Source organism: Pseudomonas sp. PP3 (assembly GCF_905336995.1).
In the GTDB taxonomy this organism is placed as follows: Bacteria; Pseudomonadota; Gammaproteobacteria; order Pseudomonadales; family Pseudomonadaceae; genus Aquipseudomonas; species Aquipseudomonas reinekei.
In genome coordinates this window covers 4,059,219-4,115,779 of record NZ_HG995459.1, presented here as the reverse complement: position 1 = coordinate 4,115,779, position 56,561 = coordinate 4,059,219, and the positions used below count along the sequence as shown (strand labels likewise).

Here is a 56,561-nt window from a genome sequence, read left to right as displayed (position 1 = left end):
CACTGAATACCGTCAGGATCCACGTTGGTTGGCTGCGGTCGGTGCGCTGAAAGAGGCTCAGCTGATTGATTGAGTAGACCCCATCGCGAGCAGCCTCGCTCCTACATATTGGCCTGTGTTTAGCCTCAAGAACCAGGCCGACACAAAACCACCGTAGGGTCGAGCCAGCCGCGATAAGGTCGGTTCGGACGCAAAGGATCTCAGCGCTTTTCAAGTTTGTCCGGCAACGGCGCAAACAACGCCTCGATATCATCGTTCTGCAGTTTCCAGTCCCCGGCCTGACGGCCATCCAGTACGCCCGCTGCCAGATCGGATTTTTCCTTCTGCAGGTGCTGGATTTTCTCTTCCACCGTGCCGCGTGCAATCAGCTTGTAGACGAACACCGGCTTTTCCTGGCCAATACGATAGGCACGGTCCGTCGCCTGATTTTCCGTTGCCGGGTTCCACCACGGGTCGTAGTGAATCACGGTGTCTGCTTCCGTCAGGTTCAGGCCAACACCACCTGCCTTCAAACTAATCAGAAAAATCTGACGCTTGCCGCTCTGAAAGTCTTTCACGGGCGTTCGTCGGTCGCGCGTCTGGCCGGTCAACAATGCGTAAGCCACCCCGCGTTTTTTCAGTTCGTCTTCGATCAGCGACAACATGGAAGTGAACTGCGAGAACAGCAAAATCCTTCGGCCTTCCTCAAACAACTCTTCAAGCATCTCCATCAGGCTGTCGAGCTTGCCTGACGTGCTGCCGCGCGCCGGTAGGGTTGCGTCATTGACCAGGCGCAAATCGCAGCACACCTGGCGCAGCTTCAACAGCGCCTCGAGAATGATGATCTGGCTGCGGGCCACGCCTTTGCGGGTAATCTCGTCGCGGACTTTCTTGTCCATGGCCAGGCGCATGGTTTCGTACATGTCGCGCTGGGCTTCGTTGAGCTCGACCCAGTGGATGATTTCGGTTTTCGGCGGCAGTTCGGTGGCCACCTGTTCCTTGGTTCGGCGTAGCAGGAAAGGTTTGATCCGACCGTTGAGGTGCTGAAGCCTTACTTCGCTGGTGCGCTTTTCAATCGGAACGCGGTAATCACGATTGAAGCTTTTCACATCGCCGAGCCAGCCCGGCAGCAGGAAGTGAAACAGCGACCACAGCTCTCCCAAGTGGTTTTCCAGAGGCGTGCCGCTCAAGCACAAACGCTGGCGGGCGTTCAGTTCCCGGGCGGCCTGTGCGGCCTTGCTGTTCGGGTTCTTGATGTATTGCGCTTCATCCAGCACCAATACATGCAGTGGTTGGGAGGCCAGGCGTTCGACATCCTTGGGCAGCAGTGCGTAGGTGGTCAGGATCAGGTCGTAATCCGCCAGGTGCTCGAAATGTTTTTTACGACTGGCGCCGTACAGCGCCAATACTTTGAGCTGCGGCGTGAAGTGCGCCGCTTCGTCGAGCCAGTTGGGGATCAGGCTGGTCGGCATCACCACCATACAAGGGCGGTCAAGGCGGCCGGCGATTTTCTCGGTGAGTATATGCGCCAAGGTTTGTAGGGTTTTACCCAGGCCCATGTCGTCCGCGAGAATCCCGCCAACCTCCAGTTGCCGCAGCGATTGCATCCAGCTCAAGCCTTCGAGCTGATAGGGGCGCAGCGTTGCGTTCAGGCCTTGCGGTGCAGTCGCGGTGTAATCCTTGATGTCCCGCAGGCGCTGGGCAAAGGTACGGATTTGCTCGCCGCCCTCCCAGAGCAGGGGCAGGTCTTCCAGTGGATTCAGGCGCGTGGCATCAGCCTTACTCAGGCGTAAGGTGGTTTCGCCTGGTTCCTGCAGATAGAACTCGCCGAGCGTGGCCAGCACCGGTTTCAGGCGGCCGAAGGGCAGGGCGACTTGCAGTGGGCCGTATTCGGAGTTCGGTCGGTTTGGGATGTTCACCAAGATCAGCTCGTCGTCGCGACGTCGGGCCAGTCGTTCCGGGTTGAGGAGTTCGGTGTGCGAGCGCATCAGGTTCAACAGGATCGGTAGCAGGCTCAGTCGCTCGCCGTTGACGATGATCCCCAGTTCCAGATCGAACCAGTCGCGCTCCGGCGCTTGCTCTACCGTGGCGTACCAATCGTCCACCGCCGTCAGGTCGAAGCCGAAGTCCTCATTGATCTGCAGCTCCCAGCCTTGGGTCCGGAGCTTGGGCAATTCATTGAGGGTGAAGGTCAGCCAGGCGCTGTCATTGACCATCTCGAACAATTCCCCGGCGCTTTCCGGCAGGGCCTTGCTCTGGCGGGTGGCGATTTTGAAACCGAGGATCCGTAACTGTTCGCGGTAGGACTGTTCCACTTCCGGGTGACGTTTTATCCGTAAGGTCTGTGTTTCCTGGCGGATCAGGATGTCAGTGTTTTTCTGCCCGGAAACGTATTCGTCCAGATAGCTGAAAGACAGCGCCGCGCGATGCTGGATATAGCGCTGCATTCGTCCATTGCGCGGCTCGAACGCGCTGAATTCGATGCTCGCCAGCCATAGGCGCGGCACGGGTTGCACGTTGTCCACCATGACTTGCGGCAGTGACTTGGGATTGCGGTTCTCCAGCACGGCCTGGAGTTTTTCCAGCAGCTCGGCGTCTTTGGCTGCGGCGGGGTAGTCGAGGGTTTCCTGCACTTGCAGCAGTACCGCTGCGCAATGTTTGCAGTTGCTGTGAACCGGGCAGGAGCAGATGGCATCAACCATCAGCAGGGTGCCTTTGGCGGACTCACGCAAGCGAATGGTCTGACGGTAAACATTACCGCCAGAGCCTTCGCAGGCCGCGATGATGGTGGCGTCGCCGGCCTCGACGATCCTGACGCGGTTTTCCAGTGCGTAGCGCCGGCCACGCTCCAGGCTCTGTTCCTTGAATCGGCTGACCCAGGAAGGTGCCAGGGGTTTGCTCAGGGTCGCGGACATGGGGACTTCAATCAGTCAGGGACGACTTCAGGGGCTTCCCGTGGAGCGGGCGCCGTCAATGAAGTGATCTTGATCAGCAAGCCGAGGTGGCCGGCGTCGAGGAAGTTCAGTTGGCCGTTTTTGGTATGGCTTTCCTGTTTCAGGCGTTCGCTGGCGGTCACCAGGCCGTCTGCGTTGAACTGGTTGACCCAGAAATCGGCGTCAACATCGGTGAAGCGCCCGAGTTTAAGGTCGAGGGTGCCTTCGATCGGGAACTGGCCGAATTGCTCCTTGCCATCACTGATCGCCACTTTGACCGGTGTTTCGCCAAGTGTCTGCTGCCATGCCTTGTGCATCAGGACGCTGTAGTCGTTGCTGGCGGTGAGCTTTTCCACTTCAGGGTTGAGGCTCGGCGTGCGAAAGCTGTCGGGATCGATGCGCTTGGCGCCAGCATCCCAGTCTTCCGGTGCGGCACGGCTGACAATCGCCGGCACGGCGTTTTGACGGACCAGAATCATTTCGACCTGATACAGGTCATCGGCAAACGCCGTAGGTGCGACCAAAGTCATCAGCAAGGTCAGTGAGCGAAACAGGCGCATGCGGCGTCCTTCAAGCAGTTTTCGGAATGAGGCGCTCGAACAGCGCCTCTACAGTATTAAAGCGCTCTTCCGGGCGCTCCATCGGGACCTGGAACTTAAACATCGTGGCCCCTTCGAATTTGTAGCGTTTTGGCTGGCTCTGGATCAGTTTGATCAGGGTCAACGGGTCCACCGGAGTTTGCGCCGCGAACTCGATGCGCCCACCTTGCGGGCCGCCATCGACTTTCTTGATGCCCAGCAATTCGGCCTGCAATTTCAGGGCGGTGATGCGCATCAGGTTCTTGGTCGGTTCCGGCAGCAAGCCGAAGCGGTCGATCATCTCCACCTGCAAATCCTTGAGGCCTTCCTCATCGGTGGCCGAGGCAATGCGCTTGTAGAGAATCAGGCGGGCGTGAACGTCGGGCAGATAGTCTTCGGGAATCAACGCCGGTACGCGCAAGTTGACTTCCGGACCACCGCCCAGCGGTTGATCGAGGTTCGGCTGCTCGCCCTTGCGGATCGACTTCACCGCGCGCTCGAGCATTTCCATGTACAGCGTGAAGCCGACCGCCTGGATTTGCCCGCTCTGGCCGTCACCGAGCAATTCGCCGGCGCCACGGATCTCCAGGTCATTGGTGGCGAGCACGAAGCCCGCGCCGAGGTCCTGGGTGTTGGCAATCGCTTCCAGTCGCTTTTCCGCGTCCGCGGTGATCTGCTGGCGCGGCGGCGTCAGCAGGTAGGCGTACGCCTGGTGGTGACTGCGTCCGACCCGGCCGCGCAACTGGTGCAGTTGCGCCAGGCCGAACTTGTCGGCACGCTCGATGATGATGGTGTTGGCGCTCGGCACGTCGATGCCGGTCTCGATGATGGTCGAGGCGATCAGTACGTTGAAGCGCTTGTGGTAGAAGTCGCTCATCACCTGTTCGAGTTCGCGTTCGCGCATCTGCCCGTGACCGATGCCGATCCGTGCTTCCGGTACCAGCTCGGCGAGGTCGGCGGCGCATTTCTCGATGGTCTTCACGTCATTGTGCAGGTAATAAACCTGGCCGCCACGCAGCAGTTCACGCAGCAGGGCTTCTTTGACCGTGCTCTTGTTCTGCTCCATGACAAACGTGCGAACCGACAGGCGTCGGGCCGGTGGCGTGGCGATGATCGACAGGTCGCGCATGCCCGACACCGCCATGTTCAGCGTGCGCGGAATCGGCGTGGCGGTCAGGGTCAGGATATCGACTTCACTGCGCAGGGCCTTGAGCTGTTCTTTCTGACGCACGCCGAAACGGTGTTCTTCGTCGATGATCACAAGGCCGAGGTTTTTGATCTTCACGTCGTCCTGCAACAGCTTGTGCGTGCCGATGACGATGTCGATCTTGCCTTCGGCCAAATCCGCCACGGCTGCGTTGACTTCTTTGGTCGACTTGAAGCGGCTCATCACTTCCACGGTCACCGGCCAGTCGGCAAAGCGGTCGCGGAAGCTGTTGTAGTGTTGTTGGGCGAGCAGGGTGGTCGGCACCAGAATCGCCACCTGGCGACCGCCATGCACGGCGATAAACGCGGCGCGCATCGCCACTTCGGTCTTGCCGAAGCCGACGTCCCCGCACACCAGTCGATCCATCGGTTTGGGCGCGAGCATGTCTTCGCGCACGGCTTCGATGGTGGTTTGCTGGTCGGGGGTTTCTTCGAACGGGAAACCGGCGCTGAAGGTCGCGTAGTCGGCTTTCGGGTCGGCAAAGGCATAGCCTTCACGGGCGGCGCGGCGGGCATAGATGTCGAGCAGCTCGGCCGCGACGTCCCTCACCTGCTCGGCCGCTTTGCGCTTGGCTTTCTGCCAGGTTTCGGAGCCGAGGCGATGTAGCGGGGCCAGTGCGTCGTCGCTGCCGGTGTAACGGGCGATCAAGTGCAGGTTGGCCACCGGCACGTAAAGCTTGGCGCCCTCGGCGTATTCCAGGGCGAGGAACTCGGCGGCCTGGCTGTCGATTTCCAGGGTCGCGAGACCGAGGTAGCGACCGACGCCGTGGTCGATATGCACCACCGGCGCGCCTTCGCGCAACTCGGTGAGGTTCTTGATGACGGCGTCGTTGTTGGCGTCGGCGCGTTTTTCGCGGCGACGGCGTTGCATCACACGCTGACCGAACAGCGGGCTTTCGGCCACCAGCGCCAAGGCGGGGTCGTCCAGCAACAAGCCTTCATCCAGCGGCGCGATGGTGATCGCCAGGCGTTCTTTGCCAGCGACAAAGTCCGGCCAGCTGTCGACGGTCTTCGGACGCAGCTTCAAGCGTTCCAGCAGTTCCAGCAGCACTTCGCGACGGCCCGCAGATTCGGCGGTGAACAACACGCGACCGGGGAACTCGTCGAGGAATCCGGCCAGTGCCGCCAATGGCTGGGTGGCCTTGGCTTCGATCGCCAGGTTCGGCAACTCGCGAGCGGGGAAGCGCTCGCGGCCAACGCCGCTTTCTACATCCTGTTGACTGGCCACCACCCGCGGCCAGTTTTTCAGGCGCGCGAAGCAGTCTTCCACCGGCAGGAACAGTTCGGCGGGCGGTAATAAAGGACGGGACGGATCGACGCGGCGCTCTTCATAGCGATTGCGCACGTCATTCCAGAAGTTTTCTGCCGCTTGTTCGATGCCTGGCAGGGAAAACACTTGTGTGTCCTGGGGCAAGTAATCGAACAGAGTCGAAGTTTCTTCGAAAAACAGTGGCAGGTAGTACTCGATACCGGCGGGGGTAATTCCGCTGCTCAAGTCCTGAAAGATCGGGCAGCGACGGAAATCGACATCGAAGCGCTCGCGAAAGCGTGCCTTGAAACGGGTGACCGCTTCTTTTTGCAGCGGGAATTCCTTGGCCGGCAGCAGCTTGACCGATTCGACTTTGTCGATGGAACGCTGGTTCTCCGGATCGAAGGTGCGCAGGGTTTCGATTTCGTCGTCGAACAGGTCGATCCGGTAAGGCAGTTTGCTGCCCATCGGAAATAGATCGATCAGCGAGCCGCGCACGGTGAATTCGCCATGCTCATAAACGGTATCGACGTATCGATAACCGGTGGCTTCGAGGCGGGTGCGCATTTGTTCGACGTCGAGCTTTTGGCCGACGTCCAGCACCAGGCTGCTGCCGAGCAAAAACTTGGTCGGCGCCAATCGGTGCAGGGCGGTGGTGATCGGCACCACTAATACGCCATGACTCAGCTCCGGCAATCTATAAAGAGCCGAGATGCGCTGGGAAATGATGTCCTGGTGCGGCGAGAACAGGTCGTAGGGCAGGGTTTCCCAGTCAGGGAAATGCAGCACAGGCAAATCCGGGGCGAAGAAACCCAGCTCCTGTTCCAGTCGTTCGGCACTTTGGCTGTCGGCTGTAAGCAGCAGGGTAAAGCGCTTGGCAGCGCTGGCGGCCTCGGCGATGGCCAGGCTCAGGGCGGCACCGGGCAGGTTGCCCCAGTGCTGTTTACCTGCCGCAGCAGGGAGAAGCGGTAGACGCAGAACGGGCACGGAAGGTTGAGCTCCAAGCGTTGCGACAAAGTCGGTAATTGTAGCGGTCCGGAGTGCCGCCTGTCAGTTGCTGACTGTGTCTATTACGCAGGTTTGGCGAAATGTAGTGGTAAAGACAAAAAACCTCGGTTTTTTCCCGGAAAAAGCCAATTATGTAGTGGTAAAACGAAAGGGTGTTACGGAGGGTTACGGACAACGTAGCGATCCCTCCAAAAAATTGACTCTTCTGAAAGCCCCGGTTTTACTGGGTTTTAGCGCCGTGCAAATTTTTTGAACAGGAAAATGTTACTGATCGCACGACAGGCGCGCATTGCTACACGCGTCACTCGGCGGCATAATGTAGCCCCTTTTTTCTGCCCCTACATGTGGAAGGTTCCCGTGACTCAGAAGCCCGACCAGTGTCTTGGTGAATGGATCGACCGTGAAGCACTCGCAGAAGCGATGATTCCGCTTATCGGTCAGCTCTACCGCAATAACAACGTGGTGAGCTCGATCTATGGCCGCAGCCTGATCAATCGTTCAGTCATTGCGATTCTCAAAGCTCACCGCTTTGCTCGTCACCGTCAGTCCGACGACAGCGAGCTGTCCGTCCACGAAACATTCCCGCTGCTCAAGGCAATGAGCGAGCTCAAGCTCGGCGCCGCTTCGGTCGACCTGGGCAAGCTGGCGGCCAAATTCAAGGCCGAAGGCAATGGCCGTACTGCCGAGCAGTTCGTCCGTGAAGAACTGGCTGACGTGGTTGGTCAGCAGAACGCTTGCGCCCGTAAAGGCACCGACGTTGTCCTGTACGGCTTCGGTCGTATCGGCCGCCTGCTGGCGCGCATCCTGATCGAGAAAACCGGTGGTGGCGACGGCCTGCGTCTGCGCGCCATCGTGGTCCGCAAGGGTGCCGAGAACGATCTGGTCAAACGTGCCAGCCTGCTGCGCCGTGATTCGGTACATGGTCCGTTCGACGGCACCATCACCATCGACGAAGCCAACAACACCATCACCGCCAACGGCAACCTGATCCAGGTTATCTACGCCAAGAGCCCGGCCGAAGTCGACTACACCCAGTACGGCATCGAAAACGCTCTGATCGTCGACAACACCGGTGTATGGCGTGACGCCGATGGTCTGGGCCAACACCTTGCCTGCCCTGGCGCTGCCCGCGTAATCCTCACCGCACCTGGCAAAGGCGCGCTGAAGAACATCGTACACGGCATCAACCACGGCGAAATCACCCCTGACGACAAGATCATCTCGGCCGCTTCCTGCACCACCAACGCCATCGTGCCGGTGCTGAAAGCTGTGAATGACAAGTACGGCATCGTCAACGGCCACGTCGAAACCGTTCACTCGTTCACCAACGACCAGAACCTGATCGACAACTTCCACAAAGGCAGCCGTCGTGGCCGCGCCGCGCCGCTGAACATGGTCATCACCGAGACCGGTGCTGCCACCGCAGCCGCCAAGGCACTGCCAGTGTTGAAGGGCAAGCTGACCGGTAACGCGATTCGCGTTCCTACGCCGAACGTGTCGATGGCTATCCTGAACCTGAACCTGGAAAAAGCCACGACTCGCGAAGAGATCAACGAGTACCTGCGCCAGATGGCCATGCACTCGGATCTGCACAAGCAGATCGACTACGTCAGCTCCCAGGAAGTGGTTTCCACCGACTTCGTTGGCTCGCGCCACGCAGGCGTTGTGGACGCTGAAGCAACCATCACCCAAGACAACCGCGTTGTTCTGTACGTTTGGTACGACAACGAATTCGGTTACAGCTGCCAGGTGGTTCGCGTGATGGAAGACATGGCCGGTGTAAACCCGCCAGCATTCCCGCGCTAAGCCTTAGCCGCACATGAAGCGCCCCGACTTTGGTCGGGGCGTTTTTGTTTGTGCGCGGGAGCCGGTTCGCGATGACGCTCTGTCAGGCGCCGCCTTTTCTGATATGGGCATGCATAATGTCTGGCTTCGGTGGTGTGTCAGGGGGGGCGGGAATTGTTGATGGGGCGAGTAGGTGTTTTCGTGTTGCTGTTTGGCCTGCTGTCCGGCTGCGGCGATGGCGACTCCATGGAAAGCTTCGGCGGTCCGACCATGGGCAGCACTTGGTCGATCAAATACGTGCGCCAGGCCGGCGCTCCCCATCAAGAAGAAGTCCGGGGCGAGGTCGAAAAGATCCTGGCCGACGTTGACTGGCAAATGTCGACCTACCGCAGCGACTCTGATATCGAGCGTTTCAACCAATTACCCGCCAACCGATGTCAGAAAATGCCCGCGTCGATCCTCGAGTTGGTCCGCGTTGGCGAGCAGTTGTCAGTGCAAAGCGACGGCTCCTTCGATTTGACGGTGGCGCCGTTGCTCAATCTCTGGGGCTTCGGCCCGCAGGCGCGTGAGGATAAAGTCCCGACGGCGCAAGCGCTCGCCGACGCGCGTCAGCGGGTCGGTCATGGCCACCTGCGCATTGATGGTAATCAGCTGTGCAAGGATGCAGCGGTCGAAGTCGATTTCAACAGCATTGCTGCCGGCTATGCGGTGGACACGATTGCCGCGAAGCTCGAGGCGCTGGGGATTCACAACTTTCTTGTCGAAGTGACCGGCGAACTCAAGGCGTCCGGCATGAAACCCGACGGCTCGCCGTGGCGCATTGCCCTGGAAGAACCTCGCGATGATCAGCAAGTGGCCGAGCGCATCGTCGCCATTGATGCTTATGGACTCTCCACGTCAGGCGACTACCGCAATTATTTCGTGCAGGGTGGCAAGCGTTATTCCCACACCTTCGATGCCCGCACCGGTGCGCCGGTCTCACACGCCCTGGCCTCGGTCACGGTGATTCATCCTTCCGCGTTAATGGCCGATGGCTTATCAACGCTGTTGCTGATTCTCGGTCCGGAGCGCGGTTGGGACTACGCGGAAAAACACGACGTTGGCGCATTTTTTGTCATTCGTGCCGATACAGGTTTCGTCACACGTACCAGTCACGCTTTTGAACGCCTCAGCGCTGGAAAAACTGAATGACTGCGGCGATTGAAGCATTGAAAAGTGGCGTTGTAGTGCAGGCAAAACTAGCCTACGACGCGACCAAGGGTTAATGTGCGCGGCGTTGACGCTTCTATAGACTGTGTCCGGGTTCTGCACTGGCCCCAAATTGTTCCTTCATGCCACAGATTGGCGTGATTTAGCCGCAGGTGCCGATGGCGCCGCGGCCTGTTCTGAGGAGTACGCATGGCTGTCTACAACTACGACGTGGTGGTGTTGGGTTCCGGCCCGGCGGGAGAAGGCGCGGCAATGAACGCCGCCAAGGCAGGGCGCAAGGTCGCGATGGTCGACAGCCGTCGCCAGGTCGGCGGCAACTGCACTCACTTGGGCACCATCCCGTCCAAGGCACTGCGTCACTCGGTCCGGCAGATCATGCAGTTCAACACCAACCCGATGTTCCGGGCCATTGGTGAGCCGCGCTGGTTCTCGTTCCCGGACGTGTTGAAAAGCGCTGAAAAAGTTATCTCCAAGCAAGTCGCGTCGCGCACCGGCTATTACGCCCGTAACCGCGTCGACGTGTTCTTCGGCACCGGCAGCTTCGCCGACGAGCAAACCATCGAAGTGGTCTGCGCCAACGGCGTGGTCGAGAAACTGGTGGCCAAGCACATCATCATCGCCACCGGCTCGCGTCCGTATCGCCCGGCGGACATCGATTTCCACCACCCGCGTATCTACGATAGCGACACCATCCTCAGCCTCGGTCACACCCCGCGCAAACTCATCGTTTACGGCGCTGGCGTAATCGGTTGCGAATACGCATCGATCTTCAGTGGTCTGGGTGTATTGGTCGAGCTGGTGGACAACCGCGGCCAGTTGCTGAGCTTCCTCGACTCGGAAATTTCCCAGGCGTTGAGCTACCACTTCAGCAACAACAACATCACCGTGCGCCACAACGAAGACTACGACCGCGTCGAAGGCGTGGACAACGGCGTGATCCTGCACCTCAAGTCTGGCAAGAAGATCAAGGCCGACGCCTTGCTCTGGTGCAACGGCCGTACCGGCAATACCGATCAGCTAGGCCTGGAAAACATCGGCGTGAAGGTCAATGGCCGTGGCCAGATCGAAGTCGACGAAAACTACCGCACCGGCATCCAGAATATTTATGGCGCCGGTGACGTGATCGGCTGGCCAAGCCTGGCCAGTGCGGCTCACGACCAGGGTCGTTCCGCCGCTGGCAGCATCGTCGACAACGGCAGCTGGCGCTTCGTCAACGACGTGCCGACCGGCATCTACACCATTCCGGAGATCAGCTCGATCGGCAAGAACGAGCAGGAGCTGACCCAGGCCAAGGTGCCGTACGAAGTGGGCAAGGCGTTCTTCAAGAGCATGGCGCGTGCGCAGATCGCCGGCGAGCCGCAAGGCATGCTGAAGATTCTGTTCCACCGTGAGACTCTCGAAGTGCTGGGCGTGCACTGCTTCGGTTATCAGGCGTCGGAGATCGTGCACATCGGCCAGGCGATCATGAACCAGCCGGGCGAATTGAACACGTTGAAGTACTTCGTCAACACCACGTTCAACTACCCGACCATGGCTGAAGCCTACCGGGTAGCGGCGTACGACGGCCTCAACCGGCTTTTTTGAGCGGCTCCGGCCGGTGGCCTGAGCCGGCCGGGGAGACCGATTTCAGCAATTCTCGAGCGTGGCAGTGGCCAAACCGGGAAAGTCTGTAATCAGGCTGTCAACGCCGAAGTCGGCGAGTCTGCGCATCAGCGCAGGCTCGTTGACTGTCCACACCGACACATGCAGCCCCTGGCGCTGCGCCTTCTGCAGGCGTTCCGGCGTACACAGGGTCCAGTTCAGCGCCAGAATTTCACAGCCATAGCTTTGCGCGACCTTCAGCGGGTCGAGCCAGGCGTACTCGGCCACCAGTCCGCGGGAAACGTCCGGCACCAGGTCCAGCGCTGCCTTCAGCACTTCGCGGGAGCTCGAGGTGATTGTCACCTTGTCGAGCAAGTCATGACGTTGCGCCATTTCGCGAATCGCCAGCACGGTGGTCGCGGCGCGGGTGCGTGAAGCGCTTTTGACTTCCAGTTGCCAGTGCTCGAAGTCGCATTGCTCGAACAATTGCTCCAACGTCGGGATCGGGCACGGCGTGATCCAGCCCGGGCCGCCCTTGCGCGCGTCGTAAGTCACCAGATCGGCTGCCGTGTGCTCGGCGACCTTGCCGCGCCGGTCGGTGGTGCGCTTGAGCGTCGGGTCGTGGATGACCATCAACTCGCCGTCCTTGGACAGGTGCAAGTCCAGTTCGCAGCGACGCACGCCGTGCTTGAGACATTCCTGAAAACTGGTCAGGGTATTTTCCGGTGCTTCGCCCTTGGCGCCGCGATGGCCGTAGATGAGGGTCACGGTTCTTCCTTAAATTAATTGCCTGATTCGAGTTGTTCGCGGGCCAGGCGTCGTTCCTGGGCCTGCTTCTGCAAGATGTGTCGGGCCAACAGTTGCCGCTGGGCGTCGGTCAGGTGTTCGAACTCGGTGCCGACGTCATAACCATCACCCTTGCGGTCGCAGTGGGTGACGCGAGCGCGCAACAGCAACCCCAAGGCCTGGGGCATCAGCACCAGCTTGACCGACAGGCGAGAACCGGCGGCAATTGGCGTAGGGTGCTGGAAGTCGATGCCACCCTCGGAGATGATCACTGGCTGCGGTTCGCCAATTTGCCCGAGTACCGTCAGGGCGATGACCTGGCTCAGCAAATCGATGCGCTTGTTCTGGGCTTTCAGGAACGCGGCGATGTTGCGGTCGCGCTCATTGATTTGGCGCAACAGGTGCTGCGACTCGAATTCGCTCAGGTGCAATTCGCTGAGCAGGTTGAAGAGTGGGGAAGCATCCTGCAACACTTCCTGGCCTGTGGCTTCGGTAGCGGACAGGGGCCGAATTTCCAGTGCGATCGTGTCCTCGATACGGTAGTATTCGCGGCGATCTTCTTCATCTAATGTCGACATGGCGAACCCATGGTAGCGGCGGTGGTCTGAGTGTAAAGCTGGTTATCGACCCCCGCCACAAGGACGTTCCTTTTCCCTCCGAACAAGCCCCGACATGTTCAGACCTCTCTTCGTATTTATCGGCACGCGTTACACCCGTGCAAAGCGTCGCAATCATTTTGTGTCATTCATTTCCCTGACTTCGATGATCGGGCTCGCCCTTGGCGTGGTCGTGATGATCGTCGTGCTGTCGGTCATGAACGGCTTCGATCATGAGATGCGTACCCGCGTGCTGGGCATGGTGCCCCACGCGACCATCGAATCCGGTGAAGCCATCAGCGATTGGCAAAGCCTGGCCACCAAGGTCAAGCAGAACCCGCAGGTGACGGCCGTGGCGCCGTTCACGCAAATGCAGGGTTTGTTGACCAACAACGGCAAAGTCTCGAAAGTCCTGCTCAATGCCATCGACCCGGCGCTGGAGCGTCAGGTGTCGATCATTGATCACTTCATGCAGCAGGGCAAACTCGACGATCTGGTGCCAGGCGAGTTCGGCATCGTCATCGGCGACAAGGCCGCGGCAAAGCTCGGTGCGGCGATTGGCGATAAGCTGACGTTCGTGGCGCCTGAAGTCACCGTGACCCCGGCCGGCATGTTCCCGCGCATGAAGCGTTTTACCGTAGTGGGCATCTTCCATGTCGGCGCGGGCGAGATCGATGGCTACCTCGGCATCACCAACCTTCAGGACCTGGCGCGCCTGCATCGCTGGAAACCGGATCAGGTCCAGGGCCTGCGCCTGAAGTTCGATGACCTGTTCCAGGCACCGCGTACCGCGTGGAATATCGCCCGGGACCTCGGCGAAGATCATTTCTACGCCCGCGACTGGACGCGTACCCACGGCAACCTGTATCAGGCGATCCGCATGGAAAAAGCCATGATCGGCCTGCTGTTGCTGCTGATCGTTGCCGTCGCCGCCTTCAACATCATTTCCACGCTGGTGATGGTGGTGAACGACAAGAAAGGCGATATCGCGATCCTGCGCACACTGGGCGCCACGCCGGGCACGATCATGCGCACGTTCATGGTGCAAGGCACGGTCATCGGTGTGGTGGGTACCGCCATCGGCGCGGTGGTCGGGATCTTCGCCGCGTTGAACGTCAGTGCCGCGATCTCGGCCCTCGAAGGCTTGATCGGGCACAAGTTCCTCAATGCCGACGTGTATTTCATCGATTACCTGCCGTCGCAAGTGCAGAGCCAGGATGTTGTGATGGTCTGCTCTGCGGCGTTGGTCCTGAGTTTCCTCGCCACCCTGTATCCAGCCTGGCGTGCCGCGCGCACCCAGCCTGCGGAGGCGCTACGTTATGAGTGAGTCGGGCATGAGTGATAAAGCAATCTTGAGCTGCCGCAACCTGGGCAAATCCTACGAGGAAGGCCCGGAGTCGGTGGAAGTGTTGGCCGGCCTGCAACTGGAGTTGCACCCGGGTGAGCGCGTGGCGATTGTCGGTACCTCGGGTTCGGGCAAGAGTACCTTGCTCAACTTGCTGGGGGGCCTCGATACGCCGACCAAGGGCAGCGTCTGGCTCGACGGCGAAGAACTCTCGGCCCTCAGCGAAAAGAAACGCGGTCTGCTGCGAAATCGGTCGCTGGGTTTCGTCTACCAGTTTCACCATTTGCTGCCGGAATTCACCGCCCTGGAAAACGTCTGCATGCCGCTGCTGATCGGCAAGACTGCGATTCCTGAAGCGCGCCAGCGTGCCACGGCGTTGCTGGAGCGGGTAGGGCTCGGCCATCGCCTTGAGCACAAGCCGGCCGAGTTGTCCGGCGGCGAGCGTCAGCGTGTGGCCATCGCCCGCGCCCTGGTGAACAAGCCGGGCCTGGTGATGCTCGACGAGCCAACCGGCAACCTTGACTCCCACACCGCCCAGGGCATTCAGGATTTGATGCTGGAACTCAGCACCTCGATGCGCACGGCGTTCCTGGTGGTGACCCACGACATGAACCTCGCCCGCCAGATGGACCGCGTCCTGCACTTGCAGGAAGGTTGCCTGACGGCTATCTGACGGATTGAAACCCGATGCCTGAAAAGGCCTCGGGTCTTTATTTTTATACGGTGCCCCAGCGAATGTTCAGACCGTTATCGATCTTTATCGGCACGCGCTATACCCGCGCCAAGCGCCGCAATCGCTTCGTTTCTTTCATCTCGATGACTTCGATGATCGGCCTCGCCCTGGGTGTGCTGGCGATGATCGTGGTGCTGTCGGTAATGAACGGCTTCCAGCGTGAAATGAGCTCGCGCATCCTCGGCATGGTGCCGCACGCGACCATCGTCGGTGTTAACCCTATCGACGATTGGCAGCCCGTTGCGGCGGCCGCGATGAAAAACCCGGAAGTCACGGCAGCGGTGCCGTTCACCGAGATGGAAGGCATGCTGTCCTATAAGGGCACGATGCAGCCGATCCAGGTCAGCGGCGTTGATCCGGCGCTGGAAGGCCAGGTGTCGATCGTCGCCAAGCACATCGTCCAGGGGCGTCTCGATGCCTTGAAACCGGGTGAGTTTGGCGTGGTGATCGGCGAGATCACGGCGCGCCGCTTTCGCTTGAACGTCGGTGACAAGATCACCCTGATCGTGCCGGAAATCAGCACGGCGCCGGGCGGGATTACCCCGCGCATGCAGCGCTTGAACGTGGTCGGTGTGTTCAAGGTCGGCGCCGAGCTGGATGGCTCGATGGCGCTGATCCACGTTGCCGATGCTGCGCAGATGCAGCACTGGGAGCCGAATCAGGTGCAGAGCGTGCGCCTGGCGGTGAAAGATTTGTACGCTGCGCCAAAGGTGTCGGGTGACATCGCCACCGGGCTCGGCGCCGCTTACAAGGCCGATGACTGGACTCACACCCAAGGCAGCCTGTTTAGCGCGATGAAGATGGAAAAAACCATGATCGGCCTGCTGTTGCTGATGATCGTCGCGGTGGCGGCGTTCAACATCATCGCCACCCTGATCATGGTGGTGAACGACAAGGGCGCGGACATCGCGATCCTGCGCACCATCGGTGCTACGCCCCGGCAGATCATGGCGATCTTCATGGTGCAGGGCACGGTCATCGGTATCGTCGGCACCTTGATTGGCGGGGTGCTCGGCGTGATTGCCGCGCTGAACGTCAGTCAGATCGTGGGCTGGATCGAGCGAGTCAGCGGCCAGCACATCTTCAGTTCCGACGTGTATTTCGTCAGCAACTTGCCGTCTGAATTGCAGGGTGCGGATGTGGTGTTGATTTGCTCGGCGGGGTTTGTCTTGAGCTTCCTGGCCACCCTTTACCCGGCGTGGCGGGCGGCGAAGATCGAGCCGGCTCATGCGCTGAGATATTCGTAATCTTTAGCCGTTATCGCGGGCAAGCCAGCTCCCACAGGGATTGAAGTCGCTCACTCAGGTGTGATTCAACCCGGACATTGTAGGAGCTGGCTTCCAGCGATGAGGCCGGACCTGCCGGCTTCAATCTCCTTTTGGCAACTCAATCACAAACCTGGTCCACCCATCAGCCGATTCGCAACGAATCTGCCCACCATGGGCGCGGACAATCGACTGGGTGATCGCCAATCCCAACCCCGCATGCTCGCTGCTCCCTTCATGCCGTGACGGATCGGCCCGGTAAAAGCGATCGAACAGGCGCGGCAACAAATCTGCGCAAACCCCGGCCCCGCTATTTTCAAGCGTCAGGCTCAGGCCTTTGGGCTGATCGACGATCCGCACCCGAACCTCGCCATTGGCTGGCGTGAAACGCAACGCATTGTCCAGCAAATTGGACAGTGCACGACGCAACATGCTGCGGTCGCCCTCGAAGCGTGCCTTTCCCTCTCGAGTCAAAGTCACTTGAGCGTCCTCGGCCAACGGAGCAAAGAATTCCAGCAACACATCCGCCTCCTCTGCAAGATCCAGTGATTCGCGTTTGGGCATTAATAACCCGTGGTCTGCCTTGGCCAGATACAGCATGTCGTTGACCAGTTGCGCCATCCATTGCAGTTCTTCGAGGTTGCTGTGCAGCGCTTCGCGATAGTCCTCGAGGGGGCGCGGGCGGGTGAGGGTGACCTGGGTGTGGGTCAGCAGGTTCGACAGCGGTGTGCGCAGTTCATGGGCGATGTCAGCGGAAAACGCCGACAGCCGCTGAAAGGAGTCGTCAAGGCGTCCGAGCATCGCGTTGAAGTTGTGGGCCATTTCCGCAAGTTCCGGCGGCATGTCCTCCTCGGGCAGGCGTGCGTTGAGTGATTGCGCCGATACACCGCTGGCGACCGCACTCATGCGCCGCAACGGCCGCAGCCCGCTGCGCGCCGCCCAGGCACCGAGCAGGGCGGTGGCCAAGGCTGACAAACCGACCGTCAGCCAGATCAGGTGCTGCATGCGTTGTAGAAAGTGCTGGTGGTGGGTGATGTCCAGCAGCAAGGTCAATTGCGGGGAGTCAGGCTTGTCGGCAAACAGCGGCGCATTCAGGACGCGGTAGTCAGTGCCGTCGTGGTTGAGGGTCGACAGGCCTGGCTGTTGTGGGAGTTGATCGGGCAGTTGGATCGAGCTGTCATACCAGCGTTTGCCATCGCTGCCGGTGATCCGTAATGACAGATCCGCCTGCCGACTCAATTCATCGGCGAGTTTGACCTGGCTGTCGCTCGATTGAAGATCGTGCAGCGCCCGCCGCAGGCCAATCAACTTGCCATTCAGCAGTTGCTGATCAAGCTCGATGAAATGCGCCTCGCTGGCGCGACTGAACAACACCCCGGCGAACAATGAAACGACCGCGGTGCAGGCGGCAAACAGCAGCGCCAGGCGACTGCTCAAGGACAGTCGGCGCATCAGGCGCAGCGCTCTTCAAGCACGTAACCCATGCCGCGCACGGTGTGGATCAGTTTGTTGGGGAACTCATCGTCGATCTTCAGGCGCAATCGGCGGATCGCGACCTCGATGACATTGGTGTCACTGTCGAAATTCATGTCCCAGACCTGGGAGGCGATCAGTGACTTGGGCAGGACTTCACCCTGACGACGCAAGAGCATTTCCAGCAAGGCGAATTCCTTGGCGGTCAAATCGATGCGCTGGCCGTTGCGTTCTACCCGGCGGCGAATCAGGTCCAGGCGCAGATCAGCCAGTTGCAGGCTGGTTTCCTGCGGCGAGGCGCTGCCACGGCGCAACAGGCTGCGCACCCGCGCCAACAGTTCGGAGAACGCGAATGGCTTGACCAAATAGTCGTCGGCGCCCAGTTCGAGGCCATGAACCCTGTCTTCCACCGCGTCCCGTGCGGTCAGGAACAGGACTGGCGTATCAAGGCCTGCACTGCGCACCGCTTGCAGGATCTGCCAGCCATCGCGACCCGGCAGCATCACGTCGAGAATCAACAGCGCGTAATCACCGCTCAAGGCCAGCTGCTGGGCCGTGCTGCCGTCGGCCACCAGTTCGGTGGTAAATCCGGCTTCGGCCAGGCCCTGGCGCAAGTAGTGGCCGGTTTTCGGTTGGTCTTCGACAATCAGCAGTTTCATGGGGGGCTCGGGTCAAATGGAACGAAAGCTTTATACCGCGGGCGCCGACGGTGCGGGCCGACCTGACAAAGTTGTAATCTGGTTGTCAGGTTGCGGGCAGTGATTGCAGTTTAGAGTCTTCCACAGGCTGAACCTTATTTTGTTGGAGTACGACTATGTTTATGCGCAAAACCCTGGTGGCCGTCGCGTGCCTGTTGACGCTGACTTCGCCTGCATGGGCTGCCCCGGCGCACACCTACGATTTTGGCCAGCCGGCGCCTGCTGCCAAGGCAACTCGCAGTGTTGAAGTGGTGATGGGTGACATGTCGTTCAACCCCGGGACCATCGAGATCAAGGCGGGCGAGACCGTGCGTTTCGTGCTAGTGAATAAAGGTCAGTTGCTGCACGAATTCAACCTCGGTGACGCAGCGATGCATGCCAGACACCAGCAGGAAATGTTGCACATGCAACAGAGCGGCATGCTCACGCCTACAGGTGTGAAGGAAATGGACCACGGTGCAATGGCCGGTATGGGTCACGGTTCGATGGGGCACGATATGAAGGGCGGCATGAAGCACGACGACCCCAATAGCGTGTTGGTGGAGCCGGGCAAAACGGCGGAACTGACCTGGTCCTTCACCAGGGCGACAAGTCTCGAATTTGCCTGCAACATCCCGGGCCACTATCAGGCCGGCATGGTCGGCAAATTGACTGTCAGTCAGTAAGCACTCAAAGGCGGGAGCAAAGGCTGATAGAATCCGCTGATTCTTCAGTCAGGTTTCCGCCATGCATCCCGCAGCCGAACACTCGCCGCTGGGCAAATCCAGCGAATACATCGCCACTTACACGCCGTCCTTGCTGTTCCCGATTCCGCGTACCGCGAAGTGGGCAGAGTTGGGCCTGACGGCTGAAACCCTGCCTTATAAAGGCGTCGACTTCTGGAACTGCTTCGAGCTGTCGTGGCTGCTGCCTTCGGGCAAGCCGGTGGTGGCGATCGGCGAGTTCAGCATCCCGGCGGACTCGCCGAACATCATCGAGTCGAAGTCCTTCAAGCTGTACCTCAACTCGTTGAACCAGACCCCGTTTGCCGACACCGCCAGCCTGGAAGCGACGCTGGTCAAAGACCTGTCGGCCGCTGCCGGCAAGCCGGTCGGCGTGCGGGTTCGCAGCCTGAAAGATGTCGAAGCCGAAGGCGTCGTGGCGCTGCCCGGCGTGTGCATCGATGACTTGGATATCAGTGTCAGCAACTACGAGCATCCGCGTCCGGAATTGCTGCGTTGTGACGACTCGCGCATTGTCGAGGAAAGCGTGCACAGCCATTTGCTTAAGTCCAACTGCCCGGTGACCAGTCAGCCTGACTGGGGCAGCGTCGTGGTGGAGTACCGTGGCGCGGCACTCGATCATGCGAGTTTGCTGGAGTACATCGTCAGCTTCCGCCAGCACTCGGACTTCCATGAGCAGTGCGTGGAGCGGATTTTCCTGGATCTGCAGCGATTGTTGAAACCGGAAAAACTGACGGTCTATGCGCGTTATGTGCGCCGTGGCGGGCTGGATATCAACCCGTATCGCAGTACCCAAACCGTGCAGCTGCCGAACCATCGTCTGGTTCGTCAATAAAGATCTGAGCCTGCGGGAGCGAGCCTGCTCGCTCCCGCAGGCTCAGATCCCCATGCTGTGCAGGGCCGTGCCAATTCGGCGCAGGGCGTCGGAGAGGGTCGGGTGCTCAAGTTCGAAACGTTCGACGGCAAGGTTGACGTTATCGGCCAGGTTGACGTCCTTGGTTGTGTTTTCGAGATCAAGTTCCAGCTCGATCTGCTGCATCAGCACGTGCAGTTCTTCGCGCTCGGGTTCGGACAGCGGAGGATTCTTGTCCAATTGCTCGCGCAGGGCATTGAGCTGTTCTTGCAGTTCGCGGGCAGGCATGGCGTTCTTCCTTATCTCAATTGGCACTGGCATAGACCGCAGCGAAACGCCAAAGGTCTATGGCTTGCCTTAAGATTAATCCACTCCTGCGTAACCTGCATGCTTCATTGGTGTGAGGACGTGATCAGGGCTTTTCGCCTTTGAGTCGACGCAGACGGATATCAGCCAGGCAGGTGTCGAGTTCACCGAGGTGATCGATCACCGAATGCACACCCAAGCCAAACAGTTGCAGGGTTGCCTTGCCGCGCTTGATGTCGCGTTCCTGCGCAGACAGCGCTTGCCATTGCGCAGGCGACAAGCCGCAAAGCGAGCCGCAGGACGCCAGCCCGATAGTCCACAGACCGGCATTGAGCCCCGATTGCAGCAGACGCGGTTCGCCACTGACCAGTACACAACCATCCAGTCGTTCGACGTTAAGCGCCATCAAGGCTTGCCAACACGCGTGGGGTGCCGGCCAGGGATTGTTTGTTGCAGAGTGTTGCGAGGATTTCACCCACTCCGGCAAGGCGATCGCCAGGGACTGGCTGAGGGCAGGAGGCAGCTCATCGAGCCACGCACAAGGTATCTGTTGCTGCTGCAAGCTGTGCAGGCTCTCGAGGGCGCCGGGCGTGGCCTCGGTGTGCTCGGCCGAATGACCGCCGTTCAGACGCGTGTGAGCGCCGAAATCCACCAGGCAACCACTGAGGCCGAACAGCACGGCAGTTAGGTTTGGCGCAGTTTGAGGCTTGGTTTCGGCGTGCGGCATGTCAACGTCCCTGAAATAGCCTCGAGGCTAACGGGCCGCGATGACAGTTGAGTGACACGGATGTGAATCGATCACAAACCGCAAAATCCCGAATCAGCCCTTGGGGGCATGCTGCCTAAAGCGACCTTTCCGTCTTATACTATCGGTCTTTGCGCCAGGCTCAGCGCCCGGCAACGGAACAATCCAAGGAGTTTTTATATGCGCTGGAGCAATCAACTCGCTCAGCTTTGTGTGTGTGCCAGCGCGTTGCTGGTTCCGTTCGTTGCCCAGGCAGCGTCGGAAGACGACCCTTGGGAAAGCATCAACCGTCCAATCTACAAATTCAACGACGTGCTCGACACCTACGCCCTGAAGCCTTTGGCCCAGGGATATCAGTTCGTGACGCCACAGTTCCTTGAGGACGGCATCCATAACATGTTCCGCAACGTCGGCGATGTCACCAACCTCGCCAACGATATCTTGCAGGCCAAGCCTGCGGCGGCCGGTGTCGATACCGCGCGTTTGATCTTCAACACCACCTTCGGCCTGCTCGGTTTCTTCGACGTCGGGACCAAGATGGGCCTGCAACGCAACGACGAAGACTTCGGCCAGACCCTCGGTTACTGGGGTGTCGGCAGTGGTCCGTACGTCATGCTGCCACTGCTGGGGCCAAGCACCGTGCGTGATGCGCCTTCGAAATTCGTCGACGGTTACACCGGCCCGTACCGCTACATCAACGATGTGCCGGTGCGTAACTCGATCTTCGCCCTGAACATTGTCGATACCCGCGCGAATCTGTTGTCCTCCGAGAAACTGATCTCGGGTGACAAGTACACCTTCATCCGTAATGCGTACCTGCAGAACCGCGAATTCAAGGTGAAAGACGGCCAGGTTGAAGACGATTTTTGATCTTTACCGGTCATTGAAGAAGGCGGCCATCGAGCCGCCTTCTTCATTTCTGGATGCCGCCGGTCCTTCCATTGTGTTTCGGTTTTGGCTGTTCTTATAACTCGCGGTGATTTGACACAGATGGATGTCAAGCGACAATCGGCGTGAGCTTGAAACGCCTCGCGGATGGGAGTACCGTCTGCGCCTTAGAAGGGCACCTCTGGTGTACATGTGTGTAGGGCAAATGCTCGAAAACAGTGCGACAGAGAGGCTAGAAAGCGAATCCAGTAGTGTGAGCCGGGCCAAAATCCGAGCCGCTACGCCAACCTAATTCTGGCGCCGTTTGCCCACATGCCAAAAACCAGTGCCACGCTGCTGATTATCGATGATGACGAAGTAGTGCGCGCGAGCCTCGCCGCCTATTTGGAAGACAGTGGTTTCAGCGTCTTGCAGGCCAGCAATGGTCAGCAGGGTCTTCAGGTATTCGAGCAAGACAAGCCCGATCTGGTCATCTGCGATCTGCGCATGCCGCAGATGGGCGGACTCGAACTCATTCGCCAGGTGACCGAACTTTCCCCGCAAACGCCGGTGATCGTGGTGTCCGGTGCCGGCGTGATGAATGACGCGGTCGAGGCATTGCGCCTGGGTGCGGCGGATTACCTGATCAAGCCTCTCGAAGATCTGGCTGTGCTCGAGCACTCGGTGCGTCGGGCCCTGGATCGAGCGCGCTTGCTGCTGGAGAACCAGCGTTACCGCGAGAAGCTGGAGAAGGCTAACCGCGAGCTCGCCGCCAGCCTGAACCTGCTCCAGGAAGACCAGAACGCCGGTCGCCAGGTGCAGATGAACATGCTGCCGGTCAGCCCCTGGACCATCGACGAATTCAAGTTTGCCCACCAGATCATCCCGTCGCTGTACCTGTCGGGTGATTTCGTCGACTACTTCCGGGTCGACGAGCGCCGGGTTGCGTTCTACCTGGCAGATGTTTCCGGTCATGGTGCCTCTTCAGCTTTCGTTACCGTGCTGTTGAAATTCATGACCACGCGCTTGCTGTTCGAATCCAAGCGCAGCGGCACATTGCCGGAATTCAAGCCTTCAGAAGTCCTTGGTCATATCAACCGGGGCCTGATCAGTTGTAAGCTGGGTAAACACGTCACAATGGTCGGTGGAGTCATCGACGAGGAGACAGGTTTGTTGACCTATAGCATCGGTGGTCATTTGCCGTTGCCAGTGTTGTACACACCCGACAGTGTTCGTTATCTGGAAGGGCGTGGTTTGCCGGTTGGCCTCTTCAACGAAGCCACTTATGAAGACCACGTGCTGGAGCTGCCGCCGACGTTCAGCCTGACGCTGATGTCTGATGGCATTCTGGACCTTTTGCCAGAACCCACACTCAAAGAAAAAGAAGCTGCGTTGCCCCAACGGGTCAAGGCAGCGGGCGGCAGCCTGGATGGTCTGCGGCAGGTTTTTGGATTGGCCACGCTAGGGGAGATGCCGGATGATATCGCCCTGTTGGTGTTGAGCAGGAATCTTCAATGAGTACCGGTAGAATCCAGTTCGCCGAGCAGGACGGCACCTTTGTCCTGAAGTTCGTCGGTGAAGTTCGCCTGACCCTGTGTTCGGCGTTGGATGCGACTATTGATCGGATCTTCACCGCGTTGAATTTCAACGCCATCGTGATCGACCTGACCGAAACCCGCAGCATCGACAGCACCACCCTTGGCCTTCTGGCCAAGCTGTCGATTCTTTCGCGGCAAAAGGTCGGCCTGCTGCCGACCGTCGTCACCACTCACGAAGACATTACCCGTCTTCTGCAGTCCATGGGCTTCGAGCAGGTGTTCAACATCGTTGACAAGCCTGTGCCGTGCCCGGAGTGCCTGGATGACCTGCCAGACCAGGATCAGTCCGAAGAAGTGGTGCGGATCAAAGTGCTCGAAGCGCACAAGATCCTCATGGGCCTGAACGATTCCAATCGTGAAGCGTTCCATGACCTGGTGAATGCGCTGGAGCGGCACTAAGCACACCGCTAGCCTGTGGCCAGGGAGCAAGCTCCCTCGCCACACATCATCATTGGCCACAAAGCCGCAAAAAAAGGGCGAACCCGACAGGGTTCGCCCTTTTTGCATCACGGCAGCTCAGATCACAGCTTGGCTTGCAGCAACGCCTCGAGCTTTTCCTGGTCACGAGCAAACTGACGAATGCCTTCAGCCAGTTTCTCGGTCGCCATGGCGTCTTCGTTGGACAACCAGCGGAACTGCGCTTCGTTCAGGTTCAGGCGCGCTTCACCGGCCTGGCCCGGCGCCAGTTTGCGTTCCAGCTTGCCGGTATCCGCCGCCAGCTTGTCGATCAGGTCCGGGCTGATGGTCAGACGGTCGCAGCCGGCCAGTTGCTCGATCTGGCTCAGGTTACGGAAGCTTGCACCCATGACCACGGTTTTGTAGTCATTGGCCTTGTAGTAGTTGTAGATGCGGGTCACCGATTGCACGCCCGGATCATCCGCGCCGATGAACTCGTTACCGGTGGCTTTCTTGTACCAGTCGTAGATGCGGCCCACGAACGGCGAAATCAGGAACACCCCGGCGTCGGCACAAGCAGCGGCCTGAGCGAAGGAGAACAACAGGGTCAGGTTGGTCTGGATGCCTTCCTTTTCGAGGGTCTCGGCGGCGCGGATGCCTTCCCAGGTGGAAGCGATCTTGATCAGCACGCGGTCGCGGCCAATGCCGGCCTTTTCATACAACTCGACCAGACGGTGCGCACGCTTCAATACGGCGTCAGTGTCGAACGACAGGCGTGCATCCACTTCGGTGGAAATACGCCCCGGGATCACCTTGAGGATTTCTTGCCCTACCGCGACGCCAAAACGGTCGCTGGCCAGGCCTACATCGCCCTTGCAGTCGCTGACGCAAGCATTGAGCAGCTCGGCATAAGCGGGGATGGCTGCGGCCTTGAGCAGCAGGGAAGGGTTGGTGGTTGCGTCTACCGGCTTAACGCGGGCGATCGCCTCGAAGTCGCCGGTGTCGGCAACCACGGTGGTCATTTGTTTGAGTTGTTCCAGCTTGGAAGTCATGGGCGTGCTCTGTCCTATGGGTCTGATGACATTACCCGAGCGCTGACAGCCACTCAAGGGTGTGTACGTGTATCGAGGGCCCCTGCGGCAACAACCTGAAAACGATTGTTTGAAAGGTGGGGCGCAGTGTCGATGAATACGATGCCAAAACAGCTCACAGGTTCAAAGCAACCGACCTGCGCACAGATCGGTTACGCAGGCTTACTCTGCATTGAAGTGACTTTCGACGGTCATTCTTGCCGGTTTCGGTTGCCCGTCGGAGGTCAGCAAACCGAAATTCTTCTCCCGGTCATTGCTGCCCGAGTCGCTGTTTTTCCATTCATAGATGGAGGTCAGCGGGATGTTGAGCTTTTTAACATCGGCGATGAACGTACCGATTTTGCTGGCTTGTCCTTCGGCGCCGCCATTGGAGGAGAGCGCCGAGACGCCCCATTCACTGATCACGCCCGGCAGATGGAAGTTCTGCTGGATAAACGCCTGCGCGTTGCTGATCTGTGTGCTCGTCATGCCATAGGGGTGATAGGAAATGGCGTTCAGGCATTTGGGGTATTCGCTGACGATACGGTTCAGCGCCACGGTCGATGCAGAACCGGCCGTCGGGGGGCGGGCAAAGCCGAAACCCACCCGGGGCGTCGATTGCGGTTTGTCTTGCAGCGACTTGCACATGGCGCTCATGAACGGCACGAAGGTCGTGTCGAAATTGCGCGTCGGCCAATAGGTTTCGAGGTCCGGTTCATTCCAGATTTCGATGGCCACGAGTTGAGTGCTGTAGGCGGTTTCCAGCTTTGTCACGGTGTTGGCAAAGGATTCGCCAGCGCTTGCCAGTTCACTGATGTTGCCTGACGCGGCCATCAACGGCTTGATGGCGCGCACGGTCAGCAGCACCGGCAGGCCAGCGGACTTGGCCGTCGCAAAGGCATCGCTGACCTGTTTCTGATACTTCGCACTGCCCAGGCTGTCGCTCCATACGCCGAAGCGCACAAAACTGAAACCGGCCGCTTTGATCTGCCCGGCGTCGGCGGCGGAAAAGTTCTGAATCTTGACCTGGATGCCAACGGTCCGGGCGGGGAGGTTAGGGAACAGTTCGCTGGCGTGAACCTGAGTTGTCGCACCCAGCGCTATCAGTGTCAGCGCGCCGAGCCCCTTGAGATGTGCTGATTTCATGTCTGCTCTCCTGATGAGAAGTGACAACTTCGAATAGATATCTCATTACTCATGTTTCGATAATGAAGAGGGCATGAAGTGCACGAATGTTATTTTTTGTCGGAAAACCATCGGCTGAAAATCACAGTTATTTTTAGTCCGGTAATTGTGGTTGGGGGCCTTTTAAACGCTGTGGTACTTAATGCTCCGGTACTAACAGGGCGAATCTATTTCTGAGTTCAGGAAGATCCTGAGGGTTCATTAAGATCCTCTCGACATGTTGGCCGTTTGACATTACACGGGAAAGTAAAACCTTGTTCAGAAAGATCCTTGTCGTCTGCGTGGGCAATATATGCCGAAGTCCGACAGCAGAGCTTTTGCTGCGTAACGCGCTGGCCTCTTCAGCGATCACGGTGACCTCCGCAGGCCTGTCCGCAAGGGTTGGCGAGTCCATGGAAGCGTCGGCCCGGCAAATTCTCGAAGACCATGGGCACTGCGCTGAAGCGTTCACAGCGCGGCAATTGACACCGGACATCGTCAATGAAGCAGACCTGATTCTGGTCATGGAAAAAGAGCATGTAAAACAAGTATTGAAGATTGCCTCTCACGCGAGGGGCAAAGTGTTTCTGCTCGGTAAGTGGCAGAGTGAGCGCGAAATACAAGACCCGTATCGTCAAGGCAAGGCCGCTTTTATTCATGCCCATGCATTGATTGAAGATGCTGTTAGCTCATGGGCACAACGCCTCGCGCGTTGATAAATATTCTTCAGATCAATGAATGGTAAGAACAGACTTATGCAGTTACCGTCCGTAGTCGGCACCCGTGACAACGATCAAGACAGTATTGATCTTCTCGGCATATTTGGCAGTTTGATCGATCAGAAATGGTTGATCGGCGCGCTCACCGGCGCCTTCATGGTGACCGGGGTTGCCTATGCGGTATTGGCGACGCCGGTGTACCTGGCGAACGCGCTGGTGCAGGTCGAACCGAAGAAGAACGACATGCTCGGGTTCTCCGATCTCAACAGCATGCTCGGGGGGCAATCGCCCTCGGTGACCGAGATCGGCATCATCAAGTCCCGCGCGGTGATCGGCAAAACGGTCGATGACCTGCGCCTTGATATCGACGTCACGCCCAACACTTTCCCGGTGATTGGCGGCTTTCTCGCCCGGCGTTATCGCGGCGAGACCGAGTTCAGTGTCGCGGCGCCGCGTTTCGGTCTCAACAGCTACGCCTGGGGCGGTGAACGCCTGGAGATCACCCGGCTCAATCTGCCCAAAGACCTGCTGGGCAAGAAACTCACGCTGGTTGCCGGTGAGCAGCAACGATTCCAGTTGTTCGATGAAAACGACAACCTGCTGGCGGAAGGCGTCGCTGGAAAGGCGTTCGTCCAGGACGGCGTAGAGGGTTTGATCGCTCAGTTGTCGGCTAACCCTGGCACCCGCTTTGAAGTGGTGCGCAATCCACGGATCGTGACCATCCAGGGTTACCAGGATGCACTGGATATTTCCGAGCAAGGCAAGGAATCGGGGATCATCCGTTTGGCCCTGGCAAGCTCTGACGCGGCCGAGGCAGTGAAAATCCTCAACAAAATCGCTGCGTTGTATGTGCAGCAGAACGTGCAGCGCACCTCGGCGGAAGCGGCGCAGAGCCTGCAATTCCTGCAGGGCCAGTTGCCCCAGGTCAAGCGTGATCTGGCCAAGGCCAGCGATGCGCTGAACAGTTATCAAACCCGTGGCAAGACGGTCAATATTTCCCTCGAGACCCAATCGGTGCTGGAACAGGTCGTCAGCCTGGACACGCGGATCTCCGAGCTGAAAATGCAACAGGCGGAACTGGACCGCAAGTTCACCAAGCAGCACCCGGCGTATCGTGCGCTGATGACCCAGCTCGGCGAGCTGACCCAGCAACAGAAGGCGCTGGAGAGCAAGGCCCAGGATTTGCCCGCCACGCAACAAGAGTTGCTGAACCTGACCCGCGATGTGGAAGTGGCGTCGCAGATCTACACGCAACTGCTGAACAAATCCCAGGAACTGGACATTGTCCGGGCCGGGGCAGTGGGCAATGTGCGCTTGATCGACAGCGCGGACGTCGATCTGACCAGCCCGGTCAAACCGAAGAAAGCCTTGATCGTGCTGATTGCAACCTTCCTCGGTGCGTTTTTCGGGGTCGCGCTGGTGTTGCTGCGCAAATCCCTCAGTCGCGGGCTGGAAGGGCCGGAAGCCATCGAGCAACTCGGCTTGCCGGTGTACGCGTCGATTCCCTACAGCGCATTGCAGCAGGAAGAGGACAGCAAAAAAGGTCGCGCCCGGGACGGCGTGGACAAACCGGCCTACCTGCTGGCCCTGCGCAACCCGACGGATCTGTCCATCGAGTCGATTCGCAGCTTGCGCACCTGCCTGCACTTTGCCGGGCTCGACTCGACCAACAACCGCATCATGATTTCCGGCCCGAGCCCGCAGGTCGGCAAGACCTTCGTTTCTTCCAACCTCGCGGCGGTGATGGCACTCAGCGGACAGCGCGTGGTGCTGATCGACGCCGACATGCGCAAGGGCCATCTGCACAAAACCCTGAACACACCGATCACCAATGGTTTGTCCGATCTGCTGGTCAAGCGCTGCAGCCTCGAGCAGGCGATCAATAGAGTCGAAGTCGACAACCTGCATTTCATCAGTCGTGGCCAGGTTCCGCCCAATCCTTCCGAGCTGTTGATGCACGCCAACTTCCGCGAACTGCTGGCGCAACTCAGCGAGCGGTATGACCTGGTGATCATCGACACGCCGCCGCTGCTGGCCGTGACCGATGCGGCGATTGTCGGTCGCGAGGCGGGCATCAGCCTGATTGTCACGCGCTTCGGGGTGAACCCGGCCAAAGAGATCGAACTGACGATCCGTCGCTTCGCCCAGAACGGCATCGAGTTGAAGGGCGCGGTCTTCAACGGTGTCGAGAAGCGCGCGGCCAGCTACTACGGCAACGGCGGCTACGGCTATTACAACTACGAATACGCGTCCGACAAATCCTGAGTGTCAGCGATTTTTCTTTCATGTTTGAAGTGGGTGACTTGTGAAAAAAATATTGCACGTGGCTGAGACAATCAAAGGTGGCGTCGCGACGGTGATCCGCACGATTTCGGCTTCGCCCGAAGGCGACGCGGCCAACTATGAGCTGGTCTATCTGGTCCCGGAGGATCAGGAAAAGGAACTGCACGGGATTGCCGCGCAACAGGTCCGCACCTTCGCCCGGACCGGGCGCAATGTCCCGTCGTTGCTGCGCTTCGCCTGGCGGTTGACCCAGGTGGTGCTCAAGGAAAAACCCGATGTCGTGCATTTGCACAGCACCTTTTCCGGGGTTATCGGGCGATGCGTGTGCGTGATGTTGCGACCTTGGCGCAAGCCGAAAATCGTTTACTGCCCGCATGCCTTTTCGTTCCTGATGGAAAGCTCGCCGACCAAGCAGAAAGTCTATGCGTGGATCGAGCGGGTGTTGCAGAAGGTCACTGACGTGATCATTTGCGTCAGCCAGTACGAGCTGGATAAAGCCGCGCGATTCGGCATTCAGCGCAAGCGCATGAAGCTGATCTACAACGGTATTCATCACCGGGACGAAGCGGCCAAAGCGAGCAATCCCGAACCGATTCATCTGCTGTTTGTCGGCCGTCTCGACTACCAGAAAGGCTTCGACGTGTTGCTCAAGGCGTTCGCCAACGTCCAGCGCAACGATCTGAAACTGACCGTGGTGGGCAGTGCCGTGAACGAAGATTCGGTCGAGTGTCCGCCGATGGAAGGGGTTGAATACCTGCCGTGGGTGACACCGAGCGAAGTCCAGGCGCTGTATCGAAAAGCCGATGCGCTGATCGTGCCGAGTCGCTGGGAAGGTTTTGCCATGGTGCCGCTGGAAGGCATGGCCATGGGCTTGCCGGTGATTGCCAGCAACTGCACGTCGCTGCCCGAGCTGGTCACCAACGAGGTGTCCGGCTACGTCTTCCCCAGCGGGGATCACCAGGCGCTGGCCGATGTGTTGAAAAAAATCCAGAAGCCGCGGTTGCTCGACCTTGGCAGTGAAGGGCGCAGCATCGTCCGCGAGCGCTTCAGCGCCGCGTTGATGATCCGCCAGACCTATGACCTGTATCGCGCCCCCTCTTTTTAAGTAGAACTCAAGCATATGAACGTAACGATTTTGCATGGCTACAGTGCGTCCAACTCCGGAGACGGTCTGCTCGTGGATCTGGCCATTGCCCTGGTACAGCGAAACTTTGGCGACGACACCGCGATCAGTGTCGTGGCCTCCGATCCAGAGTCCTTCAGCTACTTGCCGCACCCGCGCTTCGACGCGCCGGTGATGGCGGCCAAGGGTTTGGGCCGGGTCAAGCAAGCGGTATTCCTCAACCAGTCCTACGCCGGACTTGCCGATCTGTTGAAGAAAACCGATCTGATAGTCGGCGTCGGCGGCGGCTACATGCGCTCGAAGAGCGCCTTCGAACACATCAAGTTGAAACTCGGTCACGCCAAGCAACTGGAAACCGCGATCCTCAGCAAAGTGCCGTCGGTCTACCTGCCGCAAAGCATTGGCCCGTTCCACGGCGAGAGCAGCAAGATCGTCGAGCATTACGCCAGCGCCGATGCGGTGTTTGTGCGTGACAACAGGTCGTCGGCGATTTTCGATGCCTGCGAAAATGTCTACCGTGCGCCGGATCTGGCGGTCCAGTCCCTGGCGAGCAAAATCCTCCAGCAACCCAAGTTCACCCGCTGCGCTTCGTCGCCGGCCACGGTGTGTGTGGTGCTGCGCAAGCCGCCGGAGTGGAGCAAGGAAAAGAAAGTCGCTTATGTGGCCAACTTGAAGTTGCTGCTACAGCGCTTGAAGAACAAGAGCAAAGTGGTTTGCGCGGTGCAAAGCGCGGTGCGCGGTAACGATGACGGCGCTTTCTACCGCGAGCTGGGCATTACCGAAGACCTGTTGCCGTTGAAGGCGACGCTGGCCAAATATCAGCCGGACCTGGTGATTTCCGTGCGCCTGCATGGCGCCATCGAATCGCTGCTCTCCGGCGTCCCGGCGTACCACATCAGCTACGAGCGCAAAGGCTTCGGCGCCTATCAGGACATGGGCGTGGAAGACTGGGTGATCAACGGCGGCGACATTGATGTCGATACCATTATCAACACGGTCTACGCACCGAACGCACTGTCCGGTTTCGGCAAACGTCTGACCGACACCTGTCGCGAGATCGAAGCGAAAACCGTGGCCATGGACGACATCATCAAAGGTGTCGTTCGATGATATTTCGGCTGTTGCTTCGCGGCGGTGCATTAGGCGCGAAGTTTTTGCTGGTGTTGGCCATCACCCATTACCTGGGCTATGAAGCGCTGGGCTTTTATGGCGTGGTGGTCGCGGCTTCGTTGATCGCTTCAAAGTTCTACAGCGTCGGGTTCAGTTCCGAGATCAATCGGTTGATCAGCGTGGGAGGGACTTCGCGGCGGGTGGTCGACAAGGTTTTGCTGCTGTATCTCGCGGTAGGGTTAGTACTGTCGGTGGTGACGGTGCTGATTTACTCGCTGTTCCAGCAAGTCGAAGCAACGACTGCGCTGATCCTCTGCGTGACGCTGGTTCTGCTGACCGAACACCTGTCTTTCGAAATCAATTCCTTCGTGTTTTCCGCGCAGAAAGCCACGGCGGGTGCGCTGCTGTTTTTCGTCAAGACCGGCCTTTGGGCGGTGTTGGCGGTGGGCGGGATGATGCTGGGCTGGGTGTCCGGGATTGCCAGCGTATTGTGGCTCTGGGTAGCCGCCAACGTGCTGGTGATCATCGCCGGTTACCTGATTGTGGTGAACGTGCATAAAGGCCGGGAGACCGGCTCGCTGGCCACGGCCACCGTGTGGAAAGCCGGGTTGCCGTTCTATCTCGGCACCGGGTTGATCGCGTTGAGTCAGTATGCCGAGCGCTTTCTGATCATCGATCTGGAACCCTACGCCAGCCTCGGTAAATACGTGTACGCATGGTCAGCGGCGAACACCTTGCAAGCGTTGTCCTACGCGGTGGTGGCGGTGGTTGGAATTCCGGTGCTGGCCAAGCGTTTTCAGGCGGATCAACAGCCGTTCACGGTCCGGCAGTTGTTCGTCAACAAATGGGTCATGCGCTCGCTGGTGGTGTCTGCCGCGGTGGCGGTGCTGATTTATCTGTTTTTCAATGTTGTCCTTGATTACGTTGGCGCGGCAGTGCCGCGGCCGGACAACGCCATCCTCGGCGTGTTGATATTTTCCTTCGCCCTGCGCGCCATCGGCGACATCGTCTGGGGTGGGTTGATCGCCTCGAAAAACAGTCGGGTGTCATTGGCGAGCGCGGTCATCTGCCTGCTGGTTTCGGTGCCGGTCAGCTACCTGCTGATCAAACACTATTCGATCTACGGTGCTGCCTGGGGCAACGTCTTCGCGATCATTGTGCAGCTCGCTGCGATTGCTCTGCTGACCCGTGTGACCGGCGCGAAAAAGGCTGCTCTGTCATGGGCCTGAAGCTGCCGTGCATCGAGTTTCGCGGCAAGAAACTCGACTCGTCGATTTCGTTTTTGATCCTGTTCACCGGGTTGTTTCTGTCGGTGGCCATGCCACTGTTGGTCCCGCGTGATCCCGGCCCGGATGCCATGACGTTGTGGTCGTCCTATGCGCGCGCCGACAACTGCAACTTCTGGAACCCGTTCTCGCCGGATCGCTCTTCTTATGAGTGCTCGGCATTTCTGTTGCGGCCCACCGGGATCAACCTGACCAATGCCTGGGCCTACGGCATGTTCTGCAATTTTTTCCTCACGGCGATTCCGGTGGTGGTGTTCCGCCGCATGCCGTTGACGATCTTCGGCACCCTGTGTTTGTGGGGCATTGTTCGCTCGTTTTTCCTTGAGAACCTGACCAAGGAAATCATTGTGTCGGTAGCGGTATTGAGCATTTTGCTCAGCTCGCTGACGCACAAATATCGCGGCGGGTTTTTCCTCTCGGCGGTGATCTACGGCGTGCTGATCCGGCCCTACTGGATTCTGTTTTCACTGTCCTGGGTCGGCGTCTGCGTGATGAAGAAGTACGTCTCGCGCTTCACTTTCTTCCTGATGCTGTTCCTGTTCTACCTGGCGGTCGCCATGGCGATCCAGGTGGCGCTCGGGTTTCCGGTGTCGTCGATTCGCGCCAGTAACAACGAACTGCGAACGGCGGGTGAGGAGGGGTCGAAGTCGTTGATCGTCTCGTGGCTCAGCGGCAGCGATTTTGTCTCGCAGGCCCTGGACTCGATGATCATCTTCTTCCGGCTGTCGTTTCCCGTGGAGCTGATCCTGCTGTCCGGACCGGGCCAGGTGATCTTCGTGGCGTTGATGATCATGACCGCGTTGCTGCTGTTCAAAGTCATCACCTCGACCGATTACAAAGGCGCACCGATCCAGACCAAACCCAAGGAACTGATCGCGATTCCGCTGGCGTTTTTGCTGGTGCAAGGCTTGTTCGAACCGGATTTCGGCTCCTTCGCCCGGCACTTTTCCATGGTGGTGCCGGTGCTGTTTGTCGGCCTGGGATTGATGCTGCGGGCCAACAAACCCGTGCAGGTTGAATCAAGAATATTGAATTGAGGCAGGTGCTTTATGTCGAGCAAAAAAAAGTCCCTGGAGATAGAAACCCTGCGTGGCCTGGCGTGCCTGTTGCTGGTGCTCTACCACGTCATCGGCCCGTTGGACGGCGGTTTGAAAATTGACCTGGGCTCGCCGTTCCGGGTGATCGCCGACTCGATGGTGTACGTGCGCATGCCGCTGTTCACCTTCATCTCGGGCTACATTTATTCGATCTACAAAATCCGTGGCAATGACTTCTCAACGTTCTTCAGCGGCAAGGTGCGACGGTTGATCGTGCCGCTGTTTTGCGTGGGCGTGCCGTTTTCCGTATTGCAAGCGGTTGGTCCGGGGGTGAACAAGGACGTCGGGGTGATCGACGCGTTGTTGTCGTTCTGGGTGCCGATCAACCACTTCTGGTTCCTGCAGGCGGTGTTCATTATTTTCATGTTCGTCGGCTTGCTGGAGTGGCGCGGATTGCTTCGATCGGCGACGCGCTTGTACCTGTTGTTTGCCTTTGCGGCGGTGGTGTTCCTGCTGCCGCCGTTCAAGGTCGATGCGTTCGGCATCAACGGCGCGATCTACCTGCTGCCGTTCTTTGTGGCGGGGATGATTGGCCAGGAAAACGTCGACGCATTGAAGCAGCGGTTCAAGGTAATCGGTCCGCTGTTGTTCGTGGTGATCTCGCTGACGCTGCTGTACGTGGCGGCGGTGGATCGCGAGCTGATCGTCGACCGTCGCAGCCTGATCGGTTTGACGGTGGGCTGCGTGTCCTGCATCGCGTTGCTGTCCAGTGACATGCGCTCGAAGTGGTTGACCTGGCTGGGCGGCTACTCCTATGCGATCTTCCTGTTCCATGTACTGTTCGCGGCCACTTCGCGGTTTGTCCTGGGGCGGTTGGGCGTGAAGGATGAAAGCCTTCTGGTGTTCGGGGGCGTGGCCTGTGGTTTGCTCGGGCCGGTGGTGTTGTCGTTGATGTTCAGTCGGTTCAACTTCACCTCCGTGCTGTTTCTCGGTGAACGCGCAGCGAGCAAAAAAGCCCCGGCGAACATCGCTCCGGTGGCGCAGACTTGATGATTGTCCGAGTGAAGGAAGCAGCGCATGTTGGCAGTTGATGACGTCCAGCCTGTTGCGGCGTCGGTGGTCGAGGTAGGTGACGCCCGCGAGCGTTTTGCTCAGTGGCGTGAAGGCAAGGCAGGCAAGGTTCTGTCGATCTCGGTGATCGGCGACAGCTACAGCGCCGGGCAGGATTTCTATCTGAATAAACTGGTGCAGCGCGTGTCCGGGGAGGTCGGATTTGCCGGCCCGGGCTACGTCGGCTTCAACCACGGTGCGGCCCTTGGCGGTACGCATTTCAAGTACACCCGCAGCAGCGAAAAGTATTTTGGCGGCGACTGGCAGGTGTCCGGCCTCGGCCAGGCCAGCCCTGACAGCCGCACGGTGACGGGGCGCTCCGGCGCCTGGCTGCAGATCGATGCCAGCCCGACACCGTCCATCAACACCGCTGTTACCCAGGCAAAACTGCTTTACCTCGGCAACGGCGAGCCCAGCGAGATTCGCTATCGCTGGACGCCATCGCAAGACTGGCGACCCTTGACGCTCGGCGGCTCGGGTGTGCAGGAAGTGCCGTTGCCCGACGCATCACAGGCAGCGGACTGGGCGTTCAGGCTGGAGGTGGTGAAAGGTGCACCGACTCTGTTCGGCCTGTGGATGAGCAACGATCAGGGCGGCGTGCGGGTTTCCAAACTGGCGGCGTCTGGCGCAGCGTCCGCTGACTTCTACCACAGCGACAGCCGCTGGCAGACGCAGTGGAAAGCGGCGGTATCGAAGATCCCTGCGGATATCTATCTGATCATGCTCGGTGGCAACGATCAGGGCTTCGGCGTGAAGCCCGAGCAGTATCTGAAGAACGTTCAAGGCCTGGTGGGGATGATTCGCGAGATCCAGCCGGCGGCGAGCGTCAACCTGATCCTGCGTCAGGAAACCACACGCTCCAGTGCCTATCCGATGTCGGCGTATGCGCAGGTGTTGGAGCCATGGGCGCGCGCGGAGCACCTGGGTTACGCTGATCTGCAGTGCGCGTTCGGCAGCGACGTCAAACGCTACGCCGCCTCCATGATCGGTCCGGACAAGATTCATCCGGTTCCGGCCACGGGTGGACGGCTGATTGCCGATTACTTCTATCGCTGGATGGTGGGCGGGCAAGAGCGCTGCGATTGGGGCTTGAAGTAGACGCTGCCGCAGTGTTTAGCGTTTCTCGAAGGAGTCCAGGTGACTTAGCAACTCTGCGGTCTTGAGCGGCATCAATTGTGTCGCGCAACGGGTTTCCACATTGATGATGATGGCCGGGTCGTTGCAGCAAATGCGCACCCGGAACCGCCAGTCGCTGAAAATCACTTTGAGACCATCGCGGTCATCCACTTCCAGTGCCTGCTCGCCATAGAGCTTTTTCAAGTGGGCGAGGAGAGGGTAGGGGTCGCGCAGCGGGCGGCGGATGTCGCCTGATGAGGGAAACATGCCGATCCGCTCCACCAACAGCGTGGTGCCCAACCATGGCTCGTTCGCGCTGGGTAGCGGCTGATGGCGGGACAACCAGGTCATCACGCCGAGGTTGCCCACCTCCAGTTCAATGTCTGCCGAGTGTTTTGCATTGTTCATGATGGCCTGCCTGAGTGAAAAGTGGGCGTGGTTGTGCGTGCAGCGATGAGTCAGGGTGGGTCGTCAAAGGCCCTTGAGGTACACGTTGTCGTAGCAGAAATTGGTCGCCTCGAGATAACCCTCGGCGCCGCCGCAATCGAAGCGCATGCCTTTGAATTTGTAGGCCAGCACGCAACCGTTCTGCGCCTGTTTCATCAGTGCGTCGGTGATCTGGATTTCCCCACCTTTGCCAGGTTGGGTGTCGGCGATCAGATCAAAAATATCCGGCGTCAGGATGTAGCGGCCGATGATCGCCAGGTTGGATGGCGCGTCTTGCGGGCTGGGTTTTTCCACCATGTTGTTGACCCGGTAGATGCCTTCGGAGATCAGCTCGCCAGCGATCACGCCGTACTTGTGGGTCTGGTCGTGTGGCACTTCCTGAATGGCCACGATCGAGCAGCGGAATTTCTTGTAGAGCTGGATCATTTGCGTGAGCACGCCGTCACCTTGCAGGTTCAGGCACAGGTCATCGGCCAGCGCCACGGCGAAGGGCTCATCACCGATCAGCGGGCGGCCACTGAGAATCGCGTGACCCAGGCCCTTCATCTCGACCTGACGGGTATAGGAGAAGGTGCAGGTGTCGATGAGTTCGCGGGTGCCAGCGAGGAATTTCTCTTTCTCGGTGCCACGAATCTGGTGCTCAAGTTCATAGCTGATGTCGAAGTGGTCTTCCAGTGCACGCTTGCCCCGACCGGTCACGATTGCCATGTGTTGCAGGCCGGCGTCCCGAGCTTCTTCAACGGCGTACTCGATCAACGGCTTGTTGACGATCGGCAGCATTTCCTTGGGCATGGCTTTAGTGGCCGGCAAGAAACGCGTGCCGTAGCCGGCAGCGGGGAACAAACATTTACGAATCATAAAAGTATCCTGGACAGTCACGGCACACCATTAACGGCTGCGCGCAATAACAAGTGATTGCAAGTTCAATGATTATTGAAGGAGTACTTTAATACCCGAGTCGGGTTGTTAATGGCAATTAGCAGTGCGCGCAGAATGCGCCAATGTTATGAGATGTCGGTTTGATAGTTGTTAGTTATTTTTAGTCGGTATCTGTTGATAGTGAGGAAAGCATCGGAGTGCTAATAAGTACCGGGCAATACAGTTTGACCTGCAAAAATATTTATTGCCAGTCGTTGAACTAAATTTGTTTTAGGTTGTTGTCGCCCTTGTTTGTGTGGTTCACCACGCATCTTTAATACATGGGGCTTGACACGCTACTGAGTACTTATCTCTCTATGGACCGCACCATGAAAATTCTGGTAACGGGTGGAGCCGGATATATCGGCTCGCACACCACACTCGCGCTGCTCGAAGCAGGCTATGAAGTTGTAGTGCTGGATAATCTTTGCAACAGCTCCGATGCGGCCTTGCATGCGGTGCAAGCCATATGCGGCAAGAGTGCACTGATGATTCGCGGCGATGTGTGCGACCGGGCTTTGCTGGACCGGATTTTTCGTGAGCACGCCGTTGATGCGGTCCTGCATTTTGCCGGGCTCAAGGCGGTGGGTGAGAGCGTGCGCAAGCCGCTTGAGTATTACGAGACCAATGTCAGCGGCAGCATCACGCTGTGCCAGGCGATGGCCGCTGCCGGGGTGTTCCGTCTGGTGTTCAGCTCGTCGGCCACGGTCTATGGCGCGCCGGAGCAGATGCCGATCCGCGAAGACTTCCCGACAGGCAATCCAACCAACCCTTATGGCCAATCGAAGCTGATCGTCGAAAACGTGCTGCGCGACCTGAGCCTCGCTGAGCCGCGCTGGAGCATCGCCCTGTTGCGTTACTTCAACCCGATCGGCGCTCACGACAGTGGTCACATGGGTGAAGACCCCAACGGTATTCCCAATAACCTGGTGCCTTATATCAGCCAGGTGGCGGTCGGCAGCCTGCAGGAGTTGTCGATCTTCGGCGACGATTACCCCACGGTCGACGGCACTGGCGTACGTGACTACATCCACGTCGTGGACCTGGCGGACGGGCACCTCAAGGCATTGCAGTCCATCGCCGGGCGCACCGGCATCCATACCTGGAATCTCGGTACGGGCGATGGCTACAGCGTGATGCAAGTGCTGCGGGCTTTCGAAGAGGCGAGTGGCCAACCGGTGCCGTTTCGCGTGATGCCGCGTCGTTCGGGTGATGTTGCCCAGAGCTGGGCCGACCCTTCCAAGGCCGCGAAAGAACTGGGCTGGAAGGCGACGCGCAATTTGCAGGAAATGATGACCGACACCTGGCGCTGGCAATCGAATCATCCCAAGGGTTATCTCGGATGATGTCGTTTTGGCCTAATGTTATTTCCAGTCAGGTTGTTAGATAACGTCGGGAAAATACACTGGAAATGCCTTTTGCATGTCCGTAGATATAAACCTGCCGTTTGACGTTTATCAGTCAGGTAGGACTGTGAATGAATGACGGATCTTGTTCGCACTTTTCGCGACTTGAACTCTACCAACTCTAACGGAACATCCGGTTTTAATCGGGTCGAATGTTAGAAAGGAGTTGATATGAAAAAAGTGATGGCGATTGCCTTGTTGACGATGTTCAGCAACTGGGCTGCCGCAGCTGAAACGCCGCTGACCGCGGTGACCAATGTAGGTGGCAGTGTAGCGGCTTCTCAAGCCCCTGCAGCCAGTACTGCAATGGTTGCCAGTGCAATAGCGGCGTCCAATAGCGGTGGCAGTGCCAACGGCGGTACCACCGGTACGACCGGTACCACCGGTACCACCGGCACGCATAACTAACAGAAGTTCTTGTTAGTGCAGTACAGGGTCGCCCGACGCAAGTCGGGTGACTTCTTTTTAGATTCGCCCTTGAATAGCGTAGTGCCATTATGACTCGTAGTTTTTCTCTTTTAATGTTGGCAAGTCTCGCTTTACAAGGTTGCATGTTTTCCCCCGGCCAATACCTGAGCACCAGTGATATCACCCGCCAAGGGGCCAGTGAAAGCAGCCGGGTCGAGCTGATCCCGATTACTCCCAAGCTGATTTCCACCACCCGCGCCACGCAAAAGCGTGAGTCGCTGCCGGCGGAGTTGTTGGCGACTCCACCCGAGTACCGCATCGGTAACAACGATGTCTTGTACATCACGGTCTGGGATCACCCTGAGCTGACAGCCCCGTCCGGCGCGCAACAACAGATCGATGCCAACGGCCGACTGGTGCGCTCCGACGGCACGCTGTATTACCCGTACATCAAGGAAGTCCAGGCTGCCGGGCGTACGATCCAGCAACTGCGCGCAGACATCGAGCAACGGCTGTCGGCCTTCATCGCCGAGCCGCAGGTAGATGTCGCGGTGCTGCGTTTCGCCAGTCAGAAAGTCGTGGTGACCGGCGCCGTGGCCAAGGGCGGTCCGCAAGCGATTTCCACCAATCCACTGAGCGTGGTCGAGGCCCTCGGTTCCGCCGGAATCGATACCAACAACGCTGACTTGTCCGGCCTGACGCTGACGCGCAACGGCCGGGTGTATCCGCTCAATCTCGACTCGCTCAACCAGCAGGATTCCGAGTTGCAGGGCGTCTATCTCAAGGGTGGCGATCAGTTGTATCTGCCGTACAACGACAACAAGCGCATCTACGTCATGGGTGAGGTCAACCAGCCGCGCGCATTGAGCTTCAAGACCGCCACCATGAACCTGTCCGATGTGCTCGGCTCGGTTGGCGGCTTGAGCCAGACCACTTCCAACGGCAACGCTGTGTACGTCATCCGCGGGGTCGAAAACCTGGACGTGGAGCCGGCCAAGATCTACCAATTGAACGCTGAATCGCCGACCGCCATGGCGCTCGCCACGCACTTCGAAGTGCGCCCTCAGGACGTTGTCTATGTCGGGCCTGCCAATGTGACTCGCTGGAACCGCTTCATCAGCCAATTGGTGCCATCGGCGTCGATTGTCGGTACGGGTGCTTCCGCTGCGAAGAACTGGAGCGAATACAGTAACAACAGCAAATAAGGTCGCCGACTGTGAACACGTTGAAAGTTGGCGTCTGCCTGAGTGCGGCCCTGTTGTTGTGTGGCTGCAATCCGCTGATGAGCGCTTCGTTGAACAACCTCAAATCGGCGGTGATCGGACCGGATGAGGTGGACGTGACCCCGGCGCAGGTGGCCGAGGTCAACTATCCGCAGATCAAACTGACCACGCCGACCGGCTCCGGGGTGTTGGCGCTGGTGCGCGAGCGTGAAGACCTGCAGTTCTGGGTCGCCTCCGGCAAACAAGTGCTGCTGCTGCGCGATGGCCTTGCCGTGCGCAGCATTGGCCTGGGCCTGGAGGGTGACCTGGACGGCACGCGTCTATCGGATACCTCACCGTTCAAGCAAGGCCTTCATCAAGTCGCCGATGGCTACACCTCCCGGCGCTGGATCGATCTCTACAAGGGCCAGGAAGTGGGGGTGATCGTTAACAGTCGCTTCTCCCGAAAATCCATGGACACCTTGACCATTCTCAACAAGGAATACAGCGTGCTGCGTGTCGATGAGCAGATTGATGCCCCGGCCATCGGCCTGCGGGCGACCAATCGTTATTGGGTCGATCCCGTCGACGGTTTCATTGTGCAGAGCGAGCAACAGCTGACGTCGCAGTTGCGCGTCAGGATCGTGCAACTGACCCCCAACCGCAGGCATGTCCCGTGAAGCGCCTGGGAACGCTATCGGCGTGTTTACTGCTGATCACCAGCTTCAGTCAGGCCGCTGTCACTGTCAGCGGTGACGTCGCCAACCCCGGGCCGGTCGAGTTGCCGGCCGGCGGGCGCTTGCTCGATGTGATCAGCGTGGCCGTGCCCAATGCCGAAGGGTATTGGCTGGCGGGTGTCTTGTTGCGTCAGTCGTTGCTGGAAGAGCAGGCGCGGCTCAAGGCGGGTGTGTTGTTTGATCTGGACGTACTGCAGCGCATGGCTTTGCTCTTCGACAAACCAAGCCGTGCAGCACTGGCACTGCGTTTGTCTGAGCAAGTGCGGCAGATGCCGGTCACCGGGCGTCAGATCGCCAATCTTGATCCGGTCGCGTTGGAAGTCGGCTTCGCGCGCAACATTCGTCTCGACGATGGCGATCGCCTGATTTACCCGAAACGTGTCGATGAAGTCGAAGTGCTCGGTGCTGTCGCGCAAACCTGCCACTTGCCCTATCAGCCGTTACTGGAGGCTCGCGAGTATCTGCAAGGTTGCATGCCGCTGGACGATGCCGAGGCCGATTACCTGTGGCTGATTCAGCCCGACGGTGGGGTCCGGCGGGTCGGTATTGCGCACTGGAATCGCCAGAGCGGTCACTTTCCCGTTGCCGGCAGCAAGATTCTGGTGCCAGTGAAAAATGATGATCTTGATCCGCCTCTCCCTGAACTGAATCAGCAGTTGGCCGAATTTATTGCCACGCAGCTGGCTGAGGTGGTTCGTTGAATTTACGTTTTGCAGCCGTATTGTTATTACCGTGTGGTCTGGTCCATGCAGAACCACGCATTACTCAGAATGACTTTGGTGGCGCTGGCTTGTGGCAAACGCCGACGGCGCGGATGTTGCCGGCCGGTGAGTTGAGCGTGAATGCCAATCGCACCGATCCCTACAGCCGATACAGCGTGTCCCTCCAGCCGTTTGAATGGCTGGAAGGGTCGTTCCGCTATACCGCCATCACCAACCGCCCTTATGGCCCCGACTCGCTGAGTGGCAGCCAGAGCTACAAGGACAAGGCGGTCGACCTCAAAGCCCGACTCTGGGAAGAAAGCCATTGGGCGCCGGAAGTGGCGCTGGGCTTTCGAGACATCGGTGGTACGGGTCTGTTCTCCAGTGAGTTTGTGGTCGCCAACAAGCGCTATGACAATTTCGATTTCAGTGCCGGTATTGCCTGGGGTTACATCGGCAATCGCGGCGACTTCGACAACCCGCTGGGCGAGCTCGCTGACCGCTACAATACCCGGCCCGAGAGCGAAGGTACCGGCGACGTCAACGCCGGGTCGTACTTTCGCGGCAAGCCTTCGCTGTTCGGCGGCGTGAGTTACCAGACGCCATGGGATCGGCTCAGCCTGAAACTCGAATACGAAGGCAACGATTACAAGCACGAACCGAAGGACAACGAGATCAAGCAGGATTCGCCGATCAACCTCGGCGCGGTCTTCAAACTGACCGATTCGATCGACGTCAGCGCGGCGTGGGAGCGCGGCAACACCGCCATGTTCGGTGTCACCTTCCACACCAACTTCGTCAGCCGCAAAGCACCGGCAAAAAACTTCGACCCACCGGCCGAACCGTTGCCGGCTAAAAAGCCGAGCACGGAAATGGAGCAGGTCAATTGGGCCGATGTGTCCCGACGCCTGCAGCAAAATGCCGGCTACAAGGTCGAGCGCATCAGCCAGCGCGGGTCGGAGTTGTTCGTCTATGGCGAACAGCAGCGCTATTTCCATTCGGCCAAAGCGGTGGGGCGCGCGAGCCGGATTCTGGACAACAGTGTCAACGACGATATCGACTGGTTCACCGTGGTGAACAAGCGTTACGACCTGCCGCTGGAAGAGACCAGCGTGCCGCGACAAACCTTCCGTGAAGTGATCAACAACGAGGAGCCATTGCAATCGCTGCACCGCACCACCGAGGTCAATCCGGCGATGCCGCACAATGAAAAAACCCTCTACACCGAAGCCGCTCAGCCATTCAGCTATGGCGTCGGGCTGGGCTTCAAGCAGAACGTCGGCGGCCCGGATGGCTTGCTCTATCAATTCAGTGCCGACGCGGACGCCGAGTACCGCTTCAACCGCAACACCTGGTGGAACGGATTGCTCAGTGCCAATCTGGCGAACAACTTTGACAAGTTCACCTATGACGCTCCCAGCGGCTTGCCCCGTGTGCGCACGGATTTGCGTCAATACCTGACAACCTCCGAAGTGACCATGCCGTTGTTCCAGGTCAGTCACGCCGAGCAGTTGGATAAAGACCTGTACGGCATGGTTTACGGCGGCTATCTGGAGTCGATGTTCGCCGGGGTAGGGGGCGAGGTGCTGTTTCGCCCGACCGGCCAGCGCTGGTCGCTGGGTGCTGACCTGAACTACGTCCGCCAGCGCGAATTCGATCAGGGTTTCGGTCTGCGAGATTATTCGATCGTCACGGGTCACATCACCGGCTACACCGACTTGCCGTTCGATACGCTTGCGGCGGTCAGCGTCGGTCGTTACCTGGCGGGTGACTGGGGCGGCACGCTGGATATTTCGCGGGAGTTTTCCAACGGCGTGCGATTTGGCGCCTGGGCGACGATCACCACCGCCAGCGGCAACGAGTATGGCGAAGGTAGTTTCGACAAAGGCATCTACCTGTCCATCCCGTTCGACGAGTTGATGAGCATGTCGACCATGCGCCGCGCCAACCTCGTCTGGTCGCCACTGACCCGGGACGGCGGTGCGCGACTCAACCGCAGCTATCAGTTGCACTCCATGACCGACAGCCGCGACGACGACATGTTCTACCGCAACTTCGAGAAGATCACCGAGTAACCCTGTAGGAGCGAGCTTGCTCGCGATGGCGTCGGCCCACCAAACATGGATGCCAGCTGACCCACCGCTATCGCGAGCAAGCTTGCTCCTACAATTGCTCGTCGGTGACATAGCCATCGACCCCCACCCAAATCCCCTGTAGGAGCGAGCTTGCTCGCGATGGCGTCGGCCCACCAAACATGGATGCCAGCTGACCCACCGCGCTATCGCGAGCAAGCTTGCTCCTACAATTGCTCGTCGGTGACATAGCCATCGATCCTCACCCAAATCCCCTGTAGGAGCGAGCTTGAACTGGCCTAATGATTTTGGACACTTCAATCGGGCGCTATGATGGCGCCCAAATCTGAGGTGTTTGGATATGCGTAAATCTTATTCGAGAGAGTTCAAGCTCAAAGCTGCGGGCATGGTGCTGGACGAAGGCCAGTCAGTTCCCGATGTCTGTGCCAATCTGGATATTGGTCCTACGGCCCTGCGCCGCTGGGTCGATCAAGTTCGAGAAGAGCGCCTGGGCTCGACCCCGGTGGGCGCCAAAGCGATTACTGCCGAGCAGCGAGAGATCCAGCAGCTCAAAGCCTTGCTCAGGCAAAAAGACCTGGACATCGAAATCCTAAAAAAGGCCAGTGCTCTCCTGCTTTTGGACTCCAAAGATCATTCTCGCTGATCAACGAGCTGGACGAGCAGTACGGCGTTAACAATTGCTGTCGGGCGTTTGGAGTCAACCGCAGCAGCTTTTACGCCTGGCGTCAGCGCCAGGGCAAGGTGAAGCCTGAGCGGGAGAAACTGAAAGCCGTGCTGATCGAACATCACAAGGAATCCAGAGCCTCTGCCGGCTCTCGCACCTTGGCCAAGCAGCTGCAAGCCAAGGGACATCGTGTCGGACGGCATATGGCTCGCAGCTTGATGCGCGAAGCCGGTGTTGCCAGTCATCAGCTGCGACGCCACAAGTACAAATCCTCCGGCGTGGAAGCGCTGGTGGCACCCCATGTGCTCAAGCGCAAGTTTGCTGTCACGGCGATGAATCAGGTGTGGTGCGGCGATGTCACGTACATCAAGGTCGGCAAGCGCTGGATGTATTTCGCGGCGGTGCTGGACCTGTTTGCTCGTCGGATCGTGGGGTGGGCGTTTTCGATGATTTCCGACGCCACGCTGACCTGTGAAGCGTTGCGAATGGCGGTGCAATTGCGAGGCAGTCCAAAAGAGGTGCTGTTTCATTCTGATCAAGGCTGCCAATACACCAGCCACAAATTCAGGAATGAGATGCGCAAGCATGGACTCCTGCAAAGCATGAGTCGCAAAGGTGAATGCTGGGACAACGCCCCGATGGAGCGTTTCTTTGGGAGCCTGAAGTCAGAATGGGTGCCCGAAGATGGCTACAGCTCGGAACATGAAGCCCGTGTAGATGTGCAGCGTTATGTGATGCGTTACAACAACGTCAGGCTCCACAGCTACAACGGCTATCGGTCGCCGGTAGCTATGGAGAAACTGGCGGCGTGAAACCTTAACTGGTGTCCAGAATTACTTGACCAGTTCAGCTTGCTCGCGATGGCGTCGGCCCACCAAACAATGATGCCAACTGACCCACCGCTATCGCGAGGGCAACTACCAATCCCAAATCCCAGTGTCTAGTCCTGAAATAGGTTTACACCTGTTTCAGCCTCAAAACGCCCGATGCACCGCATCGGGCGTTTTGTATTTCAGCGACAGATGAGGCCGCTCGTTGTTATAGATCTGCACCGACTCGTCCACCATCCGGATGGCCTCTGCAAAATCTTTGGGGCGATACAGCAATAACTCGTTTTTCAAAATCCCGTTCACACGCTCAGCCAATGCGTTTTGGTAGCAGTCGTAGCCATCGGTCATTGAGCAGGTGATGCCGTATTTGGCATGCAGCCGCTGATAAAGCTCGGAGCAGTATTGGGCGCCTCTATCCGAGTGATGCACCAGGCGTTGCTCCGTTGTCCGCTGCCTGAGGGCTTTGTTGAACGCCTGGATCACCGATTCGGTGTGCAAGCTTTCATGGACATGGTGCCCCACGATTTTTCGGGAGTACGCATCGGTGATCAAACTCAGATAAGCCACACCCGTTTGCGTCGGTAAGTAGGTGATGTCCGCAACCCATACTTGCTCTGGCGCCTTGGCGACTACCTGAATAGGCCCATCTTTGAGCAGGTTTGGATGCCGGTGAAAGCGATGATGGCTGTCTGTCGTTTTGTGATAGGCCCGTCTGCGGGGAACCAGTTCGCGCCGATCTCGCAAGATATCGAATAAACGGTCTCGACCAACCTTTACGGACACTTCTGGCTCAGTGCGCATTAGATTGTGAAGTTTTCGGGTGCCAAGGCGCGGCTGCCTAAGTCGCTTTTCCCTCACGAATCCCATCACTTCCTGGGCATGACAGGCCCGGGCATCACACGCCCGGTTGCGCTTGTAATAAGCCTGACGGGAAATCCCCATGAACTGGCAAGCCCTACTGATGCTCAGGCCTTGGATCTGCCCTTGGGAGAGGACTTGCCGGATCGCTTTTTTACGACAGAAACACCGAAGTCGTTCTTCAAAACGTCAACGACGGCTTCGAAAAACTGAGCTTTCTGGTTGGCTTGGGCAAGCTTTTCTTCAAGCTCTTTGATTCGCTGTTCGGGTGTCAGCGGTTTATCGGGCTCATCCATGGAACGGGGTCTCTTGGAGCGAATGGACGCGCCTTGACTCCAGTCCTGCCGACCATGCCTGCGTAACCAGTTCAGTACGGTCGTTTTACCCTGAATGCCATAGCGCTCTTGAGCCTCTTTATAACTCAACTCGCCTTTTTCGACCTGATCGACGACCGACAATTTAAAGGTCAGCGTGTAATCACGCTGACTGCGCCTTTCTCCCGTATTCATTACTCCCTCCTGAGAATGGGTCAGAAGGTGTAAACCTTATTCAGGACGGGACACAGCCACAAAAAAGGGGACTTGCGTCCCCTTGCGGTGTTGCGTCGTGCAACGCTAAACCATCAGTAGATGTCCTTCGACAGCAGCGTAAACGGCGTCTTCACCAGAATCTTCAAGTCCAGCCACAACGACCAGTTGTTGATGTACTTGAGGTCAATCTCTACACGCTTCTGCATCTTGTCGATGGTGTCGGTCTCACCACGGCAGCCGTTGATCTGTGCCAGGCCGGTGATGCCCGGTTTGATTCGGTGGCGCGCCATGTACGCGAGGATTTTCCCGGAGTAGTAATTGTTATGCGCGACGGCATGCGGCCGTGGGCCAACCAGTGCCATATGGCCTTGCAGCACGTTGAACAATTGCGGCAGTTCATCCAGCGAAGTGCGGCGGATGAAGCGGCCGACGGCGGTGATACGCGAGTCGTTGCGGCTGGCCTGCTTGACCTCTTTATCATCGTGGACACGCATCGAGCGGAACTTCCAGACCTGAATCACCTTGCCGTTCCAGCCATGACGATCCTGCTTGAAGAACACCGGGCCCGGCGAGTTGAGTTTCACCGCCAGTGCAATGACCAGCAGTACCGGGCTCAACAGGATAATGGCCAGCAGCGCCACGCTTTTTTCCACCAGGCTTTTGCTCAGTGCAGCAGTAGGGCGGCTGGTCAGCGGGCTTTCGTTCAAGTAGATCGCCGGCAGGCCGTCCACGACTTTCACCGAGTGATTGAGCAGCGTCAGGCTGTTCAAGTCCGGCACCCACACCACGTCAACGTTGGCACCGAGCAAATCGACATACATGGCTTCGATTTTTGCCGCTTCCGACAAGGGCAAGGTGATGTACAGGCGACGGATGTCATGGGTTTTGATCAGCTCGAGCAGATCTTCCTGAGCGCCGACAATGCTCGGTGCGTCGGGCTCCAGCGAGGGAACGCTGCCGTTGCTGACCAGACCAACCAGTGGCAGGTTTTCAAGATGGCTCAGCTTGTTTGCCAGCCCCAGTGCCAGTTCGCCGGTGCCAACGATCAGGGTTTTATGCTCGCTTTTGCGCGAACGCTGGTAGAACTTCGAAAAAGCATGCAGCGGCGCATACAACAGTGCCTGACCCAGGAAACCGTACACCGCCCAGCCAAGAATCACCTGCCGCGAGAACAGCTCATCGGCCTTGCAGATAAACGCAATGCAAGCCAGTGCAGCCATGGTCATGGACCAGCCCATGAACAGACGTCCCAGACCCGTCAGATAGTTGTCTCTTTTTCGATAAACGCCACTGAACGTGTAAGCCGGAACTGAGGCAAGTACGGCCAGCGTTGCGCACATTCGGTAGTAGAACTCGACCGATCCTGTGTGTCGCTCCGCCAGGATGAACAACAATGAAACAACAAAGCCCTGTGCCAGCGCCCATTGGCCCCAAAATGTAAGTCCCTTGAGGCCGGTGTTTCGATTGATACGAAGAGTAAGATCCATACGATATCCCCAGAAAACGTCCATTCAGGTTTCGACAGTTGAAATCCGAGTTGTTAAGTAGACTTATTGTTTTTATTAGAGCGAGTGTCCTGAGGAAACAACGCCGGTACGCGGAACTGTCGTCAGTCAATAGACTAAGTTATTGCTGGGGATGCTGTCTGACGAGTTCTAACAAGATGGCAAAGTGCAACTAGCCAGCAAATATATACACTCGGGCGTTAGAATTGGTCGACGAGCAGGGGGTGAATAAATGGTGTTGTATTGGGTATTGTAGGAGGGGTGGAGGCAGGAGGGCGTAAGAGGAAAGTTAAAACAAACAGAGTGCTATTTTTATTGTTGTCGCACTGTTGTTTGATGGGGTCAGGCGTTCAGCACACCACTTCCTGGATCAGGCAATAGCCGCGGTTTCTCACCGCACGAAACAGGCGTTCACCATTGCTGGCACTTTTGAATTTGTCTTGAAGACGACTCAGGCACATTTCCAGGCCGCGGTATTGTTCTGGTTCCCGGCCGATACTCAGGATCAGCTCGTCCCGACTGACGACGCGTTCTTCATGGTGCAGCATTTTCTTGACCAGTGCAGTTTCCAGTCCGGTCAGGCTTATCTCGACACCCTCTTTAACCAATGCACCTTGATCATTATCAAGTTGCCAGACTTCGCTGCAAGGAGCATTACCCTCGATTGTTTGGGAGGCGCCACTGGCGTCAGCCATGATGGCCGGCTTACTGTGGAAAGGATTTTCTGATTGTGCTGCCAACCATTCGGACTCAAGGGTGGCCAATATTTTCTGCGTATCGTGTTCGATACTCTGCGCAACTTTTTTCCTTGTCACGCTTGGGTAAGAGAACTCCATCAGCACGGGGGCGGAAGAGGGCGAGGCAACTCCTTCAACAAACATTTGTGCCTGGGAGGTCCCAAATGAGTTAAATCGCTCACTGGACAGAATGGTCTCTAGTTCACGTTGCGACGTTGTGCTGTGGGTTACGACGACGAAATATTTCCTTGGGAGGGGGGTACTAATTTCCATGTCTCTCTCCTGAAGTACGCACCAAATTTGGCAAAAAAATGATCGGCAGGGGAGTAAAGACTCCCTCGGAAGTAATCGAAAGGCAGGGTTTGGGCCCAAAAATGGCCCTCGATGGGTTCCACACGATCTGCTATAGAATGACTTCTTATTGTTATGGTTCAGTGTTGCCACGGTCATGGAGTCGATAAATTGGCGTGAAGTATAAAAGACAAATCAAACAATGAAACCGATATCTTTGTACAGCTTAAAAAAACATTCCCTTAGATGATGTCAAAAAGCCTTTGAATTGCTGGCTCATACAGTCGATATCAACCCTCTCATCAGGCGATATCCATAGCCTCGAATGCTCTGGATGGCATTTGTACCGTACACATCCTTGATTTTTCCGCGCAAGCGGCTGATGGATTTTTCCAGTGCTCTGGGGTCGTAGAAATTGCTGTTGAGCCCCATGATAGCGGCGATTTCATCGTGACTTAGTATGTGATTACTGGTTTGCGCAAATGCTTCCAGAATCTTCATCTCGGCAAATGAAATATCCAGTTTTTTGCTGGTGCCCATTAGGCAGATACGAGTAGGGTCCAATATCAGATTGATATCTCTTTGCCATTCTTCACTGTTGAAAAAATCGGCAAGTAGCTCTGAGCCTTCGTCAGATAAGGTATTGAACTTGATACAAAAGTCGGCCCCTGCCAGATAGTATTTCATCTTGTTGGGGGTGCCGCGCCCGGTAATGACCGCACATATGATGGGCGTTAAATGGGCGTTGCGCAGGTTTTCGACTACCGCAAGGCTCTCCTCGAGGGCCTGAGGGCTATCGATGATGATGAAGATGGCTCGATACGAACCGAGGTATTCGTTCTTCTTATATGAAAGAGTGTACGAACTGGCATCAAGTGCTATATCGGTTCGCACGTGCCTTGCGACTAGCGCTCTAAAATTTTCAGCCACGCCACGCGTCCGGCCCAGGGTGAGAACACCGGGTTCGTCGTTTGTCTGGCGCAGGCTTCTAGTCGCTAAGTTCCCTGTAAGCATCATGCATTGACTCGAATAGGTGCTGACATCGGGATGTTAAAGCACCAGTTCTGATCTGTGACTGACAATTGGTAACATTTAAGCGAATTTTAGACGTGGCTCCCGAGTTTTCTAACAATAATTAAGCTTTTCAAGCTTTTAGTTGATTTTCTCGGTGCACTGAACTAGTGAAAATAGCTCGTTAGATGGTGGCAATGTGGAATTGTGCCACTATTTTGAGTCTATGGCGATTTCTTTTTCATGTCCTTTTGCCACTGTTTGTAGCCTGTGTACCGCGATGCATGAAATTTAGGTCATTCGCGTGGAAATACAAATAGTGTGAGCTTGATCACATTTTAACGGGTGAGGGCGTAATCTCGCCTAAATAGCGAATTACTTCCGCTTAAGTAGCAGTCGGACGATTCTTAACATGGCTTGAGTGTATTGTTTGATAAGACATATTCTCCGTCGCTGGGTCGGGCAATGGGTGTCAATTTGCCAGTTGCCCAGGGTTCAGTTGCTCAATACCTGAAAGTAGTTAACGGTGTGCTCATACGGGCAGTCTGACGGAGGATTAATGGATTTCTTGACCCTTATAAAGGTGTTGATTCTAGGTGCAGTAGAAGGCCTTACAGAGTTTTTGCCCATCTCCAGTACGGGGCATCAGATTATTGTTGCTGATTTATTAGAGTTTGGCGGTGAACGCGCCATGGCGTTCAATATTATTATTCAGCTGGGTGCCATTCTTGCCGTCGTATGGGAGTTTCGTCCGAAGATCTTCGACATCGTCAAAGGCTTGCCGACCCAGCGCAATGCTCAGCGTTTCACCCTCAACCTGCTGATCGGTTTTCTGCCCGCCGTTGTGCTGGGGGTGTTATTCGCCGACAAGATTCACGAATACCTGTTCAACCCGATAACCGTGGCCGTCGCGTTGGTCATAGGGGGCATTGTCATGTTGTGGGCAGAGCAGCGGGATCATGTGGTGCACATCGAGCATGTTGACGATATGCACTGGTCAGATGCGCTGAAGGTGGGGTTTGCACAATGCCTGGCGATGGTGCCGGGTACTTCCCGTTCCGGGTCGACCATCATCGGAGGTTTGCTGTTTGGCCTGTCGCGCAAGGCCGCCACCGAGTACTCGTTCTTTCTGGCGATGCCCACCATGGTCGGCGCTGCGGTGTACTCGGGCTACAAGTACCGCGACCTGTTCCAGAACAGCGATCTGCCGGTTTTCGCCCTGGGCTTCGTGACTGCATTCTTTTTCGCGATGATCGCTGTGCGCGGCCTGCTCAAGTTCATTGCGAACCACAGTTATGCCGCTTTCGCGTGGTACCGGATTGCCTTCGGATTACTGATCCTGGCGACCTGGCTATTTGGCTGGGTGAATTGGACGGCGGCTGCAGCGGCGGGCTGACAGCAATGCCAGGCGGTTCAAACCGCCTGGCTTGATTGACGGGGATTAACGCCCTTCAAGCAATTCAGCGGCTTGATCCAGCAGTGCCAAGGGCTCCTTGGCCTTGTGAATATCCACCGACAACAACTGGCGAAACTTGCGCGCGCCCGGAAACCCGGTGCCCAGGCCCAATACGTGGCGGGTGATGTGGTGCATCGAGCCGCCCGCATCGATGTGCGCAGCGATGTAAGGCCGCAACTGCGCAAGCGCTTCGGCACGGGTGATCACCGGCGCAGTGCTGCCGAACAACTGCTGATCCACTTCAGCCATCACGTACGGGTTGTGATACGCCTCGCGGCCCAGCATCACACCGTCAAACGTCTGCAAATGTTCATGGCAGGCTTCCAGCGTCTTGATCCCGCCGTTGAGAATGATCTCCAGCTCCGGAAAATCCGCCTTCAACCGCGCCGCGACGTCATAACGCAACGGCGGAATGTCACGGTTCTCCTTCGGCGACAACCCTTCCAGAATCGCAATGCGCGCATGCACGGTAAAACTGGTGCACCCGGCATCACGCACCGTACCGACGAAGTCGCACAGCTCTTCGTAACTGTCGCGCCCATTGATGCCGATGCGATGCTTGACCGTCACCGGAATCGACACCGCATCGCGCATCGCCTTCACACAATCGGCCACCAACTGCGGATGCCCCATCAGGCACGCGCCGATCATATTGTTCTGCACCCGATCACTCGGGCAGCCGACATTCAGATTCACCTCATCGTAACCATGCTCCTGCGCCATCCGCGCACAGGCCGCCAAATCCAGCGGAACACTGCCACCCAACTGCAACGCGAGCGGATGCTCAGCATCGTCATGCCGCAGAAAACGCTCGTGATCACCGTTGAGCAGGGCGCCGGTGGTGACCATTTCGGTATAGAGCAGGGCGTTTTTCGACAACAGACGTAGGAAAAAACGGCAATGGCGGTCAGTCCAATCCATCATCGGCGCAACCGAAAACCGGCGGGACAGCGGGGCGGGTGTAGCGTTGTTTACGGGCATGAGGAATCTGGAATCGGTGAGGCTGGGAGGTGGGGGAGTTTATCAGGATTGGGCTTGTGGGGCGCGGACGTGTCCCAAGGTGATGTTTTCAACACTTCCTGAACCGGCGCTGTCGCTGAATCAGGTTTCATCCTGCCTGACCGAACTCCGGCATAGGATCAATCCCGACCCTCTTCAAACTGCATCCAGCCCCCCAGGAATCCGCAAAAATGATCGCAAACCTCATCAAAGTCTCGTTGATCGCGGGTGCTGTGCTGTTGAGCGCCTGTTCCGGGGTGAGTACCGATCACCGGTATGCGGATGACTCGCCGTCGGCTAACGGTTTCGGCCCGGGACCGACTCGTAACTCCAGTCAGCTGAATTTCCACGGCAGTGCGTTAGGCAATAGCTTCGGTGAGTACAGTTCGGGGTTGTTGCATGACGATTGATCGGTGCGCGACGGTGGAATGAGTTCCACCGTTGCGCGCTGCGGATGAGGCTCAGACGATCCTCAAACCTTCGAAGGGATTCCAGCCTTGTGAGCCTTTGACCTGTTTCAGGTAGTAGGCGTAGTTGGCGCTCAATCCGTACATCAGTGCAAAGACGACATTCAGGCCGGTGTTTACGGCTTTGGGTCCTTCGTCGTAACCCAGCAGACTGAATACCAGTGTCAGGACGAAGGAGATGGCGATGATGATCGCGATGATCGCCAGGTTTTTTTTCCACAGTCCAAGCACGAATAGATAGATTGGCCCGAAGAAAAACGCGATGAAGTTCAGGTTGATCAGAATGCGCTTGCGCGCTGGCAACTGCTTGAAAGCCGATTTGAATTCAGGGCTTTTTGGCGCGCCGTGTTGATCAAAGAAAGCGAAACGCTCTTGCCATTTCGGGCTGGCGTTGTAGGTTTGCAATTCATCCGTGCTGCTCATTGTCTGTCCTTTTTTTGAGGGTTCTGCTCGGTCGAGGCATCGACCGAATGATCGTTCGGTGCGCTTATCAACGCGTCTTGCATAGGACCGGCGTGCTGCCGGTGCGACCGCAGTTTCGGACATGTATCAAGATTTAACAAGCCATGACGTCACAACTCGTCCACTTACGGGCTCAACGTTCCCAGCTGCGCCACCAACCCCACAATCAACACGCCTGCGACGAGCTCCACCCTCACGCTGCAGCGAAGCGTGTTCGCCGCCACGCGATACTGCCCCTCTCGCAATGATTGCTGGAGCAATGGTCCCCAATGGAGGCGGTTTAGCGCGGCCAGTACGAGCATACCGGCGAACAATGCGATTTTGATCAACAGCAAAACGCCGTAGGTGCCTGGCAGCACTGCGTCGATGTTTGGTCCGGCGATGTATAGGTAGTTCACAACGCCGGTGACTGTTATGACAACCACAATCAGCGCACCCACGGACTCAAACCGGGTGACGGCACGGGCCAGGAGGCGGATATGCTTTTCCGATTGCAGGCTGTTGTTGCGTGACATCCAGAAAAACGCGACCAATGCGCCCAGCCAGGCACCCGCGGCCAGCAAGTGCAGGATGTCTGCGGTGAAATGCCAGACGCCTTCATCCATGGCACCATGTCCGTTCCAGGCCAGGGAGGCGAGGGCGATAGCGCCAGCAATAGTCGCTATCCATAAGCCAGGGGCAGATGCGCGCATGTTGCATGACATCGCCAAAGCGATGACTGACAACATCGTGATCCGAATCATCCAGGCCATCCCGGCGTCCATTTCAAACACCATCATTTCCATGTGCGGGCGCAGTTCGCCAAGGTCGGATTCCCCGCTCATGGCGCTGACCATCAGCAGCATGCCAATGACGGATAGCGCCCCCCCGACAATGGCCGCGCCCACCAGTAGTGATCGAAATGGCAGCACGCCCCCCGAAATCCGTTCCTGCCCCTTAAGGCTGTACAACCCGAACAGCGCGATGCCAAACAGCAGCATCAAATCCACGTACAACAAAAAGCGCAGAACGATGTTGGCCCAGTCGCTCATCAATCACTTCACTTTGAATGAAACGTTACCGGTGATCGGGTGGGTGTCCGAGGACACGGCGCGCCACTCGACCTTGTAGGTGCCAGCGGGTAGCGGTGCCAGCGGCTTGATGAGCATGGTTTTCGGGTCGCTGCCACCGCTGACTCTGGCTTTCATGGGCATGGGCGAATGCGCCATGCCGGCCATTTCGGTCATGACCAGTTTTGCCCCGGAAAACTGCGTGACCAGGTTTTCGGAAAAGTGCAGTTCGATGGTGTCGGGCGCCGCACCCATTGCACCATCGGCAGGGCTGGAGGACAGCAACTTCGGATGGGCTTGAACTAAGGTGCCCATTAGCAGGCCGGCTGAAAGCAAGACAGTGACAGCGGTGTTTTTGATGATGTGCATGCAAGGCCTCTTGCCGCTCAATGCGGCTCGTTATCATTGTGGGTATATGGGTTCAGAACCACAGGCGCACGCCGAGAACCAGCCGCGCCTCGCTGCGATCCTCGCCTTCGGCCGCGGCGTAATCGGCGGTTTTGCCGTAGGTACGGTTCCATGTCACGCCAATGTAGGGCGCAAATTCCCGGCGAATTTCATAACGCAGGCGCAGGCCCGCTTCGCTATTGGACAGGCCGGAGCCAACCCCTCGTTGCGGGTCGTTCTTGCCGTAGAAGTTAAGCTCCGCGGTCGGTTGCAGGATGAGACGGTTGGTCAGCAGGATGTCGTAGTCGCCCTCCAGTCGCACGGCGCTCTGACCGCCTTCACCGATGAATGCCGTCGCCTCGGCTTCGAAGTTGTACAACGCCATGCCTTGCACGCCGAGCGCGGCCCAGGTTTGCGGGGCACCGGGTTTGAAGTCCTGGCGGATACCGCTGACAACGTCCCACCATGGACTGATCGCATGGCCCCAAAGCGCCTGGATTTCAGCATCTTCGGTCTTGCCGTTGGTGCGTTCGCCTTCAGAACGCAGCCAAAGACGATCAATGTCGCCACCGATCCAGCCGGACAAATCCCAGGCCAGGGTGCTGCCGTCGTCGGCGTCCTGCCATTCGAGTTTGTCGGCGAGGAAGAGTGAGTTCAGCGCGGTGTCATGTACGGCATGACCGCTATGGCTGCTGAAGACGGCAGCACGGTCGGCGTCGGTCAGTGCCGGAATGGGCGTACGACTTTCGGTCGGGGCTGCAGGTTGCATCTGGCCTTCGTCCATGGTTTGCAGCTCGCCATGATCCATTGAGGTCATCTGGCTGTGATCCATGCCCTGCATGTCGCTTGAGGCGGCTTTTACCATGGAGAGCGGCAGGCCAGCGGTGATGAGGGCCATGGCAATGGGGGTGAGTCTGATCATGGTTGGCGCCTCATTCTTCCACGCGAACTTCACGGAACATACCCATTTCCATGTGGAACAGGAGATGGCAGTGATAGGCCCAGCGCCCGAGCGCATCGGCGGTTACCCGATAGCTGCGGCGGGTGCCCGGTGGCATGTCAATGGTGTGTTTGCGCACCATGAAGGCGCCGTTCTCGTCTTCGAGGTCGCTCCACATTCCGTGCAGGTGGATGGGGTGCGTCATCATGGTGTCGTTGACCAGCACCACACGAATGCGCTCGCCATACTTGAGGCGCAGAGGCTCGGCATCGGAGAACTTCACGCCGTTGAACGACCAGGAAAACTTCTCCATATGCCCGGTCAGATGCAACTCGATCGTGCGCCCGGGATCGCGGCCATCCGGGTCCTCGAAGGTACTGCGCAGGTCGGAGTAGGTCAGAACCCGGCGACCATTGTTGCGCAGGCCCAGGCCAGGGTCGTCGAGTTTGGGGGCGGTGGACATGGCTTGCATGTCCACCAGCGGGTTGTTGTTTTCCGAGTCGGGATGAGACTGCATCCCGGGCATGACCATGT

General features: G+C 58.0%; 53 protein-coding genes (2 of these 53 cut by a window edge). 30 read left to right on the top strand and 23 right to left on the bottom strand.

Annotated elements, in window-relative coordinates; genetic code table 11:
• Window positions 1–73, top strand: partial view of a beta-N-acetylhexosaminidase gene (gene nagZ / locus KHO07_RS18795; RefSeq protein ID WP_212625186.1) — the end only. The gene continues 938 nt to the left of window position 1, outside the view; the window shows 73 of its 1,011 coding nt (coding positions 939–1,011); the start codon falls outside the window, past its left edge; its stop codon occupies window positions 71–73.
• Between the two features lie 127 nt (window positions 74–200).
• On the opposite strand, the gene KHO07_RS18790 is transcribed toward nagZ, so the two are convergent.
• The 3 genes from KHO07_RS18790 to mfd are packed head-to-tail and all read right to left on the bottom strand — an operon-like array spanning window position 201 to window position 6,932.
• Entirely contained in the window at window positions 201–2,894 is a 2,694-nt protein-coding gene (locus KHO07_RS18790; protein ID WP_212625185.1) for a DEAD/DEAH box helicase, read from the bottom strand.
• 11 nt (window positions 2,895–2,905) lie between these two features.
• Window positions 2,906–3,472, bottom strand: a complete 567-nt coding sequence (locus tag KHO07_RS18785; RefSeq protein ID WP_056857024.1) for a CsiV family protein — start codon at window positions 3,470–3,472, stop codon at window positions 2,906–2,908.
• A gap of 10 nt (window positions 3,473–3,482) precedes the next feature.
• A complete protein-coding gene (gene mfd / locus KHO07_RS18780) occupies window positions 3,483–6,932 on the bottom strand; it encodes a transcription-repair coupling factor (protein ID WP_212625184.1) in 3,450 nt (1,149 codons plus the stop codon).
• Between the two features lie 363 nt (window positions 6,933–7,295).
• Between mfd and KHO07_RS18775 the strand changes: the two genes are divergently transcribed.
• The 3 genes from KHO07_RS18775 to sthA all read left to right on the top strand — a co-directional run bounded on the left by KHO07_RS18775 (window position 7,296) and on the right by sthA (window position 11,531).
• Entirely contained in the window at window positions 7,296–8,759 is a 1,464-nt protein-coding gene (locus KHO07_RS18775; protein ID WP_150733294.1) for a glyceraldehyde-3-phosphate dehydrogenase, read from the top strand.
• Window positions 8,760–8,918: 159 nt separating this feature from the next.
• Window positions 8,919–9,929, top strand: coding sequence for an FAD:protein FMN transferase (locus KHO07_RS18770; RefSeq protein ID WP_212625183.1), 1,011 nt, complete (start codon window positions 8,919–8,921; stop codon window positions 9,927–9,929).
• A 207-nt stretch (window positions 9,930–10,136) separates the two neighbouring features.
• The gene (gene sthA / locus KHO07_RS18765; RefSeq protein ID WP_053161582.1) at window positions 10,137–11,531 is read left to right on the top strand and encodes a Si-specific NAD(P)(+) transhydrogenase; all 1,395 of its coding nucleotides are present in this window, start codon (window positions 10,137–10,139) and stop codon (window positions 11,529–11,531) included.
• 42 nt (window positions 11,532–11,573) lie between these two features.
• Here the strand turns inward: sthA and KHO07_RS18760 are convergent, their stop codons facing one another.
• Entirely contained in the window at window positions 11,574–12,296 is a 723-nt protein-coding gene (locus tag KHO07_RS18760; RefSeq protein ID WP_212625182.1) for a glycerophosphodiester phosphodiesterase family protein, read from the bottom strand.
• Window positions 12,297–12,310: 14 nt separating this feature from the next.
• Window positions 12,311–12,892, bottom strand: a complete 582-nt coding sequence (locus tag KHO07_RS18755; protein ID WP_150733297.1) for a PilZ domain-containing protein — start codon at window positions 12,890–12,892, stop codon at window positions 12,311–12,313.
• 94 nt (window positions 12,893–12,986) lie between these two features.
• On the opposite strand from KHO07_RS18755, the gene KHO07_RS18750 reads away from it, so the two are divergent.
• The 3 genes from KHO07_RS18750 (at window position 12,987) to KHO07_RS18740 (ending at window position 16,235) form a co-directional block, all read left to right on the top strand.
• Window positions 12,987–14,237, top strand: coding sequence for a lipoprotein-releasing ABC transporter permease subunit (locus KHO07_RS18750; RefSeq protein WP_212625181.1), 1,251 nt, complete (start codon window positions 12,987–12,989; stop codon window positions 14,235–14,237).
• Between the two features lie 7 nt (window positions 14,238–14,244).
• The gene (gene lolD / locus KHO07_RS18745; RefSeq protein WP_191635216.1) at window positions 14,245–14,928 is read left to right on the top strand and encodes a lipoprotein-releasing ABC transporter ATP-binding protein LolD; all 684 of its coding nucleotides are present in this window, start codon (window positions 14,245–14,247) and stop codon (window positions 14,926–14,928) included.
• Between the two features lie 62 nt (window positions 14,929–14,990).
• Complete coding sequence (locus KHO07_RS18740) at window positions 14,991–16,235, top strand: lipoprotein-releasing ABC transporter permease subunit (protein ID WP_150733300.1); 1,245 nt, start codon at window positions 14,991–14,993, stop codon at window positions 16,233–16,235.
• 120 nt (window positions 16,236–16,355) lie between these two features.
• Here KHO07_RS18740 and KHO07_RS18735 read toward each other — a convergent pair whose 3' ends face one another.
• Together KHO07_RS18735 and KHO07_RS18730 are read right to left on the bottom strand one after the other, a co-directional pair.
• Window positions 16,356–17,705 (bottom strand): heavy metal sensor histidine kinase, encoded by a 1,350-nt coding sequence (locus tag KHO07_RS18735; RefSeq protein ID WP_212625180.1) that lies wholly within the window; start codon window positions 17,703–17,705, stop codon window positions 16,356–16,358.
• Window positions 17,705–18,385, bottom strand: a complete 681-nt coding sequence (locus tag KHO07_RS18730; RefSeq protein WP_212625179.1) for a heavy metal response regulator transcription factor — start codon at window positions 18,383–18,385, stop codon at window positions 17,705–17,707. The genes KHO07_RS18735 and KHO07_RS18730 overlap by 1 nt, the downstream gene beginning before the upstream one ends.
• 155 nt (window positions 18,386–18,540) lie before the next feature.
• On the opposite strand from KHO07_RS18730, the gene KHO07_RS18725 reads away from it, so the two are divergent.
• Entirely contained in the window at window positions 18,541–19,089 is a 549-nt protein-coding gene (locus tag KHO07_RS18725) for a cupredoxin family protein (protein ID WP_212625178.1), read from the top strand.
• Between the two features lie 61 nt (window positions 19,090–19,150).
• Window positions 19,151–19,981 (top strand): NADPH-dependent 7-cyano-7-deazaguanine reductase QueF, encoded by an 831-nt coding sequence (gene queF / locus KHO07_RS18720; protein ID WP_212625177.1) that lies wholly within the window; start codon window positions 19,151–19,153, stop codon window positions 19,979–19,981.
• A gap of 42 nt (window positions 19,982–20,023) precedes the next feature.
• Here the strand turns inward: queF and KHO07_RS18715 are convergent, their stop codons facing one another.
• Entirely contained in the window at window positions 20,024–20,287 is a 264-nt protein-coding gene (locus KHO07_RS18715) for a DUF4404 family protein (RefSeq protein WP_150733305.1), read from the bottom strand.
• 124 nt (window positions 20,288–20,411) lie between these two features.
• Window positions 20,412–21,032: an HAD family phosphatase gene (locus KHO07_RS18710; protein WP_212625176.1), complete on the bottom strand. Its 621-nt coding sequence runs from the start codon at window positions 21,030–21,032 to the stop codon at window positions 20,412–20,414.
• Window positions 21,033–21,230: 198 nt separating this feature from the next.
• On the opposite strand from KHO07_RS18710, the gene KHO07_RS18705 reads away from it, so the two are divergent.
• The 3 genes from KHO07_RS18705 (at window position 21,231) to rssC (ending at window position 23,914) form a co-directional block, all read left to right on the top strand.
• A complete protein-coding gene (locus tag KHO07_RS18705; protein WP_212625175.1) occupies window positions 21,231–21,920 on the top strand; it encodes a VacJ family lipoprotein in 690 nt (229 codons plus the stop codon).
• Between the two features lie 330 nt (window positions 21,921–22,250).
• Window positions 22,251–23,435, top strand: a complete 1,185-nt coding sequence (gene rssB, locus KHO07_RS18700) for a two-component system response regulator RssB (RefSeq protein ID WP_150701126.1) — start codon at window positions 22,251–22,253, stop codon at window positions 23,433–23,435.
• Window positions 23,432–23,914, top strand: a complete 483-nt coding sequence (rssC, locus tag KHO07_RS18695; protein ID WP_056857042.1) for an anti-sigma factor antagonist RssC — start codon at window positions 23,432–23,434, stop codon at window positions 23,912–23,914. Before rssB ends, rssC begins: the two co-directional genes overlap by 4 nt.
• Before the next feature lie 122 nt (window positions 23,915–24,036).
• Here rssC and tal read toward each other — a convergent pair whose 3' ends face one another.
• Complete coding sequence (gene tal / locus KHO07_RS18690; RefSeq protein ID WP_212625174.1) at window positions 24,037–24,963, bottom strand: transaldolase; 927 nt, start codon at window positions 24,961–24,963, stop codon at window positions 24,037–24,039.
• A 201-nt stretch (window positions 24,964–25,164) separates the two neighbouring features.
• Window positions 25,165–26,127 carry a glycosyl hydrolase family 5 gene (locus tag KHO07_RS18685; RefSeq protein ID WP_150733309.1) on the bottom strand — a complete coding sequence of 321 codons (963 nt, stop codon included), beginning with the start codon at window positions 26,125–26,127 and terminating at the stop codon, window positions 25,165–25,167.
• Window positions 26,128–26,420: 293 nt separating this feature from the next.
• Here KHO07_RS18685 and KHO07_RS18680 point away from each other — a divergent pair, with 293 nt between their 5' ends.
• From KHO07_RS18680 to KHO07_RS18645, 8 genes are read left to right on the top strand one after another with little or no spacing between them, the layout of a single operon-like run.
• Window positions 26,421–26,861 carry a low molecular weight protein-tyrosine-phosphatase gene (locus KHO07_RS18680; protein WP_212625173.1) on the top strand — a complete coding sequence of 147 codons (441 nt, stop codon included), beginning with the start codon at window positions 26,421–26,423 and terminating at the stop codon, window positions 26,859–26,861.
• Window positions 26,862–26,900: 39 nt separating this feature from the next.
• Window positions 26,901–29,129 carry a polysaccharide biosynthesis tyrosine autokinase gene (locus KHO07_RS18675; RefSeq protein WP_212625172.1) on the top strand — a complete coding sequence of 743 codons (2,229 nt, stop codon included), beginning with the start codon at window positions 26,901–26,903 and terminating at the stop codon, window positions 29,127–29,129.
• Between the two features lie 40 nt (window positions 29,130–29,169).
• Entirely contained in the window at window positions 29,170–30,252 is a 1,083-nt protein-coding gene (locus tag KHO07_RS18670; protein WP_212625171.1) for a glycosyltransferase, read from the top strand.
• 15 nt (window positions 30,253–30,267) lie between these two features.
• The gene (locus KHO07_RS18665) at window positions 30,268–31,380 is read left to right on the top strand and encodes a polysaccharide pyruvyl transferase family protein (RefSeq protein WP_075945967.1); all 1,113 of its coding nucleotides are present in this window, start codon (window positions 30,268–30,270) and stop codon (window positions 31,378–31,380) included.
• Window positions 31,377–32,609 (top strand): polysaccharide biosynthesis C-terminal domain-containing protein, encoded by a 1,233-nt coding sequence (locus KHO07_RS18660; RefSeq protein ID WP_212625170.1) that lies wholly within the window; start codon window positions 31,377–31,379, stop codon window positions 32,607–32,609. Before KHO07_RS18665 ends, KHO07_RS18660 begins: the two co-directional genes overlap by 4 nt.
• Window positions 32,600–33,703 carry a hypothetical protein gene (locus KHO07_RS18655; RefSeq protein ID WP_150733315.1) on the top strand — a complete coding sequence of 368 codons (1,104 nt, stop codon included), beginning with the start codon at window positions 32,600–32,602 and terminating at the stop codon, window positions 33,701–33,703. Before KHO07_RS18660 ends, KHO07_RS18655 begins: the two co-directional genes overlap by 10 nt.
• Before the next feature lie 12 nt (window positions 33,704–33,715).
• The gene (locus KHO07_RS18650; RefSeq protein ID WP_212625169.1) at window positions 33,716–34,753 is read left to right on the top strand and encodes an acyltransferase; all 1,038 of its coding nucleotides are present in this window, start codon (window positions 33,716–33,718) and stop codon (window positions 34,751–34,753) included.
• A 27-nt stretch (window positions 34,754–34,780) separates the two neighbouring features.
• Complete coding sequence (locus KHO07_RS18645) at window positions 34,781–35,911, top strand: SGNH/GDSL hydrolase family protein (protein ID WP_212625168.1); 1,131 nt, start codon at window positions 34,781–34,783, stop codon at window positions 35,909–35,911.
• A 15-nt stretch (window positions 35,912–35,926) separates the two neighbouring features.
• On the opposite strand, the gene KHO07_RS18640 is transcribed toward KHO07_RS18645, so the two are convergent.
• The gene (locus KHO07_RS18640) at window positions 35,927–36,337 is read right to left on the bottom strand and encodes a mannose-1-phosphate guanylyltransferase (protein ID WP_212625167.1); all 411 of its coding nucleotides are present in this window, start codon (window positions 36,335–36,337) and stop codon (window positions 35,927–35,929) included.
• Between the two features lie 63 nt (window positions 36,338–36,400).
• Entirely contained in the window at window positions 36,401–37,234 is an 834-nt protein-coding gene (galU, locus tag KHO07_RS18635; RefSeq protein ID WP_075945961.1) for a UTP--glucose-1-phosphate uridylyltransferase GalU, read from the bottom strand.
• Window positions 37,235–37,623: 389 nt separating this feature from the next.
• Here galU and galE point away from each other — a divergent pair, with 389 nt between their 5' ends.
• The 8 genes from galE to KHO07_RS18600 all read left to right on the top strand — a co-directional run bounded on the left by galE (window position 37,624) and on the right by KHO07_RS18600 (window position 45,317).
• Window positions 37,624–38,640, top strand: a complete 1,017-nt coding sequence (gene galE, locus KHO07_RS18630) for a UDP-glucose 4-epimerase GalE (protein WP_212625166.1) — start codon at window positions 37,624–37,626, stop codon at window positions 38,638–38,640.
• Window positions 38,641–38,871: 231 nt separating this feature from the next.
• On the top strand, window positions 38,872–39,108 hold the full coding sequence (locus KHO07_RS18625) for a hypothetical protein (RefSeq protein WP_150733320.1): 237 nt from the start codon (window positions 38,872–38,874) through the stop codon (window positions 39,106–39,108).
• A 143-nt stretch (window positions 39,109–39,251) separates the two neighbouring features.
• On the top strand, window positions 39,252–40,313 hold the full coding sequence (locus KHO07_RS18620) for a polysaccharide biosynthesis/export family protein (protein ID WP_150733321.1): 1,062 nt from the start codon (window positions 39,252–39,254) through the stop codon (window positions 40,311–40,313).
• Window positions 40,314–40,324: 11 nt separating this feature from the next.
• Window positions 40,325–40,990, top strand: coding sequence for a YjbF family lipoprotein (locus tag KHO07_RS18615; protein WP_150701141.1), 666 nt, complete (start codon window positions 40,325–40,327; stop codon window positions 40,988–40,990).
• A complete protein-coding gene (locus tag KHO07_RS18610; protein WP_212625165.1) occupies window positions 40,987–41,748 on the top strand; it encodes a capsule biosynthesis GfcC family protein in 762 nt (253 codons plus the stop codon). The genes KHO07_RS18615 and KHO07_RS18610 overlap by 4 nt, the downstream gene beginning before the upstream one ends.
• Window positions 41,745–43,823 carry a YjbH domain-containing protein gene (locus tag KHO07_RS18605; protein ID WP_212625164.1) on the top strand — a complete coding sequence of 693 codons (2,079 nt, stop codon included), beginning with the start codon at window positions 41,745–41,747 and terminating at the stop codon, window positions 43,821–43,823. The genes KHO07_RS18610 and KHO07_RS18605 overlap by 4 nt, the downstream gene beginning before the upstream one ends.
• 358 nt (window positions 43,824–44,181) lie before the next feature.
• Window positions 44,182–44,484 carry a transposase gene (locus tag KHO07_RS29240; RefSeq protein WP_224791293.1) on the top strand — a complete coding sequence of 101 codons (303 nt, stop codon included), beginning with the start codon at window positions 44,182–44,184 and terminating at the stop codon, window positions 44,482–44,484.
• A complete protein-coding gene (locus tag KHO07_RS18600; protein WP_348532550.1) occupies window positions 44,481–45,317 on the top strand; it encodes an IS3 family transposase in 837 nt (278 codons plus the stop codon). Before KHO07_RS29240 ends, KHO07_RS18600 begins: the two co-directional genes overlap by 4 nt.
• Window positions 45,318–45,479: 162 nt before the next feature.
• Here the strand turns inward: KHO07_RS18600 and KHO07_RS18595 are convergent.
• The 4 genes from KHO07_RS18595 to KHO07_RS18580 form a co-directional block, all read right to left on the bottom strand.
• Window positions 45,480–46,702 (bottom strand): IS3 family transposase gene (locus KHO07_RS18595; RefSeq protein WP_212624898.1). Its coding sequence is split into 2 segments (ribosomal slippage): window positions 45,480–46,351 and window positions 46,351–46,702, totalling 1,224 coding nucleotides; the frame shifts between segments, so codons are not numbered across the junction.
• 113 nt (window positions 46,703–46,815) lie between these two features.
• On the bottom strand, window positions 46,816–48,210 hold the full coding sequence (locus tag KHO07_RS18590; protein WP_150733326.1) for an undecaprenyl-phosphate glucose phosphotransferase: 1,395 nt from the start codon (window positions 48,208–48,210) through the stop codon (window positions 46,816–46,818).
• Window positions 48,211–48,578: 368 nt separating this feature from the next.
• The gene (locus KHO07_RS18585; RefSeq protein WP_212625163.1) at window positions 48,579–49,238 is read right to left on the bottom strand and encodes a helix-turn-helix domain-containing protein; all 660 of its coding nucleotides are present in this window, start codon (window positions 49,236–49,238) and stop codon (window positions 48,579–48,581) included.
• 294 nt (window positions 49,239–49,532) lie between these two features.
• Window positions 49,533–50,273: a winged helix-turn-helix domain-containing protein gene (locus tag KHO07_RS18580; RefSeq protein WP_150733328.1), complete on the bottom strand. Its 741-nt coding sequence runs from the start codon at window positions 50,271–50,273 to the stop codon at window positions 49,533–49,535.
• 553 nt (window positions 50,274–50,826) lie between these two features.
• On the opposite strand from KHO07_RS18580, the gene KHO07_RS18575 reads away from it, so the two are divergent.
• Window positions 50,827–51,663: an undecaprenyl-diphosphate phosphatase gene (locus tag KHO07_RS18575; protein WP_212625162.1), complete on the top strand. Its 837-nt coding sequence runs from the start codon at window positions 50,827–50,829 to the stop codon at window positions 51,661–51,663.
• Between the two features lie 45 nt (window positions 51,664–51,708).
• Here KHO07_RS18575 and dusA read toward each other — a convergent pair whose 3' ends face one another.
• Window positions 51,709–52,704, bottom strand: a complete 996-nt coding sequence (gene dusA, locus KHO07_RS18570; RefSeq protein ID WP_150733330.1) for a tRNA dihydrouridine(20/20a) synthase DusA — start codon at window positions 52,702–52,704, stop codon at window positions 51,709–51,711.
• A gap of 209 nt (window positions 52,705–52,913) precedes the next feature.
• Here dusA and KHO07_RS18565 point away from each other — a divergent pair, with 209 nt between their 5' ends.
• On the top strand, window positions 52,914–53,132 hold the full coding sequence (locus tag KHO07_RS18565) for a hypothetical protein (protein ID WP_212625161.1): 219 nt from the start codon (window positions 52,914–52,916) through the stop codon (window positions 53,130–53,132).
• Between the two features lie 51 nt (window positions 53,133–53,183).
• Here the strand turns inward: KHO07_RS18565 and KHO07_RS18560 are convergent, their stop codons facing one another.
• The 5 genes from KHO07_RS18560 to KHO07_RS18540 form a co-directional block, all read right to left on the bottom strand.
• Window positions 53,184–53,612 (bottom strand): DUF2628 domain-containing protein, encoded by a 429-nt coding sequence (locus tag KHO07_RS18560; protein ID WP_150733332.1) that lies wholly within the window; start codon window positions 53,610–53,612, stop codon window positions 53,184–53,186.
• Between the two features lie 164 nt (window positions 53,613–53,776).
• Entirely contained in the window at window positions 53,777–54,682 is a 906-nt protein-coding gene (gene copD / locus KHO07_RS18555; RefSeq protein WP_212625160.1) for a copper homeostasis membrane protein CopD, read from the bottom strand.
• A 3-nt stretch (window positions 54,683–54,685) separates the two neighbouring features.
• Window positions 54,686–55,069 (bottom strand): copper homeostasis periplasmic binding protein CopC, encoded by a 384-nt coding sequence (gene copC, locus KHO07_RS18550; RefSeq protein ID WP_212625159.1) that lies wholly within the window; start codon window positions 55,067–55,069, stop codon window positions 54,686–54,688.
• A gap of 52 nt (window positions 55,070–55,121) precedes the next feature.
• A complete protein-coding gene (locus KHO07_RS18545; protein ID WP_212625158.1) occupies window positions 55,122–56,009 on the bottom strand; it encodes a copper resistance protein B in 888 nt (295 codons plus the stop codon).
• A gap of 10 nt (window positions 56,010–56,019) precedes the next feature.
• On the bottom strand, window positions 56,020–56,561 hold the 3' portion of the coding sequence (locus tag KHO07_RS18540) for a copper resistance system multicopper oxidase (protein ID WP_212625157.1). The gene runs 1,156 nt beyond the window's last position; 542 of the gene's 1,698 nt are visible here — the last part of the coding sequence; the start codon falls outside the window, past its right edge — the gene reads right to left on this strand; the stop codon is at window positions 56,020–56,022.

What these genes read in the sequence shown, in the direction of transcription:
- KHO07_RS18785 (WP_056857024.1), bottom strand. Translation starts at nt 3,472, where the DNA reads ATGCGCCTGTTTCGCTCACTGACCTTGCTGATGACTTTGGTCGCACCT.
- dusA (WP_150733330.1), bottom strand. Translation starts at nt 52,704, where the DNA reads ATGCCCGTAAACAACGCTACACCCGCCCCGCTGTCCCGCCGGTTTTCG.
- KHO07_RS18620 (WP_150733321.1), top strand. Translation starts at nt 39,252, where the DNA reads ATGTTTTCCCCCGGCCAATACCTGAGCACCAGTGATATCACCCGCCAA.
- copC (WP_212625159.1), bottom strand. Translation starts at nt 55,069, where the DNA reads ATGCACATCATCAAAAACACCGCTGTCACTGTCTTGCTTTCAGCCGGC.
- KHO07_RS29240 (WP_224791293.1), top strand. Translation starts at nt 44,182, where the DNA reads ATGCGTAAATCTTATTCGAGAGAGTTCAAGCTCAAAGCTGCGGGCATG.
- KHO07_RS18660 (WP_212625170.1), top strand. Translation starts at nt 31,377, where the DNA reads ATGATATTTCGGCTGTTGCTTCGCGGCGGTGCATTAGGCGCGAAGTTT.
- KHO07_RS18770 (WP_212625183.1), top strand. Translation starts at nt 8,919, where the DNA reads ATGGGGCGAGTAGGTGTTTTCGTGTTGCTGTTTGGCCTGCTGTCCGGC.
- KHO07_RS18705 (WP_212625175.1), top strand. Translation starts at nt 21,231, where the DNA reads ATGCGCTGGAGCAATCAACTCGCTCAGCTTTGTGTGTGTGCCAGCGCG.
- KHO07_RS18790 (WP_212625185.1), bottom strand. Translation starts at nt 2,894, where the DNA reads ATGTCCGCGACCCTGAGCAAACCCCTGGCACCTTCCTGGGTCAGCCGA.
- KHO07_RS18715 (WP_150733305.1), bottom strand. Translation starts at nt 20,287, where the DNA reads ATGCCTGCCCGCGAACTGCAAGAACAGCTCAATGCCCTGCGCGAGCAA.
- copD (WP_212625160.1), bottom strand. Translation starts at nt 54,682, where the DNA reads ATGAGCGACTGGGCCAACATCGTTCTGCGCTTTTTGTTGTACGTGGAT.
- KHO07_RS18735 (WP_212625180.1), bottom strand. Translation starts at nt 17,705, where the DNA reads ATGCGCCGACTGTCCTTGAGCAGTCGCCTGGCGCTGCTGTTTGCCGCC.
- KHO07_RS18710 (WP_212625176.1), bottom strand. Translation starts at nt 21,032, where the DNA reads ATGCCGCACGCCGAAACCAAGCCTCAAACTGCGCCAAACCTAACTGCC.
- KHO07_RS18755 (WP_150733297.1), bottom strand. Translation starts at nt 12,892, where the DNA reads ATGTCGACATTAGATGAAGAAGATCGCCGCGAATACTACCGTATCGAG.
- sthA (WP_053161582.1), top strand. Translation starts at nt 10,137, where the DNA reads ATGGCTGTCTACAACTACGACGTGGTGGTGTTGGGTTCCGGCCCGGCG.
- KHO07_RS18645 (WP_212625168.1), top strand. Translation starts at nt 34,781, where the DNA reads ATGTTGGCAGTTGATGACGTCCAGCCTGTTGCGGCGTCGGTGGTCGAG.
- KHO07_RS18730 (WP_212625179.1), bottom strand. Translation starts at nt 18,385, where the DNA reads ATGAAACTGCTGATTGTCGAAGACCAACCGAAAACCGGCCACTACTTG.
- rssC (WP_056857042.1), top strand. Translation starts at nt 23,432, where the DNA reads ATGAGTACCGGTAGAATCCAGTTCGCCGAGCAGGACGGCACCTTTGTC.
- KHO07_RS18640 (WP_212625167.1), bottom strand. Translation starts at nt 36,337, where the DNA reads ATGAACAATGCAAAACACTCGGCAGACATTGAACTGGAGGTGGGCAAC.
- lolD (WP_191635216.1), top strand. Translation starts at nt 14,245, where the DNA reads ATGAGTGATAAAGCAATCTTGAGCTGCCGCAACCTGGGCAAATCCTAC.
- KHO07_RS18565 (WP_212625161.1), top strand. Translation starts at nt 52,914, where the DNA reads ATGATCGCAAACCTCATCAAAGTCTCGTTGATCGCGGGTGCTGTGCTG.
- galU (WP_075945961.1), bottom strand. Translation starts at nt 37,234, where the DNA reads ATGATTCGTAAATGTTTGTTCCCCGCTGCCGGCTACGGCACGCGTTTC.
- KHO07_RS18545 (WP_212625158.1), bottom strand. Translation starts at nt 56,009, where the DNA reads ATGATCAGACTCACCCCCATTGCCATGGCCCTCATCACCGCTGGCCTG.
- KHO07_RS18590 (WP_150733326.1), bottom strand. Translation starts at nt 48,210, where the DNA reads ATGGATCTTACTCTTCGTATCAATCGAAACACCGGCCTCAAGGGACTT.
- KHO07_RS18575 (WP_212625162.1), top strand. Translation starts at nt 50,827, where the DNA reads ATGGATTTCTTGACCCTTATAAAGGTGTTGATTCTAGGTGCAGTAGAA.
- KHO07_RS18625 (WP_150733320.1), top strand. Translation starts at nt 38,872, where the DNA reads ATGAAAAAAGTGATGGCGATTGCCTTGTTGACGATGTTCAGCAACTGG.
- KHO07_RS18665 (WP_075945967.1), top strand. Translation starts at nt 30,268, where the DNA reads ATGAACGTAACGATTTTGCATGGCTACAGTGCGTCCAACTCCGGAGAC.
- KHO07_RS18580 (WP_150733328.1), bottom strand. Translation starts at nt 50,273, where the DNA reads ATGATGCTTACAGGGAACTTAGCGACTAGAAGCCTGCGCCAGACAAAC.
- galE (WP_212625166.1), top strand. Translation starts at nt 37,624, where the DNA reads ATGAAAATTCTGGTAACGGGTGGAGCCGGATATATCGGCTCGCACACC.
- KHO07_RS18725 (WP_212625178.1), top strand. Translation starts at nt 18,541, where the DNA reads ATGTTTATGCGCAAAACCCTGGTGGCCGTCGCGTGCCTGTTGACGCTG.
- KHO07_RS18675 (WP_212625172.1), top strand. Translation starts at nt 26,901, where the DNA reads ATGCAGTTACCGTCCGTAGTCGGCACCCGTGACAACGATCAAGACAGT.
- queF (WP_212625177.1), top strand. Translation starts at nt 19,151, where the DNA reads ATGCATCCCGCAGCCGAACACTCGCCGCTGGGCAAATCCAGCGAATAC.
- KHO07_RS18585 (WP_212625163.1), bottom strand. Translation starts at nt 49,238, where the DNA reads ATGGAAATTAGTACCCCCCTCCCAAGGAAATATTTCGTCGTCGTAACC.
- rssB (WP_150701126.1), top strand. Translation starts at nt 22,251, where the DNA reads ATGCCAAAAACCAGTGCCACGCTGCTGATTATCGATGATGACGAAGTA.
- KHO07_RS18655 (WP_150733315.1), top strand. Translation starts at nt 32,600, where the DNA reads ATGGGCCTGAAGCTGCCGTGCATCGAGTTTCGCGGCAAGAAACTCGAC.
- tal (WP_212625174.1), bottom strand. Translation starts at nt 24,963, where the DNA reads ATGACTTCCAAGCTGGAACAACTCAAACAAATGACCACCGTGGTTGCC.
- KHO07_RS18650 (WP_212625169.1), top strand. Translation starts at nt 33,716, where the DNA reads ATGTCGAGCAAAAAAAAGTCCCTGGAGATAGAAACCCTGCGTGGCCTG.
- KHO07_RS18685 (WP_150733309.1), bottom strand. Translation starts at nt 26,127, where the DNA reads ATGAAATCAGCACATCTCAAGGGGCTCGGCGCGCTGACACTGATAGCG.
- KHO07_RS18750 (WP_212625181.1), top strand. Translation starts at nt 12,987, where the DNA reads ATGTTCAGACCTCTCTTCGTATTTATCGGCACGCGTTACACCCGTGCA.
- KHO07_RS18560 (WP_150733332.1), bottom strand. Translation starts at nt 53,612, where the DNA reads ATGAGCAGCACGGATGAATTGCAAACCTACAACGCCAGCCCGAAATGG.
- KHO07_RS18740 (WP_150733300.1), top strand. Translation starts at nt 14,991, where the DNA reads ATGTTCAGACCGTTATCGATCTTTATCGGCACGCGCTATACCCGCGCC.
- KHO07_RS18775 (WP_150733294.1), top strand. Translation starts at nt 7,296, where the DNA reads ATGTGGAAGGTTCCCGTGACTCAGAAGCCCGACCAGTGTCTTGGTGAA.